Annotated in this window: 51 protein-coding genes and 2 riboswitches (2 of these 53 only partly in view); of the genes, 33 read left to right on the forward strand and 18 right to left on the reverse strand. The window is 69.7% G+C overall.

Features of this window, described 5'->3' with window-relative positions:
- Positions 1–2,103: the 3' portion of a molybdopterin-dependent oxidoreductase gene (locus tag ACFWN2_RS03160; RefSeq protein WP_382424608.1), read on the forward strand. 129 nt of this gene lie to the left of the window's left edge; only the last 2,103 of its 2,232 coding nucleotides appear in the window; the start codon falls outside the window, past its left edge; it ends in the stop codon at positions 2,101–2,103.
- A gap of 1 nt (position 2,104) precedes the next feature.
- Here the strand turns inward: ACFWN2_RS03160 and ACFWN2_RS03165 are convergent, their stop codons facing one another.
- From ACFWN2_RS03165 to ACFWN2_RS03175, 3 genes are all read right to left on the reverse strand, one after another.
- Complete coding sequence (locus tag ACFWN2_RS03165) at positions 2,105–4,114, reverse strand: ATP-dependent Clp protease ATP-binding subunit (protein WP_382424609.1); 2,010 nt, start codon at positions 4,112–4,114, stop codon at positions 2,105–2,107.
- A gap of 167 nt (positions 4,115–4,281) precedes the next feature.
- On the reverse strand, positions 4,282–9,294 hold the full coding sequence (locus ACFWN2_RS03170; protein WP_382425579.1) for a caspase domain-containing protein: 5,013 nt from the start codon (positions 9,292–9,294) through the stop codon (positions 4,282–4,284).
- Positions 9,295–9,299: 5 nt separating this feature from the next.
- Positions 9,300–9,656, reverse strand: a complete 357-nt coding sequence (locus tag ACFWN2_RS03175; RefSeq protein ID WP_382424610.1) for a hypothetical protein — start codon at positions 9,654–9,656, stop codon at positions 9,300–9,302.
- Between the two features lie 450 nt (positions 9,657–10,106).
- Between ACFWN2_RS03175 and ACFWN2_RS03180 the strand changes: the two genes are divergently transcribed.
- The 18 genes from ACFWN2_RS03180 to ACFWN2_RS03265 all read left to right on the forward strand — a co-directional run bounded on the left by ACFWN2_RS03180 (position 10,107) and on the right by ACFWN2_RS03265 (position 23,781).
- The gene (locus tag ACFWN2_RS03180) at positions 10,107–11,120 is read left to right on the forward strand and encodes a DJ-1/PfpI family protein (protein ID WP_382424611.1); all 1,014 of its coding nucleotides are present in this window, start codon (positions 10,107–10,109) and stop codon (positions 11,118–11,120) included.
- A 61-nt stretch (positions 11,121–11,181) separates the two neighbouring features.
- Positions 11,182–11,574 carry an SRPBCC family protein gene (locus ACFWN2_RS03185; RefSeq protein ID WP_382424612.1) on the forward strand — a complete coding sequence of 131 codons (393 nt, stop codon included), beginning with the start codon at positions 11,182–11,184 and terminating at the stop codon, positions 11,572–11,574.
- 162 nt (positions 11,575–11,736) lie between these two features.
- Entirely contained in the window at positions 11,737–12,735 is a 999-nt protein-coding gene (locus ACFWN2_RS03190) for a DJ-1/PfpI family protein (protein WP_382424613.1), read from the forward strand.
- A gap of 23 nt (positions 12,736–12,758) precedes the next feature.
- On the forward strand, positions 12,759–13,190 hold the full coding sequence (locus ACFWN2_RS03195; protein WP_382424614.1) for a nuclear transport factor 2 family protein: 432 nt from the start codon (positions 12,759–12,761) through the stop codon (positions 13,188–13,190).
- Between the two features lie 10 nt (positions 13,191–13,200).
- A complete protein-coding gene (locus tag ACFWN2_RS03200) occupies positions 13,201–13,680 on the forward strand; it encodes a nuclear transport factor 2 family protein (protein ID WP_382424615.1) in 480 nt (159 codons plus the stop codon).
- A gap of 18 nt (positions 13,681–13,698) precedes the next feature.
- The gene (locus ACFWN2_RS03205) at positions 13,699–15,216 is read left to right on the forward strand and encodes a toluene monooxygenase (RefSeq protein ID WP_382424616.1); all 1,518 of its coding nucleotides are present in this window, start codon (positions 13,699–13,701) and stop codon (positions 15,214–15,216) included.
- 4 nt (positions 15,217–15,220) lie between these two features.
- Positions 15,221–15,523, forward strand: coding sequence for a toluene-4-monooxygenase system B family protein (locus ACFWN2_RS03210; RefSeq protein ID WP_382424617.1), 303 nt, complete (start codon positions 15,221–15,223; stop codon positions 15,521–15,523).
- The gene (locus tag ACFWN2_RS03215) at positions 15,520–15,804 is read left to right on the forward strand and encodes an MmoB/DmpM family protein (protein WP_382424618.1); all 285 of its coding nucleotides are present in this window, start codon (positions 15,520–15,522) and stop codon (positions 15,802–15,804) included. The genes ACFWN2_RS03210 and ACFWN2_RS03215 overlap by 4 nt, the downstream gene beginning before the upstream one ends.
- Complete coding sequence (locus ACFWN2_RS03220) at positions 15,801–16,814, forward strand: toluene hydroxylase (protein ID WP_382424619.1); 1,014 nt, start codon at positions 15,801–15,803, stop codon at positions 16,812–16,814. The genes ACFWN2_RS03215 and ACFWN2_RS03220 overlap by 4 nt, the downstream gene beginning before the upstream one ends.
- Before the next feature lie 6 nt (positions 16,815–16,820).
- Positions 16,821–17,162, forward strand: coding sequence for a Rieske 2Fe-2S domain-containing protein (locus tag ACFWN2_RS03225; protein WP_382424620.1), 342 nt, complete (start codon positions 16,821–16,823; stop codon positions 17,160–17,162).
- Entirely contained in the window at positions 17,159–18,403 is a 1,245-nt protein-coding gene (locus tag ACFWN2_RS03230; protein WP_382424621.1) for an NAD(P)/FAD-dependent oxidoreductase, read from the forward strand. Before ACFWN2_RS03225 ends, ACFWN2_RS03230 begins: the two co-directional genes overlap by 4 nt.
- Positions 18,400–19,125, forward strand: a complete 726-nt coding sequence (locus ACFWN2_RS03235; protein WP_382424622.1) for an iron-sulfur cluster assembly protein — start codon at positions 18,400–18,402, stop codon at positions 19,123–19,125. The genes ACFWN2_RS03230 and ACFWN2_RS03235 overlap by 4 nt, the downstream gene beginning before the upstream one ends.
- A gap of 19 nt (positions 19,126–19,144) precedes the next feature.
- Positions 19,145–19,534: a nuclear transport factor 2 family protein gene (locus ACFWN2_RS03240; RefSeq protein WP_382424623.1), complete on the forward strand. Its 390-nt coding sequence runs from the start codon at positions 19,145–19,147 to the stop codon at positions 19,532–19,534.
- 57 nt (positions 19,535–19,591) lie between these two features.
- Complete coding sequence (locus ACFWN2_RS03245) at positions 19,592–20,560, forward strand: AraC family transcriptional regulator N-terminal domain-containing protein (protein ID WP_382424624.1); 969 nt, start codon at positions 19,592–19,594, stop codon at positions 20,558–20,560.
- 81 nt (positions 20,561–20,641) lie between these two features.
- Positions 20,642–21,388 carry a type 1 glutamine amidotransferase domain-containing protein gene (locus ACFWN2_RS03250; protein WP_382424625.1) on the forward strand — a complete coding sequence of 249 codons (747 nt, stop codon included), beginning with the start codon at positions 20,642–20,644 and terminating at the stop codon, positions 21,386–21,388.
- A 76-nt stretch (positions 21,389–21,464) separates the two neighbouring features.
- Complete coding sequence (locus tag ACFWN2_RS03255; protein WP_382424626.1) at positions 21,465–22,379, forward strand: CPBP family intramembrane glutamic endopeptidase; 915 nt, start codon at positions 21,465–21,467, stop codon at positions 22,377–22,379.
- Positions 22,380–22,454: 75 nt separating this feature from the next.
- Entirely contained in the window at positions 22,455–22,943 is a 489-nt protein-coding gene (locus ACFWN2_RS03260; RefSeq protein WP_382424627.1) for a hypothetical protein, read from the forward strand.
- Positions 22,944–22,998: 55 nt separating this feature from the next.
- Entirely contained in the window at positions 22,999–23,781 is a 783-nt protein-coding gene (locus ACFWN2_RS03265; RefSeq protein ID WP_382424628.1) for a hypothetical protein, read from the forward strand.
- A 5-nt stretch (positions 23,782–23,786) separates the two neighbouring features.
- Here ACFWN2_RS03265 and ACFWN2_RS03270 read toward each other — a convergent pair whose 3' ends face one another.
- Positions 23,787–24,683, reverse strand: a complete 897-nt coding sequence (locus tag ACFWN2_RS03270) for a hypothetical protein (RefSeq protein WP_382424629.1) — start codon at positions 24,681–24,683, stop codon at positions 23,787–23,789.
- A gap of 87 nt (positions 24,684–24,770) precedes the next feature.
- On the opposite strand from ACFWN2_RS03270, the gene ACFWN2_RS03275 reads away from it, so the two are divergent.
- Both ACFWN2_RS03275 and ACFWN2_RS03280 read left to right on the forward strand, forming a co-directional pair.
- The gene (locus tag ACFWN2_RS03275; RefSeq protein WP_382424630.1) at positions 24,771–25,208 is read left to right on the forward strand and encodes an SRPBCC family protein; all 438 of its coding nucleotides are present in this window, start codon (positions 24,771–24,773) and stop codon (positions 25,206–25,208) included.
- Positions 25,209–25,211: 3 nt separating this feature from the next.
- Positions 25,212–26,000: a DUF1295 domain-containing protein gene (locus ACFWN2_RS03280; RefSeq protein ID WP_382424631.1), complete on the forward strand. Its 789-nt coding sequence runs from the start codon at positions 25,212–25,214 to the stop codon at positions 25,998–26,000.
- Here the strand turns inward: ACFWN2_RS03280 and ACFWN2_RS03285 are convergent.
- The 9 genes from ACFWN2_RS03285 to ACFWN2_RS03325 form a co-directional block, all read right to left on the reverse strand.
- Entirely contained in the window at positions 25,946–26,272 is a 327-nt protein-coding gene (locus ACFWN2_RS03285) for a hypothetical protein (RefSeq protein ID WP_382424632.1), read from the reverse strand. The genes ACFWN2_RS03280 and ACFWN2_RS03285 overlap by 55 nt on opposite strands.
- Positions 26,273–26,395: 123 nt before the next feature.
- The gene (locus ACFWN2_RS03290; RefSeq protein ID WP_382424633.1) at positions 26,396–27,715 is read right to left on the reverse strand and encodes an alpha/beta hydrolase domain-containing protein; all 1,320 of its coding nucleotides are present in this window, start codon (positions 27,713–27,715) and stop codon (positions 26,396–26,398) included.
- Positions 27,716–27,725: 10 nt separating this feature from the next.
- Positions 27,726–28,502, reverse strand: coding sequence for an ATP-binding cassette domain-containing protein (locus ACFWN2_RS03295; protein ID WP_382424634.1), 777 nt, complete (start codon positions 28,500–28,502; stop codon positions 27,726–27,728).
- Positions 28,499–29,359, reverse strand: coding sequence for an ABC transporter ATP-binding protein (locus ACFWN2_RS03300; protein ID WP_382424635.1), 861 nt, complete (start codon positions 29,357–29,359; stop codon positions 28,499–28,501). The genes ACFWN2_RS03295 and ACFWN2_RS03300 overlap by 4 nt, the downstream gene beginning before the upstream one ends.
- A gap of 9 nt (positions 29,360–29,368) precedes the next feature.
- Complete coding sequence (locus tag ACFWN2_RS03305; RefSeq protein WP_382424636.1) at positions 29,369–30,310, reverse strand: ABC transporter permease; 942 nt, start codon at positions 30,308–30,310, stop codon at positions 29,369–29,371.
- Positions 30,311–30,317: 7 nt separating this feature from the next.
- On the reverse strand, positions 30,318–31,148 hold the full coding sequence (locus ACFWN2_RS03310) for an ABC transporter permease (protein ID WP_382424637.1): 831 nt from the start codon (positions 31,146–31,148) through the stop codon (positions 30,318–30,320).
- Positions 31,149–31,226: 78 nt separating this feature from the next.
- Positions 31,227–32,774: an ABC transporter substrate-binding protein gene (locus ACFWN2_RS03315; RefSeq protein WP_382424638.1), complete on the reverse strand. Its 1,548-nt coding sequence runs from the start codon at positions 32,772–32,774 to the stop codon at positions 31,227–31,229.
- A gap of 93 nt (positions 32,775–32,867) precedes the next feature.
- Positions 32,868–33,974, reverse strand: a complete 1,107-nt coding sequence (locus ACFWN2_RS03320; protein ID WP_382424639.1) for a DUF5937 family protein — start codon at positions 33,972–33,974, stop codon at positions 32,868–32,870.
- Between the two features lie 66 nt (positions 33,975–34,040).
- The gene (locus tag ACFWN2_RS03325) at positions 34,041–35,225 is read right to left on the reverse strand and encodes a fumarylacetoacetate hydrolase family protein (RefSeq protein WP_382424640.1); all 1,185 of its coding nucleotides are present in this window, start codon (positions 35,223–35,225) and stop codon (positions 34,041–34,043) included.
- A gap of 139 nt (positions 35,226–35,364) precedes the next feature.
- On the opposite strand from ACFWN2_RS03325, the gene ACFWN2_RS03330 reads away from it, so the two are divergent.
- Positions 35,365–37,056: a hypothetical protein gene (locus tag ACFWN2_RS03330; protein WP_382424641.1), complete on the forward strand. Its 1,692-nt coding sequence runs from the start codon at positions 35,365–35,367 to the stop codon at positions 37,054–37,056.
- Positions 37,057–37,079: 23 nt separating this feature from the next.
- Here the strand turns inward: ACFWN2_RS03330 and ACFWN2_RS03335 are convergent, their stop codons facing one another.
- Both ACFWN2_RS03335 and ACFWN2_RS03340 read right to left on the reverse strand, forming a co-directional pair.
- Entirely contained in the window at positions 37,080–38,255 is a 1,176-nt protein-coding gene (locus ACFWN2_RS03335; protein ID WP_382424642.1) for a ricin-type beta-trefoil lectin domain protein, read from the reverse strand.
- Between the two features lie 16 nt (positions 38,256–38,271).
- Entirely contained in the window at positions 38,272–40,260 is a 1,989-nt protein-coding gene (locus ACFWN2_RS03340; protein WP_382424643.1) for an AbfB domain-containing protein, read from the reverse strand.
- A gap of 237 nt (positions 40,261–40,497) precedes the next feature.
- Between ACFWN2_RS03340 and ACFWN2_RS03345 the strand changes: the two genes are divergently transcribed.
- The 3 genes from ACFWN2_RS03345 to ACFWN2_RS03355 all read left to right on the forward strand — a co-directional run bounded on the left by ACFWN2_RS03345 (position 40,498) and on the right by ACFWN2_RS03355 (position 45,115).
- Entirely contained in the window at positions 40,498–41,652 is a 1,155-nt protein-coding gene (locus ACFWN2_RS03345; RefSeq protein ID WP_382424644.1) for a ricin-type beta-trefoil lectin domain protein, read from the forward strand.
- 113 nt (positions 41,653–41,765) lie between these two features.
- The gene (locus ACFWN2_RS03350) at positions 41,766–43,382 is read left to right on the forward strand and encodes an ABC transporter transmembrane domain-containing protein (RefSeq protein ID WP_382424645.1); all 1,617 of its coding nucleotides are present in this window, start codon (positions 41,766–41,768) and stop codon (positions 43,380–43,382) included.
- A complete protein-coding gene (locus ACFWN2_RS03355; protein ID WP_382424646.1) occupies positions 43,379–45,115 on the forward strand; it encodes an ABC transporter ATP-binding protein in 1,737 nt (578 codons plus the stop codon). The genes ACFWN2_RS03350 and ACFWN2_RS03355 overlap by 4 nt, the downstream gene beginning before the upstream one ends.
- Positions 45,116–45,229: 114 nt before the next feature.
- Here the strand turns inward: ACFWN2_RS03355 and ACFWN2_RS03360 are convergent, their stop codons facing one another.
- Entirely contained in the window at positions 45,230–46,234 is a 1,005-nt protein-coding gene (locus ACFWN2_RS03360; protein ID WP_382424647.1) for a prenyltransferase/squalene oxidase repeat-containing protein, read from the reverse strand.
- A 31-nt stretch (positions 46,235–46,265) separates the two neighbouring features.
- Positions 46,266–46,401, reverse strand: a riboswitch (cobalamin riboswitch).
- 130 nt (positions 46,402–46,531) lie between these two features.
- Positions 46,532–46,601: riboswitch (cobalamin riboswitch) on the forward strand.
- Positions 46,602–46,698: 97 nt separating this feature from the next.
- Between ACFWN2_RS03360 and ACFWN2_RS03365 the strand changes: the two genes are divergently transcribed.
- The 8 genes from ACFWN2_RS03365 to ACFWN2_RS03400 all read left to right on the forward strand — a co-directional run bounded on the left by ACFWN2_RS03365 (position 46,699) and on the right by ACFWN2_RS03400 (position 55,883).
- Positions 46,699–49,224, forward strand: a complete 2,526-nt coding sequence (locus ACFWN2_RS03365) for a hypothetical protein (RefSeq protein ID WP_382424648.1) — start codon at positions 46,699–46,701, stop codon at positions 49,222–49,224.
- Complete coding sequence (locus tag ACFWN2_RS03370; protein WP_382424649.1) at positions 49,221–50,063, forward strand: ABC transporter substrate-binding protein; 843 nt, start codon at positions 49,221–49,223, stop codon at positions 50,061–50,063. The genes ACFWN2_RS03365 and ACFWN2_RS03370 overlap by 4 nt, the downstream gene beginning before the upstream one ends.
- Positions 50,060–50,980, forward strand: a complete 921-nt coding sequence (locus ACFWN2_RS03375) for an ABC transporter substrate-binding protein (protein WP_382424650.1) — start codon at positions 50,060–50,062, stop codon at positions 50,978–50,980. Before ACFWN2_RS03370 ends, ACFWN2_RS03375 begins: the two co-directional genes overlap by 4 nt.
- Positions 50,977–52,089 carry an energy-coupling factor transporter transmembrane component T gene (locus tag ACFWN2_RS03380; protein ID WP_382424651.1) on the forward strand — a complete coding sequence of 371 codons (1,113 nt, stop codon included), beginning with the start codon at positions 50,977–50,979 and terminating at the stop codon, positions 52,087–52,089. The genes ACFWN2_RS03375 and ACFWN2_RS03380 overlap by 4 nt, the downstream gene beginning before the upstream one ends.
- A complete protein-coding gene (locus tag ACFWN2_RS03385) occupies positions 52,086–53,681 on the forward strand; it encodes an ABC transporter ATP-binding protein (protein WP_382424652.1) in 1,596 nt (531 codons plus the stop codon). The genes ACFWN2_RS03380 and ACFWN2_RS03385 overlap by 4 nt, the downstream gene beginning before the upstream one ends.
- Entirely contained in the window at positions 53,678–54,496 is an 819-nt protein-coding gene (locus tag ACFWN2_RS03390) for an ECF transporter S component (protein WP_382424653.1), read from the forward strand. The genes ACFWN2_RS03385 and ACFWN2_RS03390 overlap by 4 nt, the downstream gene beginning before the upstream one ends.
- Positions 54,497–54,573: 77 nt before the next feature.
- Complete coding sequence (locus tag ACFWN2_RS03395; protein WP_382424654.1) at positions 54,574–55,623, forward strand: LD-carboxypeptidase; 1,050 nt, start codon at positions 54,574–54,576, stop codon at positions 55,621–55,623.
- A 29-nt stretch (positions 55,624–55,652) separates the two neighbouring features.
- Positions 55,653–55,883 (forward strand): acyl carrier protein, encoded by a 231-nt coding sequence (locus ACFWN2_RS03400; RefSeq protein ID WP_382424655.1) that lies wholly within the window; start codon positions 55,653–55,655, stop codon positions 55,881–55,883.
- A 6-nt stretch (positions 55,884–55,889) separates the two neighbouring features.
- Here the strand turns inward: ACFWN2_RS03400 and ACFWN2_RS03405 are convergent, their stop codons facing one another.
- Together ACFWN2_RS03405 and ACFWN2_RS03410 are read right to left on the reverse strand one after the other, a co-directional pair.
- Positions 55,890–57,143 (reverse strand): MFS transporter, encoded by a 1,254-nt coding sequence (locus ACFWN2_RS03405; RefSeq protein ID WP_382424656.1) that lies wholly within the window; start codon positions 57,141–57,143, stop codon positions 55,890–55,892.
- Positions 57,144–57,162: 19 nt separating this feature from the next.
- Positions 57,163–57,671 carry the end of an amino acid adenylation domain-containing protein gene (locus ACFWN2_RS03410; protein WP_382424657.1) on the reverse strand. 4,009 nt of this gene lie beyond the right edge of the window, so only the last 509 of its 4,518 coding nucleotides appear in the window; its start codon lies off the right edge, out of view — the gene reads right to left on this strand; its stop codon occupies positions 57,163–57,165.

Below are 57,671 nucleotides of genomic sequence, written 5' to 3' on the forward strand. Positions count from 1 at the left end.
TGCAACAAGGCGCTGCGGCTCGACCTGCACCAGAACGGGAACACCGGCAGGATCACGCGGCCGTTGCGGCGCAGGGCGGACGGCACCTTCGAGGAGATCGACTGGGACACCGCGATCCGCGAGGTCGCGGCGCGGCTGGGCGAGGTGCGGGACGCGTTCGGCGGGGAGACGATCTTCTACTACGGTGGCGGCGGCCAGGGCAACCACCTCGGCGGCGCGTACTCGCCGGCCACTCTCGCCGCGTTCGGCGCCCGGTACCGCTCGTCGGCGCTCGCGCAGGAGAAGACCGGCGAGTTCTGGGTCAACGCCCGCATGCTCGGCTCCATGAACCGCGCGGACTTCGAGCACTGCGAGGTCGCGTTGTTCGTCGGGAAGAACCCCTACCAGTCACACGGTTTCCCGCGCGCCCGGTCCGTGCTCAAGGAGATCGCCAAGGACCCCGCGCGATCGATGATCGTGATCGACCCCGTGCGCACCGAGACGGCGGAGCTGGCCGACTTCCACCTCCAGGTCCGGCCCGGCACCGACCTCTACCTGATGACCGCGCTGGCGGGCGTGCTCGTGCAGGAGGACCTGATCGCCGCGGACTGGCTCGCCGAGCACGCGGACGGACTGGACGCCGTCACCGCGGTGCTGCGCGAGGTTGCGGTCGGCGACTACTGCGCCGTCGCCGACGTCGACGAGACGCTGGTCCGCGCGGTCGCGCACCGCATCGCCGCCGCCGGCTCGGTGGCCGTGTTCGAGGACCTCGGGGTCCAGATGAACCGCGACTCCACGCTGGTCAGCTACGTCGAGAAGCTGGTGTGGTTGCTCACCGGCAACTTCGGCAAGAAGGGCACCCAGTACGTGCCCTCCAGCCTCGTGCCGATCGGCCGTGACCGCGGGTACGCCGGCGACGAGGGCCCGCGCAGTCCCGTCGCGGGTGCGCGGATCATCAGCGGTCTGGTGCCGTGCAACGTGATCGCCGAGGAGATCCTCACCGACCACCCGGCGCGCTACCGGGCGATGCTGGTCGAGAGCGCGAACCCCGCGCACTCCCTGGCCGACTCGGCCCGGATGCGGGAGGCACTGGAAGCGCTGGAACTCGTGGTCGTGATCGACGTCGCGATGACGGAGACCGCGCGCCTGGCCGACTACGTGCTGCCCGCGCCGACGCAGTTCGAGAAGTTCGAGGCCACCTTCTTCAACTTCGACTTCCCCCGCAACGTCTTCCACCTGCGACACCCGGTCGTCGCGGCGCCGGACGGGGTGCTGCCCGAACCGGAGATCCACGCCCGGCTGGTCGAGGCCTCCGGCGCGTTGACCGAGGAGGACTACGCGCCGTTGCGCGTTGCCGCGGCGGCCGGGCGCGTGGAGTTCGCGCAGGCGTTCCTCGGAGCTCTCGCGGACCCCGTGAAGCGACGGCTGGCGTCCGTCCTTCTGTACCGCACGCTGGGTCCGACGCTGCCGCACGACGCGTCGGCGGCAGCGGTGCTGTGGATGGCCGCGCACGAGTGCGCCCGCAAGAACCCGGCCGGTGTCGAGAAGGCGGGCCACGGAACTGGTCTGGAGGCGGGGGAGCGGCTGTTCGAGGCGATCGTCCACGGCGCGCACGGCGTGGAGATCACGCACGACGACTACGAGGCGTCGTGGCGGCGCCTTCCCCGCGGACGGATCACCCTCGACGTGCCGGACCTGCTCGCCGCGGTCGCCGCGTTGCGGGAGCGGGAGGCGCTGGGCGAGGACCCGGACTGGCCGTTCGTGCTGTCCGCCGGAGAACGGCGTGCGTTCACGGCCAACACGATCATGCGCGACCCCAGCTGGCGCCGCCGCGACCCGGACGGACGCCTGCGCATCAGCGTCACCGACGCGACGCGCCTGGGCGTGGCGACCGGTGACCCCGTCAGGCTCACCACCCGGCGTGGCGGCACCGAAGTGCTCGTGGAGGTCACGGAGTCCATGCGCTCCGGCCACATCTCGCTGCCCAACGGGTTCGGGCTCACGGTGCAGGAGCGCACGGGCGTCGCCCCGAACGAGCTCACCGCCGCCGAGGACCGGGACGAGTGGGCCGGCACGCCGTGGCACAAGCACGTGCCGGCCAGGCTCGAACCCGTCGAGGGGTGAGTCAGGCCGGGCGATCGGTGACGGTCAGCGCCAGGTCCGCGTCGACGACCGTCACGAGGACGTGGTGCCGCGCGCGCAACTCCCCGGCGAGCAGTGCGCGGGACAGCCTGCGGTCGAGCTCCTTGGCGATCGTCCGGCGCAACGGCCGGGCGCCGTACTCGGGCACGTAGCCGCGCGCGGCGAGCCAGTCGACGGCCTGCTCGTCCACCTCCAGCGTGATGTCCTGCTCCCGCAGCCGCTGACGGGTGCGCTCCAGCAGCAACGCGGTGATCTGGCGCAGCTGAACGGAGTCGAGGCCGCGGAACAGGATGATCTCGTCCAGGCGGTTGAGGAACTCCGGACGGAAGCACCGGCGGACCGCGGCCATCAGCGGTCCGCGCAGCTGGTCCACCTCGACGCCCGGCGCACCCGCGGCGAGGAGCTGGTCGGCGCCGATGTTGCTGGTCATGATGATCACGGTGTTGGCGAAGTCGGCGGTGCGTCCCTGCCCGTCGGTGAGCCTGCCCGCGTCGAACACCTGCAGCAACGTGTTGAAGACGTCCGAGTGCGCCTTCTCGATCTCGTCCAGCAGCAGCACCGAGTACGGCGCGCGCCGGACCGCGTCGGTGAGCTGGCCGGCGTCCTCGTAGCCCACGTACCCCGGCGGCGCGCCGATCAGCCGGGAGACGGCGTGCTGCTGCGCGAACTCGCTCATGTCGAACCGGATCAACCGGTCCTGCGAACCGAACAGCGCCTCCGCCAGCGCCCGTGCGACCTCCGTCTTGCCCACGCCGGTCGGGCCGAGGAACAGGAACGAGCCGACGGGCTGATTCGGGTGCTTGAGGCCGGCACGGCCCTGGCGGACCGCGTCGGCCACCGCCTCGACGGCCTCCTCCTGCCCGACGATCCGCTGGTGCAGCAGGTCCTCCAGGTGCAGCAACCTGTGCCGTTCCGCCTCGGTGAGCTGGGCGACCGGGATGCCGGTGCTGCGCGACACGACCTCGGCGACGTCGTTCGGCCCGACCTCGGGCGCGTCGGCCTGCGCGGCGCGGGCGGCCTCCAGTGCGGAGACCGCGCGGCGGAGGTCGTCGTCCAGGAACGGCAGGTCCTCGGTCTGCGCGGTGTCCCGTTCCCGCTTCAGGTCGCTCACCCGCTGTTCGAGCTCCGCCGGGTCCGGTGGCATCGGGGCCTTCTCCCGCAACCGGACGCGCGCGCCGGCGCGGTCCACCAGGTCGACCGCCTTGTCCGGCAGGAACCGGTCGGTGACGTAACGGGCCGACAGCTCGACGGCGGACACGATCGCCTCGTCGGTGATCCGCACCCCGTGGTGCGCCTCGTACCGGGTGCGCAGGCCGCGGAGGATGGCGATCGCCTCCACGCGCGACGGTTCGGCGACGAGCACGGGCTGGAACCGCCGTTCGAACGCGGCGTCCTTCGCGATGTGGCGGCGGTAGTCCTCGGCCGTGGTCGCCCCGATCACCTGCAGCCGCCCGGTCGTGAGCACCGGTTTGAGGATGTTCGCGGCGTCCATCGGCGCGTCCTCGGCACTGCCCGCGCCGACGACGGTGTGCAGCTCGTCGATGAACAGCACCACCATCCGGTTCGTGGCGGCCACTTCCTCGATCACGCCCACCAGGCGTTCCTCGAACTCGCCCCGGTACTTCGCCCCGGCCACCATGCCCACCAGGTCGAGGGAGATCAGCCGCCGGTCCCGCAGCGTCGCGGGCACGTCCCCGGAGGCGATCCGCGCGGCGATGCCCTCGACGATCGCGGTCTTGCCGACTCCGGGATCACCGACCAGGACGGGGTTGTTCTTGGTGCGCCGGGACAGCACTTCGAGCACCTCGTCGACGACGTCGTCCCTGCCGATCACCGGGTCGAGCAGGCCGTCGCGCGCCGCCGCGGTGAGGTCTCGTCCGTAGTGGTCGGTGCGCCTCGTCGCGGACGGTGGCCTGCCCAGCCCGCCGAAGAGCTTGCCGACCACGTCCTCCCACGAGTCGGACCCGAAGCCGAACACCCAGTCGTCGCCCACAGGCCTGCCACCTCACCGGATCGGGGGACCTCCACCCCCGATCCTCCTCCTCCTCACGGTCAGCACAGATCAGACGTCGGGAAGGTGGGGCGCAACTCGCACATGTGTTGCAAACGAGCGAGCGCCGATCACTTCCGCTTGGACGCTTGTGCGCTTCGGGTCGAACGTCAGGACGAGCGGGGTGCCCGCAGTCCGAGAAGCTCCTGCGTCTGATTGTTCTCCCTGATTGCCGCCGAGCACACCTGGTTGAACCCCGCCACACTGTTCTCGCGGGCGGCGAGCAGCAACTTGAACGCCTCGAGCAGCTGGGCTCCTGAAGCCTCGATGACCGCGCTGGGAAAGGGGTTCGGGTTGTGCAGGATCTTGGACGCCAGCGTAACGGCCCGCCCTCGGTTGAACTTCGTCACGATCGACTCGGCTCGGCGCGCTTCCTGCAGAACCCGGCACGCGTCGAAGCAGTCGTAGGCCCGCCGGGCTTGATGCGCTATGTCCCTCGCGAGATCGGAGTCCGGGTCTGGCAGGGCCCCTCCGTAGGCGGCGTCGTGCCGTGTAATCAGTTCGTAGGCTCGATCTAGATAAAGACGCCCCAGTCCGCCGATCAGCTCGACGCTGGTGAAATCGGATACCAGCAACTCACTCAGGAGGGCGGAGTTCGAATGGGTCAGGTCCTCGTCTGTGGCGACGGTATTAGTCATCTCAGCTTTGGTAGCCGCGTTGTTTGCAAGGTTCAGGATCGTCTCATCGGAGTCTTTCTCGGCGTCGTTGTGTTCGAACAAAATTTCCTGCAGCCAGGTTGGCATGGAGGAGCTTTTCCCGGATCCCTGGCCTTCGCGAAGGCGGTCGGCGATGCTGTTGGAGCTCTCGATTGCGCCGTACCGGCGGCGGTTCAGGAAACGTCCTACCGTGCCGGTGTAATTTCCGCCGATGATGTTCTCGAAAGCGTGGTCAATCGGATCCCAGTCGACCTCCTTGTTGAGGCGTAGGGCAATTCGCTCTCGCAGGATGGCGGCCAGGCTGACCGACTGGCTGTTGGCTATGACGATGTCCAGGTGTCCCTGAGCGGAGAGCAGTTCATTTCGCTGAGTGGAAATATTGCGGAGTGAGATATGTTCGACTTTTGCGAGAATCGCCTCAGCGGCGAACAGTAGGCTGTATTTTCGAATTTCTCCACTAGTGGCCGTTCGGGCGAGTTGCTCGTAGAGTTTTATCGACTCCTGGTGTTCCCAAATGTATCGATGGAACTCGGCTTTCGCGGTGAGGAGCTGGGTGTTTAGGGGCCAATGGGTCAAGCTGTCGGAAAATATCTTGAAAAGGGGCGAGTTGTCGACTTTGGGTGTTCTGGTTGCCGGTTTCGGTCCCATGTTGCGCTTATGTTTGAATTTTGCAACCTTGAAGTCAAGAACACCTTTCCAGCGGCAGTGCTCTCGTTTCAGCTTCAACTCCATCTTGGATAGTTCGATGGATGGCCCATAGCGTTCGTGGTGTGAGTTCAAGCGATGTTGGCGCTCGTTGTACACCTTTTCAATTCGTTCCTGCTGTACGATCGGAGGCAAGCGAAGGAAGTCTTCGTCGGGTTGTTGTGCCGCGATTCGAAGGCTTCCCTTTTCGTGCCAGTCCGATTCGATGCACTCAAGATCCAGTGTTGCGCAGGAGTGCAAAGGAGTCGGCTGATGTGACAGCCATTCCTGCACTGCCTTGATGCACGACCTGCGCATCTTCTCTGTTTCGTTTGCGTTCTCGCTGGACTGTGAGGTGGTGTGCTTTATGTATTTCACCTGGCGAAGCCAGACCGAGTATGAGAACGCAGTGGGTGCGAGCTGTACGGCCGCGTGGGCCAGTTCCTCTGCTTTGGCTGAGCGTGCTCGCGCGGCATTGAGGCGTTGCGCTTCGAAGAGCAGATAGGCTTGGAATCCGTATGCTTGGGCGAGGGCGCACAGCAGTCGGGAAGAATCCAGGTCTTCGAGGGGAACGCTTTCGCTGTCGTCAGGTGATCCGGTGTTCGAGTTCTGCTTTTTTTCGGAGTTCTGCTTAGTTCTTGCCGATGTGACTGCGTGGTCGGCCAGTATCTCGATCGCTTCTTGGGCGCCTGTCAATCGTATTGCGATGTCGTTGCAGCGAACGTGAGTGCGACGAAGGAAGCGGGCGGCAAGGATTTTGATTTCCTGAGGCCAGGATCCTCTGCTTCCCCAGCAGTGCTCAATGGGATCCATGACCATTTTCTTGGATTCCAGGAGCTCCTCGTCATTTGCGCCTTGTTGGATCAACAGGTCGGCGGCATCGAACAACCGGGTCGACCAAAGCAGCAGTGGATCGCCGATCTCATGGCTCAGAATCAATCCTTTCGCGGCATTGCCGACCGCAGTCATCAGCTCTCTGCGGCTTTCGCTTGGATCTTGCAGAAGGCGGCTGCGCATCTGGCTGATCCGGCTACCGAACTGCAGGTGGGCAAAGGTGCTCTTTGTCGAGTTGTAATCCGGTAGGGAATCGGTCAGCAAGGAGGTGGCGGCGTCTGTCAGGTCGTGTGCTTCCGCCAGCCTGTCGTAGTCGACCAGGACATCTGCCGTGTTGAGCAACCACGAGATGGCGAGGCTGACACGTCCGGCTTGGCCGGGTCCCCGTTGGCGTGCCCCTCCGAGTAGCGCTTCGACCGCCGAGAGTCGCGTGTCGATCAGATGGGGATTGAGTCCCATTCGCTTGCCGGCCAGTGCCAAGGAGGCGTCGGCCGATCGCAGTAGGGTGTGTGTGACCTCGCCGGGTTCGCACTGGGTGAGGGCGCCGGAAAATTCGTAGGCCGCGTTGAGGAACATCGCCGCCGTCTGCGCGCCTGTACCGTGAGCTCGGGAAGCCAGGGTCAACGTGGCGAGCGAGTTGTAAAGCCTGTAGAGGGCGGCGAGAGGCGTGGCGGTTCGACGATCCGCCTGTGTTTCAGCGGTCTGCTCGATGGCCGCCGGCACAAGATGCTCGGTGGCAGGACTCAGGTACGTTGCCAGCGCGGGCAGATACAGGAAGTCTCCAGCGGGCGCGACCACGAGCGAACTGATGGTGCTGTGCAGCTTGGATAGCAGCTTGCGCCCGTCGTCCTCGATCCACCCTAGGATAGCGCGGAGCTTGCGCTGGAAGACCAAGTCGGTCAGATCGTCGTCGCCACTGACGACTGCGCCCGCGAGCACCAGCGAGGGAGTTGCCGCCGCCACCAGGCGGAGCTCCAGGTCGGGAACGCTGAGTTCCGGTGGGAAGAACTGGTCGACCAGTTCCTTGTCCAGAATTGGTTGGTCGAACGGGTCTGCCTCATTCTCACTGCGTGTGATGGCTGCGATCAACAGCGAACGCAGCGCCTGTTCGCTGGCTTGGCCCAGGAGCAGGCCGCCGGTCTCCGTGGCGAATAGGATGCGAGCGTCCTTCAGAACTGCCAGCAACCTCGGTGTGAAGCCGACCTCCGGATCTTCCAGAACGCGGAGGGGGAGCTCCAGCTGGTCGGACATCGCCCACACGAGGAGCACGGCCAGTGGTTCCGGTCCGGCGTCGGCATTCCATGTTCCGGCGAGTTGGCACTTCAGCTCAAGCAGGGTCTTCGCGACACTGGGTGTGCTGCCTGCCAGCAACGCCACGGCGACCTCTTCCGGACTGGGTTCAGGGCCGTCGCCGTCGACCGTGCTGAGATAGCCGGTGACGCTGGGGACGAGCACGCCGGGCAGTCGCAGCCGGCTGTCCTGGACGCAAGCGAATACTTCCTCACTGTCGACCGCAGCGTCCTCGTTGGCGAACAACGAGGAGAGAAGTCGCGCCGCCTCGTCGTGCTGGAGCTCCTGCAGGCGGATCGGAACCAGGGCGTCGAGCTGGTCGTTGCCGCGAGCGGTCACGGGTACGCGGGTGATGATGATGTTCCCGGTGTTGCGGAAGTAGGGGTGTGCCAGCAACGCGTCGAGCTCGCCGTTGATCCGCTGGGAGTTGTAGCCCAGTCGTCCGCAATCGACCACGGTGAGCAACGTGCGACCTCGGGCGTGGTCGCGAAGCCGGTCGATCATTGCTTCGAGGCGGGCATCCCCTGGCGTGTCCGCGGTGGTGTTGACGTCCTGCAACCGAATGTCCAAGGCGCGGGCCAAGGCCTCGAGGACGGGCGCCTCCGCGCTTTCGTTGACGATCACGATGTCGAGCAGGAGCCACGGATGGTCGATCGGCGCGGACTTCTGCACGTTCGTCTCGGCGAGCAGTTGGCGAACGAAAGCTGCTTTCCCCGCGTACTTCGGGCCCTGAACCGGCAGCACGGCACGCTGCCGGAACCGGCCCTGCCCGCTCTTGAGCTCTTGAACCCGTCCTGCGAAGTTGCGTTCGGCCTGTGGCCACGGGGAGAAGCCGCTGGGTCGTGACTGGCTCGTCACCGAGGCTTCGCCGTCGGGTGCCGGGTAGCTGTGCGGCGATCGCGCGGGCTCGACATTTAAGCGGTTGCGCAGCCAGGGCATGTCCGACCACTCCGCGCCGCTGTGCTTCGGCACGAGTGTGGTGCTGTCGACGTCAGGCGACTTCGCCATCAGCGCGCTGACGGTCTCCAGGATCCATTTCGGTGACAGGCTGGGCCGAGCTTCTCGGACTCCCTTGAAGGCTTCAAGCAGGGCGCCGGTGAAGAAAGTGGTCTCGCGCGTCGGATCGCCGAGTGCCGGGTACTCCTCCGACGTGGCGGCCATGACGTGCCAGCCGAGCTTCTCGTGTGCTGAACCGGGCTCTGCCATCACCTTTCGGATCGCTAGGCCCGCATGACAGCAGTCGAGAATGAGCAGCTTCTTGTCCGCGTGGCGCCTTTCCAGCTGTACTGCCTCGAGAATCTGGTCGATCGACACCATCGAGTCCAGGGGTCTGGTGACATCCGTCGTGTCGACGGTGGCCAGGTAGAGCTTGCCGTCCTGTTCGTGGGCATGGCCGACGAAGTACAGCACGAACAAGCCGCCCTTGTCGGTGTTGCGATATCCCATGCGAACCGCGTCCAGGATTTCCGCCGCAGTCATGTCGACCTCGCCAAACATGCGTGGCCGTGTCAGCCCCCACAGGTCCTGTGCGAGGAACTCGGCCTTGAGTCGCGTCACGTTCACCTGCGCCGCAGGGACCGGTGGCAGACTTGACCTCGGGTACGTGTGTCCGCCGATCAACACCGCACTGGAGTGCGCCGGGTCTGCCTTCTCCTGCATGGGGTTCACTCCAACTCCTTGAGTACTGCAGCTACGTCCCGTGCCTCTCCCTCGACGGTGAGGTGGGTTCGGCGCGCGTCGCCGGGGAGGTCCGTTCTTGTCACGACAACCTTGAGATCGCTGCCCCCCGGCTGGCGCAACCGCTTCGACACGTGGTCGTAAAGTGCCTGCACCACGACCGGGATTAGCACGTTCTCGCCCAGGAACTGGAGAACCTCCAACACTCCGAGATCTCCCGGCCGAGGCGCCTCGGCGACCCGGTCGATCTGAATGTCGTGCGCCTCCAGTCTGGTGCGCAGGGAGGTGTCGATCCGACGAAGCTCGTCGGCCTGCCCGTCCATTACCCGCACTGCGATGTCCATTGATTCCCCCGAGTTGCTGGTCGGTTGAAGTATCGGCCGCTGAGAGCCGACGAGGGTGTGGAGCTATTAGCCCTCGGCAGCCGTCAAGGTCTTCATGGTCATCGGTGCCGCCCGGACAACGTTACGGAGTGACTTTGTCGCGATCAGGTGAGCCGGTGGGGTGGGCGTCGTCAATCGGCTTGCGATCTACAACCTTGACCTCGTGCAGCAGACTCGTCGCGGATTTGTCCGTCGTGAGCAGGTCCGGCGGTTCGCGAATCGACCGGCGCTCATCGCAGCAGCGGCGGTCGGGCTCGGCGTCCCGTCCACCAGCGGCATGCGATCACCCCGATGCGGACGTGGTAGATCGTGATCTTGGCTGATAGGTCCCACGCGCGCCGGACGAGCTGCCCGGTGGATTCTGCGATGTAATCCACGGCGCGCCGGTCGGCCCGTCGCGGAAGGGAACACGTGCCTCGCATCGCCTACCTGGTCTCCAGCGCCCGGGAGATCGACCTCCTGGACAGCGGCGGCCATCCGACGGGGTACTGGGCCGAGCAGGCACTCACGTCCTACGACCGGTTCATGACCCTGGGCGCCGATGTCGTGGTGATGACTCCCGACGGCGGTGCGCCGGTCATCGAGCCCTGCAGCCTTGAGCCGCACTTCCACCACCCGGCCGAGGACCGCGGCTATTACGCCTCGGTGTGCCGGACCTTCCACCGCCACCCGGACCGCATCCGGGTCACCCTGCACCACTCCGCGGACCTCGAACTGGTGGCGGCTCGGCGGATCGCGCGGCGTCTGGTCGTGGCGGGGAGGTCGGCGGAGGAGGCCCACGAGTTGGTCGGCCGGGCCGCGAAGATCGCTTGGCAGCGGGATCGGAAGCTGGTCGACGTGATGCTGGCGGAGGGGCTGGACGGTGGCCTCACCGAAGCGTCTCTTCGCCAGGCTGTCGAGGAGCTGGCGGTGGTGAGCGCCGCCGTCGCCGAGGACCGGAGGGCCAGACTGGAGGAGCTCGACGGCTTCCGCTCGCCGGTGGCGCTCGCCGGGCTCACCGACGCCGAGCTGGGGGAGCTCGACGCCCTGTTCGTTCCCGGCGGGCACGGCGCGATGGTGGACCTGCCGGAAAGTCCTGCTGTGGCAAGGCTTCTGAGCGTCCTGCACCGGAAGGGCGCGCCAGTCGCGACGCTGGGGCACGGCGCCGCGCTGCTCCTGGCCGCGCCGGACCGGCTCGACGGGCAGTGGCTGTTCGAGGGCTTCCGGCTCACCTGTCCCACGAACGAGGAGGAGGACCAGAGCGCCTTCGGCGGGCTTCCCTGGTATCTCGCCAACGCGCTGCAGAACGCGGGCGCCGTCCTCGACGACGCCCCCTACCCGTGGGCCTCGCACGTCGTCGTCGACCGGAACCTGATCACCGGCCAGAACGCGTACTCCACCGAGGCGGTGCTCGGGGCGTTCGGGAAGGCGCTGGGGCCGGCCTGAGCGCAGGAATCCGGCAAAGGTGCATCGGATTCCGGCATGCACGCGGACTTACCGTGCGGAAATGCCTTCCATTCGCTCTCACGCCGTCCTCGACCACGATGCCGCGACCGTGTGGGCCGTGGTCCGCCGGGTCGGTTCGGTGGCCGACTGGTTCCCCTCGATGTCGAGTTCCGAGCCCACCGACTCCGGCCGCGTCGTCGTTCTGGGCGACGGCACCAGGCTCGTCGAGGACACCGTCACGTTGAACGACGAGCTGCGCCGCTACCAGTACCGGATCACCGGCGGCGATCTCGTGCCCACCGCCCACCTCGGCACCATCGACGTGCTCGACCTGGGAGACGGCCGGTCCGTGCTCGTCTACGGCTCCGACGTGGAGCCCGCCGAGGTCGCCGAGGCCTTCGACGCCGCCATCGGTGAGGCCGTCGCCGGTCTCAACGCCCATCTGACCGGGTGACTCGGCCGGGCCCGCTGAATCGTGGCAGCTCGCCCCGCTCGCAGGAATTCGCTACTCGACAGCCGGATTCTGCGATGTAAGTCGGATCACCGACCGGCATGGTTCCTCTTACCTTCACCAGCCCGCAATCGGGAGGAAACAATGCCCCGTATCGCCTTTCTCGTGTCTGGGGCGCGGGAGATCGACCTGCGCGAGAGCAGCAATCACCCGACCGGTTACTGGCTCGAAGAGGCGCTGCTGTCGTACGAGCGGTTCGTGGCCGCGGGTGCCGAGGTCGTCGTCATGACGCCGGACGGCACCGCCCCGGTCCCGGACCCGTACGGCCTTCGTCCCGTCTTCCACTACCCGGCGCAGGACCGCGACTACTTCGCCTCGGTCTACCGGACGTTCCACCACGACCCGGACGACATCCGGATCACGCTGCACCACACCACGGAGCTGAACCTGGTGGCCGGACGGCGGATCGCGCAACGCCTCGTGGCCGCCGGCAGGACGGTCGCCGAGGCGCACGACCTGATCAGCCGGGCGGCCAGGATCGCGTGGCGCGAGGACCGGGACCTGGTCGGGGTGATGCTCGCCGAGGGACTCGACGGCGGCCTGCCCGAGGCGTCTCTCACCCAAGCGGTCGACGAGCTGAACGAGGAGAGCCAGGCCGTGGCCGACGACCGGCTGGCCCGCGCGAACGCGATCGAGGGCTTCCAGTCCCCGGTGGCGCTCTCCAGCCTCAGCGACGACCAGCTCGGCGAGTTCGACGCGATGTTCGCGCCGGGTGGCCACGGCCCGATGGTCGACCTCCCGGAGAACCCCGACGTGGCCCGGTTGCTGTCCGTCCTGCACGCCAAGGGCGCCACGATCTCGGCCCTGTGCCACGCACCCGCGTTGCTGCTGGCCGCACCCGACCGCATCGACGGCCAGTGGCTCTTCGAGGGGTTCCGGCTCACCTCCTACACCAACGAGGAGGAGGACCAGAACGAGATCGGCAGGCTCGGGATGCCGTGGCTGCTCGCGTCGGCCCTGCAGAACGCGGGCGCGATCTTCGACGACGCGCCCTTCCCGTGGGCCTCGCACGTCGTCGTCGACCGGAACCTGATCACCGGCCAGAACCCCTACTCCACCGAGGCGACCGCCGACGCCGTCCTGAAGTCGTTGGCGCTGCTGTGAACCCGCGAACCGAGGAGGCAGTCATGACCACGACCGCGCGCCGGACGGTCGAAGCGTTCCTGACCGGGTTCCGGTTGAAGGACGTCGAGGCCGCGATGTCCACCGTGGCCGACAACGCCGTGGTGACCGTCTTCCCGCTGAAGGTCCGCGACGGCGGCAAGGACGTCGTGAGCACCCTGCTGCGGGACGTCGTCACCGCCTTCCCCGACCTGCTGGTCACCGTGAAGAACGTCATCGAGGTCGGCGCGGTCGTCGTCGCCGAGTTCAAGATCGAGGGCACGCAGGCGGCCGACTTCCTCGACGCCATCAACCAGGAGAAGCACCTCGACCTCGACACCGCCTGGCGGTTCACCGTCGAGGACGACCGGATCGCCGGCATCGAGGCCTACTGGTGCCAGAACCAGCTCTACCGCCGGCTCGCCGTGAAGCGCCAGGACCACGTGACGATCGTCTGAAGGAGACACCGTGACGCAGCAGCTAGACCGCCCGGCGACGACCACCCGCACCCCGGTCGACGTCGTCACCGAGTTCTTCGACCGCTACCGCGAGCGCGACGTCGTGTCGATGACGGACCTGTGCACCGACAACGCCGACTTCTCCTACATCCCCTTCGAGGTGTGGGCCAAGCAGCGCGTGGTGCGCGGTGACGGCAAGGTCCGCACGATCGGGCGCGTCATCTGGAGCGGCCTGATCAACGCGTTCCCCAACCTGGGCAACGACATCCACCACATCGACGGCAACGACGAGGGCGACGTCGTCGTCGCCTGCGACATCACCGGCACCCAGCAGTCGGCATGGGGGTTCATCGGCCCCAAGGGCCAGTACTTCGCCGAGCCCCACCTGTTCCTCCTGCACGTCAACGAGGAGGGCCTGATCGACAGCATCAGGGCCTACTGGGACAACGCGGGCGTCAACCGGCAGCTCGGCCACTTCGAAGTCGACTGAGAGAGGACACCGAGACGCATGGCGCTTCTCAAGCGTGAAGAGTGGGAAGGCTTCGTCCGCGACGTCGACTGGACTCTGTCCTACGTGGACGACGAGGCGGTCTACCCGGACTGGCTGACGGGCAGCGGGAAGGTTCCGCGCGAGGCGTGGGCGAAGTGGGAGGAGGGCTACAAGGTCAGCTACCCGGAGTACGTGTACACCCAGCGGGAGAAGGAGTCCGCGACCTACGCCGTCAAGGCCGCGTTGCAGCGCACCGCGACGTTCGACCACCTCGACGAGGGCTGGAAGTCCTCGACGAAGATGCACTTCGGCGGCGTCGCCCAGGTCGAGTACACCGCCATGCTCGCCGAGCTGAAGATGGCCCGCTTCGGCCTCAACGGCGCGTGGCGCAACATGGCCGTCTACGGGCAGCTCGACGAGCTGCGGCACCAGAACCTCACCACGTTCTTCGGGCACGAGCTGGTGGCCAAGGACCCGCAGTTCGACTGGACGCAGAAGACCTACAGCACCAACGACTGGGTGCCGATCGCGCTGCGCACGTTGTTCGACGGCTTCATGACCACCTCGAACGTCGTCGACTGCGCGCTGATGCTGCCGCTGACGTTCGAGACCGGCTTCACCAACCTGCAGTTCGTCGCGCTCTCGGCCGACGCGCTGGAGGCCGGCGACGTCAACTTCGCGAGCATGATCTCGTCGATCCAGACCGACGAGGCCCGGCACTCGCAGCAGGGCGTCGCCACGCTGGAGATCCTCGTCGAGCACGACCCGGCCCGCGCCCAGTGGGTGATCGACAAGGGCTTCTGGGCCAACGCCAGGGCGTTCGCCGCGCTGACCGGGCCGGCCATGGACTACTACACCCCTCTGGAGCACCGGAAGCAGTCGTACCGGGAGTTCATGGAGGAGTGGATCGTCGACCAGTTCGTCCGCACGATCGAGGACTACGGCCTCAAGAAGCCGTGGTTCTGGGACGAGTTCATGCGCGGCCTCGACACCTGGCACCACTCCCTCCACATGGGACTGTGGTGGTGGCGCCCGACCCTGTGGTGGAAGCCGAAGGCCGGAGTCTCCAAGGACGAGCGCGACTGGTTGCGCGAGAAGTACCCCAACTGGGAGACCGTCTACGGCGACAAGTGGGACGTCATCATCGACAACATCAACGCCAACAACGTCGAGGCCACGCTGCCGGAGACGTTGCCGTGGCTGTGTTCCACGTGTCACCTGCCCATGTGCAACCCCACGCAGTCGCGGGACGGCACGTGGCGCATCCGGGACCGGTCGCTCGACTACAACGGTCAGAAGTACCACTTCTGCAGCAACGGCTGCCGCCAGATCTGGTGGAAGGACCGCGACAACGTCAACCACCTGACTCTGGTGGACCGCTTCCTGGCCGGGCAGATCCAGCCGATGACCGTGCCAGGACTGCTCGACTACATGGGCATCACGCCGGACGTCATGGGCGACGACCCGGACTACGAGGCCTGGACCAGGGACTACGCCGGCCGCGAGGCGAGCGGCCTGATCGTGGCGGGACGGTGAACCGATGAGCGAGACGACGGAACTCGGCGTCGAGGACAGGGCCCCGGAACTGGTGCCGCTCAACGCGATCTTCTCCACGGACTTCGTCGCGATCCTGGTCCCGGTGACCACCGCGAACACGATGGACGAGGTGGCCGCGGCGGTCGCCCACCACTCGGAGGGACGCCGCGTGCGCGCCCTCCCGCACCCGAAGGTCGTCATCCACAACGGCCGCAAGCTGTCCGGCTCCATGACCGTCGCCGAGGCGGGCATCAAGCCGCTCGACCACGTGGCGGTCGAGTACGAGATCCCCGGAGGCGCGTCGTGAAGAACCCCGTGGGGCCGGTGCTGCGGCACGGCGACGAGGTCGACCAGATCATCGCCGCCATCGAGGACGACAACCCGGACGCCGAGATCGAGGTCATCGACCGCGGCGCCTACATCCGGGTGCAGGCGGAGGGCCGGCTCGAACTGACCGAGGCGACCCTGCAGTCCTACCTCGGGTCCGACTACCGGATCCGTTCGCTGGAGGTCTCCATGTCCTCCTTCGCGGGCCGCGTGCGCACCGGCAGCGACCACATCGTCTGGGAGAGCGGGGCAAGGGCATGAGCGAGCCCGTGAAGAAGCGGCAGCGCAAGCTGCGCACGTTCAGCGCGTTCGGCGACGTGCGCCGGATGCCGAGCGAGTACGAGATCGTCACGCACTCGCAGAACTGGAACACCCGCACCGGCAAGACCAGCGTGTTCGAGCAGAACCCGTCCTCGCCGGGCAACCTGTGGTTCCTGACCTACCGCGAGCACTCGCCGTTGCAGGCAGACGACTGGGAGGGCTTCCGCGATCCCGACAAGATCGCCTACCGCGCCTACGTCAACCTCCAGGCCACGGCGCAGACCAAGCTCGACGGCGTCCTGGAGATGTACGCGGACGCCGACGCGACCCTGCCGCAGGAGCAGGTCGAGCGGCTGGGTTCTCTGCTGACGCCGTCGCGCTACCTGGTCCACGGCTTCCAGCAGGCCGAGGCCTACGTCGGCTACATCGGCCCGAGCTCGTACGTCACGAGCGCGGCGGGCTACGCCAACGCCGACTTCCTGCGCCGCGTGACCACGGTCGCCTACCGGACCCGTGCGCTGCAGATCGCCCACCCCGGTTCCGGCATCGGCGAGAACGAGCGCGAGCTGTGGGAGCGGCACCCGGCGTGGCAGCCCGCGCGCAAGGCCGTCGAACGGGCGCTGGTCGCCTACGACTGGGGCGAGGCGTTCACCTCGCTCAACCTGGTCCTCGCCCCGACCCTGGACGACCTGCTGCTGCGCCAGTTCGGCGCGGTGAGCAGGGCGGCGGGCGACGAGCAGTCCTGGCTGATCGGCGGACTCCTGGACGCGGACAGCCGCCGGCGCGACCGGTGGAGCGCGGCTCTGGCCCGCTACGCCCTCGACCAGCGCGCCGCCAACGAGAAGCCGTTGCGCAAGTGGATCGACCGCTGGTCGGCGATGGCCGACGAGGCGGTGGAGGCACTCGCTCCGCTGCTCGGCCGGCCCGCCGCGGAGGTCGTCGCGCAGGCACGGGCGTCTCGCGAGTCGTTGCACAGCACCGTTTTCGACGTGGCCACCGCCGGGAGGTGATCGGAGATGACTGAGGCCGTGACCGAGGAGCTCACCGAGAAGAAGTGGCACGAGGTGTCGCACCTCGACGAGCTCTGGGAAGGCGAGATGCTCGCCGTCGACGTGGAGGGCAAGTCCGTCCTCCTGGTGAACATGGACGGCGACGTGCTGGCCTACCAGAACCGGTGCCCGCACCAGGAGTGGCCGCTGGCGGACGGTGAGCTGGACGGCCGCAAGCTCACCTGCGCGCAGCACCTCTGGGAGTTCGACGTGTGCACGGCCAAGGGCATCAACCCGTCCACGGCGACGCTCGTCGGCTACGACTGCAAGGTCGACGACGAGGGTGCGATCTCGGTGCGTGTGCGGTGAGCAGGTTCGTGCTGGTCGGCGGCGGGGTCGCGGCGGCGGCCACCGCCGCGGGTCTCCGCGCCGCGGGCTATGACGGCAGGCTGCTCCTCGTCTCCGACGAGCTGCACCTGCCCTACGAGCGCCCGCCGCTGTCCAAGCAGTACCTCGCCGGGCAGTTCGGGGTCGGGGACTTCCAGGCCAACCCCGAGGGCTGGTACGCGGGCAACGACGTCGAGGTGCTCCTCGGCACGCGGGTCGACGCGCTCGACCCTGCCGCCCACGAGGTCCGCCTGTCCGACGGCGGCACGGTGGCCTACGACGCCCTGGTCCTCGCCACCGGCGTGCGGGCCAGGACGTTGCCGGGCTTCACCGGGGACCGCGTGCACTCGCTCCGGTCGGTCGCCGACTCCGAACGCCTGGGCGCCCGCCTGCGACCGGGACGCCACCTGGTGATCCTCGGCGCGGGCTTCATCGGGTGCGAGGTCGCCGCCGTCGCCGCCGCGCGCGGGGTCCGGGTCACGGTCTTCGAACCCGAGGCGCTGCCGCTCGCGCGTGCGCTGGGGCCCGAGTTCGGCGCCGCGATGGTGGGCGTCCACGGCGACAGGGGTGTCGAGATCCGGGCCGGGCAGCTGATCACCGAGATGAGGGAGACGGCGACCGGGCTGGAACTGCGGACCCGCGACGGCGAGGTCGTCGAGTGCGACGAACTGCTCGTCGGCGTCGGCTCCATCCCCAACACCGAACTCGCCACGGGAGCCGGGATCGAGGTGAACGGAGGCGTCGTCACCGACGAGTTCGGCTGCACGAGCGCGCCGGACGTGTTCGCGATCGGGGACGTCGCCTCCCGGTTCCACCCGGCCTACGGCCACGCGGTCCGGGTCGAGCACCACGACACGGCGATGCGCCACGGCGCCAACGCCGCCCTGAACCTCCTGGGCGAGGCCGTGCCGTTCACCGACACCCACTACTTCTGGTCGGATCAGTACGACCACAGCATCAAGTCCGTCGGCCACGCGGGCGCGGAGGCGACGAAGGTCCTCCGCGGCTCGGTCGAGGACCGGTCGTTCTCGGTGTTCTCGCTCGAAGGCGGCCGGGTCACGGCCGTGGTCACCCTCGACCGGCCCCAGGACCTCATGACCACCCGCAAGCTGCTCGCGGTGCCCCACGAGGTCTCCGCAGGCCAGCTCGCCGACGACGGGTTCGACCTCAGGAGCCTGCTGCCGCAGCGGCCGCGGCAACGACGAACGGAGTCGCCGCGATGACCGCTGTGATCGAGGCCGTGGACATCACCGTCCGGGAGGACCAGGTCCGGATCGCGCGGGACGAGGCGCTGGCCGCGCTGAACCGCGTGCTGGGCAGGCCCGCCGGCGAGGCCCGCGCCCGGCTGCGGTTCGGTCCGGGCGTCACGTGCGAGCAACTCGCGCGCGTGCTCGACAAGGCGCTCGTCCGGGCCCAGGAACGAGGCTTGGCCGCGGATGCGCTGGTCCTGGCCGCGGGGACCGCCGTGGAGGCCGAGGACATCGTCCGGATCCGGCGCAAGGCCCACGGCGTGGCGGACTGGATCAGCAGTCCCACCGCCGACGTGACGATCGTGCTGCGGCCGAAGGGACTGGCGGCGGTCGCGGAGGCGGCGCCGGTCATGCCGCCACGCGCACACGTGGTCCGGGAGCACGTTCCCGAGACCGAGGCCGAGCTGGCGGTCCGCGAGGCGCTCTACGACGTCATCGACCCGGACCTCGGCGTCAACGTCGTCGACCTGGGCTTCGTCCGCCAGGTCCGCATCGACGGCGGCATCGCGACCATCACGATGACCCTCACGTCGGCGGCGTGCCCGCTGACGGCGGTGATGGAGCGCAACGTCCACGCCGTTCTCGCCGGACGCGACTTCGTCCTGGAGTGGGAGTGGCTGCCCGCCTGGAAGCCGGCCGACATCAGCGCGGACGGGCGCGAGCAGCTCCAGGCCATCGGTTTCTCCGCCTTCTGACCCTCTTCGGGAGACAGCAATGACCGTGCAGGAAAGCACGATGTCCGTCGCGACCCTGAACGCAATCATGGACGCGTTCAACGCGCACGACCTCGACGCGATCATGGAGTTCTTCGTCGAAGACTGCACGTTCGACACCTCGCGCGGCCCCGAGCCGTGGGGCGGCCGCCTGGTCGGCAAGCAGGCCGTGCGGGAGGGCCTGGCCGCGCGCTTCGCCGCCATCCCCGACGTGCACTACGCCGCCGACCGGCACCGGGTCCAGGGAGACCTGGGCGTGTCGGAGTGGCTGGTCACCGGCACGGCCGCGGACGGCACGGCGGTGAAGGCCCGCGGCTGTGACCTCTGGGAGTTCCGCGGCGGCAAGATCGCCCGCAAGGACTCGTACTGGAAGATCGTTGACCCGTTCTGACCAGCGGAGAACGGCAAACGCAGGAGTAGGGTGCAGGCGAACGACCTGGAGGTGTGCATGACCGACTTCCTCAACCCGCTGGAGTTCCGGATCAGCTCGGGAGACCTCGTCCGGGAGCTGAAGTCCCGCGCGGACCAGGTCGGGACCAACGACGGGCTGTGGCCGGGTCTCACGATCTACCGGTTCGACGAGCCCGTGGCCCCGCTGTGGGAGGAGGTCCGCGAGCTGCACCTGTGCGTGATCGCCCAGGGCCGCAAGCGGGTCACGCAGGGCGGGGTCGCGCACTACTACGACCCGTTCACCTACCTGGCCATCAGCGGCAACGAGCCCTTCCTGACCGAGATCGTCGAGGCCAGCCAGGAGAAGCCCTTCCTGTCGTTCGGCCTGCAGCTCGACAACGACCTCGTGCGCAGCATCTCCTCGGACATCATCATGGAGCGCCAGACGACGGCGTTCACCCGCGAGCCCGCAGAGGCCGTGCCACCCTCGTTCGTCTCCGCGCTCGACCGGGACATGATGGACGCGATCCTGCGCTTCCTCCGCGCGCTGTCGACGGGCGCGGACCGGCGGGTCCTGGCACCGACGTACCTCAAGGAGATCGTCTACCGCGCGTTGCAGGCCGAGCAGTACTCCAGGCTGGTCGGCCGGGCGGCGCGGGAGAGCGCCAACAACCCCGTCAGCGCGATCATCGCCTACGTCCGCGACCACATCGCGGAACCGTTGAGCGTCAACGACATGGCCGAGCGCGCGTTCATGAGCCCGTCGGCGTTCTCGCACCTGTTCCGCGACGTCACCGGCCGCTCGCCGTACCAGTTCGTGAAGGACATGCGGCTCAACAGGGCCCGCGAGCTGCTGGTCGAGGACGAGTCGAACGTCACCCAGATCTCGAAGGCGGTCGGCTACCGGAGCACCTCGCACTTCATCAACGAGTTCCGCGACCGCTTCGGCGTGACGCCACGCGCGTTCGGTGACGCTCTGTCGAGCGGCGAGCTTCCTCCGGTCGGCAGGCTCGACCAGGCCAACTGACGCACGTCCCACGAAGTCGGAGCACCTGGTGACCAGGTGCTCCGCCGTCGGCGCGCGCCAATAACTCAGAAGGACGTTCTCATGACCCACGTTCTCGTCGCCGTCACCGGCGCCGACCACTGGACCCTGGCCGACGGCACACGGCACCCGAGCGGCTACTGGCCGGAGGAGCTGAGCACGCCGTACCAGGTCTTCGCCGACGCGGGATTCGACATCACCCTCGCGACCCCTGGCGGGGTGAAGCCGACGCCGGACCCGGCCGGCTTCGACCCCGAGCACCACGGCGGCAGCGCCGAGGAGGCGCAACGGGTGCGGCTGCACCTGGAGTCGATCGGGCAGCGACACACACCCCTCGCACTGGAGGACCTCGACGTCACCGACTTCGACGTCGTCTTCGTCCCCGGCGGCTGGGGGCCCATGGAGGACCTCGCCGTCTCCGACACGTTCGGCGCCCTGCTGCGGCGATTCACCGAGGCCGGCAAGCCGGTCGCCGCGGTGTGCCACGGCCCGGCCGCACTGCTCCCGGCACGCGACGACAACGGCGACTGGCTCTTCAGCGGGCGCGACGTCACCGCCTTCAGCAACGTCGAGGAGCACGCCGTCGGCACCGCGCCGCTGGCCAGGTGGCTCGTCGAGGACAGGCTGAGGGCCGAGGGAGGCCGCTACCGCCGCGCGCCGCAGGACTGGGCGGAGTTCGTGGTCGTGGACGGCAACCTCTACACAGGACAGAACCCCAGTTCGGCCCGCGCACTCGCCGAAAGGCTGGTCCAGGACACGGCGGCGTCCACGCCAGAAATCCGCGAGGTCCACGACACCGCGGCGTCCTGAGGTAGAGCGGACTCCACCCCGAGAACGCCCCTCCACTGCACTGACCGCCGCAAGATCGATTTCTAGTGTTCCGTTCATGACTTCGACCCCTGCGGCGGGCTCCGGCCACGCCCCCTCCACCGGCTGGCGCGCACTGGTCCGGCGCTTCCCGCTGATCGCGTTCTTCACCCTGGCCAACGGCATCAGCTGGGTGGCCTGGCTGCCCTACATCCTGTCGCTGGACGGGTTCGGCGTGCTGCACTTCCGGTACCCGGACCTGGTGATGGGCAACCAGCTCACCGCGATCCTGCCCGGCGCGTACCTCGGCCCGCTGGCCGCCGCGTTCACCGTCACCGCCGTCACCGAGGGCCGCGAAGGCCTGCGGCGGTGGCGCAGGCGGCTCTTCCAGTTCCGCGCCGGCGCCGGCTGGTACGCGTTCGCGTTGTTCGCCGTGCCCGTGGCGGTCCTGCTCGGCACGCTCGCGGTGACCGACGCCGAAGGCTTCCAGGTGCCGTCGCTGATGGTGCTGGCCATCTACGTGCCGATGCTGGTGCTCCAGTTCTTCACCACCGGCCTCGCCGAGGAACCGGGCTGGCGCGACTTCGCCCTCAGCCGACTTCAGCAGCGCCACCACCCGATGGTCGCCACGTTCGTCCTGGGCGTCCTGTGGATCATCTGGCACCTGCCGCTGTTCCTCACGCCGTGGGCGGGCCCCGACGTCACGCCGGAGACGATCGTGCGCTTCGCCGTGGTGGCCATGGAGATGAGCTTCCTGATCACCCTGGTCTACAACAAGGGACGCCAGAGCCTGCCCCTCGTCATGCTGCTGCACTGCTCGATCAACAACTTCCAGTCCGTCGCGTTCTCCGAGTTCTTCCCCGACGCCGGCGACGAGATCCTCTGGGGCCCCGCGCTCGGCCTGGGGCTGCTGGGACTCATCGTCATCGCAGTCACCAAGGGTCGCCTCGGCTACACCGAGAGCGCCGACAGGAAGGTCCAGGCGGCCGTCTGAGGTGCGTGGCCGGTGCCGTGCGACCATTTCACCCCGCGCCGAACCAGCAGGCGCGGGGCAACGCATGGGGAGCAAGTGAGAACCAGGTTCGCGGCCGTCCTGACGGCGTTCGTGCTCATGACGACGACCGCGTGCGGCACCGACGTGCCCGCCGGGCTCGCCGACAAGGTCGAGGCGGGCTGTCCCGGCCTGCTGAAGCCCGAACCGCTCGCGGTCATCACCAAGGACCTCGTGGTCTCCGAGGTGAACGGCGTGGACGCCGACGGCTGCCAGGTCTTCGTCTCGACCGGACGCAAGGCGCTCAGCGTGGGGATCGTCGCCTACCCGAGCCCGGAGGAGTCGGAACGGCTGACGCCGATGCTCTGCACCGACGGCAAGCTGGACGTCGAGACCAAGGCGTGCACGGCCGGCACGGTCGAGGGCCAGACGTACTCTCTGCACGCCGTGGCCGGGCGGTGGAACGTGCGGGTCGCGGTGTTCGAGATCCCGGCGACCGACGAGGTGAAGGACGCCGTGCAGCAGATCGTCGAGGACCTCAGGAACTCCGACAAGACCCGCGGCTAGAACGGAAGGCTCTGCACCTGTGAACCCCGACCGCCTTCCGCCACCCGGACGTTTCGTGCGGTACCGCGACGTCGCGTACCGACTGCAGCACATGCCCGGCAAGTGGTGGATCTCGTCCAGCGAACCGGTCGACGAGTCGTTCGTCCAGAAAGGACGCCGCTCGTTCACGAGGCAGCTCGCGCACGACGACGTGCTGGACTGCTACGACCTCGCCCGCCCCGGCACCTATCGCGGCATGGCCGTCGAGGTCGTCACCAACACCGCGAACGAGTACGTGGTGACCACGCGCGACCCGAGGGCGGGCGCCGAGGGCTTCGAGCGGCGCGAGCACCGTGCACCGCTGGAGAAGCCGATCGCGTTCGAGGACCAGGAGCTGGAGTTCACCACCACGCTCACGCCGGTCCCGATGCCGTGGAAGATCGCTCACGACTGGGACCGGTTCGCCGAACGCCTCGCCGACACGTTCGCCGACGTGACCGAGGGTGTCTTCCTCATCGTCCACGCGGCGGCCGACCCGAGGCGGTACGTGCAGTTCGCCGGCGGGCCCAGGCTGCTCGACGCGGAGGCACCGGGGACGGACGTGGTGCACGACGCCGACGAGTTCCAGCTGCGCAGGTTCGACTGGACCCCGCCGGACGTCGCGCAACCCAACTGGACGTCCTCGCTCCGGCACACCGCGCCCGCGAACGAGTTCGCTCAGCTGGCGCGGGCCTGCGTCGCGGCACTGCACGAGGCGTACGGGATCATCGGCCCGGACGAGCTCCAGTACCGCGCGTGGAGCGAACGGCCGGGCATGGCGACCACCGCGGAGAGGTTCCCGGGGCTCGGGCTCGACTGAGCGCCCTACGAGTGGTCGATGGCCAGGTTCGCGAAACCCTTCGACCTGAACAACGCCTTGCCGTCCTTCTTGAAAGGGTTGCCGCAGTTGACGAACACGACGTTCGTCAGCTTCGGACAGTCCAGCAGCGCCTCGACGTTCACGACCTTCTTCGAGTTCAGGACGGTCAGCTGGACCAGGCCGGGCAGCGCCGGGAACACCGCGCAGTCGATCTCGGCGCGGATCCCGTTGAGGCGCAACGACTCCAGCGTGGGGATCGCGGCGAGGCGAGCCACCGGGAAGTCGCGTCCGGTGCCGCCGATCTCCAGCACGCGCAGCGGCGCCACCAGGTGGTCGAAGACGTCGGCGTTCTTCAGGTCCAGCAACTCCAGGTGCCGCAACGACGGCAGTTTCCCGAGCTGGCGCAGCACCGCGTGGTCGCCGGTGACGTTGGTGCGGAGGAACCCGAGCGGAGGCAGCGGGTCGACCACCTGCGGCAGCCGCGGCGTCGTGTAGGAGCTGACCCACATGAGCGCGCGCAGTCCGGGCAGGGCGGTGTCGGCGGCGAACGGGACCGGCGGGGCCTGCCCGTCGTCGTTGCCGATCACGAGCGACTTGAGCGTCGGCGACCTCAGATGTGCCACGAGTCGTGCGGGCAGCGTCAGCGACTCCAGGTTCACCAGGTCAGGCAGGTAGGCGGGCAGCACCGCCTTGCCCAGTTGGGCCGTCGTCGGGCAGAAGGCCAGGCTGCGGATCCGTGCCACGTCCTCTGGCCGGGGCGAACGTCCCCACGGGATCCGGACGGCACCGTCCTCCGTGTGGTGGTCGCACTCGTCGGCGTTGCCGACGCAGAAGGTCCCGTCACCGTCGAACGGGCCGAAATACCGCTCACGGCTCGCACCGAAGAGATCGACCTCCGACATGCCGGGCATCATCCCATCGCCTCCCGCGACGTGTCGGCGCTGCCACATCGGGTACTCGGACCCGGTATCCGAGGAAAGGCTCGAACCATGACCACCGTGTCCCGCACGTTCACCGTCGAGACCCCGCCCGAGGTCGTCGTGCCGTACCTGGCCGACTTCGGCAACGCCGAGCAGTGGGATCCCGGCACCGAGCGCTGCACCCGCAACGACAGCGGACCGGTCCGGCCGGGCGCGAACTGGCACAACACCTCGAAGATCGCGGGCATCACGACCGAGCTGACCTACACGCTGGAACAGCTCGCCGGCGACCGGATCGTGCTGGTGGGACGCAACGACACGGCGACGTCCACCGAGACCATCGAGGTCACGCCCAGCGGCGCGGGGTCGAGCATCACCTACACCAACGACCTGGAGTTCAACGGTGTCGCCAAGCTCGCGGCGCCGCTGGGCAAGGTGGTGTTCGAGAAGCTCGGCAACGACACCGAGAAGCAGATGACCGAGGTCCTCAACGGGCTGGCCAGGTAGTCCGTGGACCTCGCGAACCTGCGCCGGGTGGCGGCGCTGTCCGCCGCGGCCGTCGCGTCGATCCAGGCGACGGCCGCGGTGGTGGCCCTGCGCAAGGGGCGTCGTGACTACGCCGACGTCGCCTGGGGACCGGGGCTCGCCGGGGTGGCGGTCACGGGAGCGCTGGCCGGGAGCGGTGACGCGCGCAGGCGGTGGGCTCTGGCCGCCGCGGTGACGGCGTGGGCGGTGCGGCTGGAACACCAGATGCTGAAGCGGGTCCGCGGCAGCGAGAAGGAGGATCCGCGCTACACGGAGTTCCTCGACGGGGACTCGACGGCGACCGTGATCGGCAAGGTCTTCGTCACGCAGGGGGTGTGCCAGCTGCTGGTGTCCCTGCCGGTGCAGGTCGCGGCGGCCAGCGCTCTTCCGCGTTCGGCTCGCCGTTGGCTGGCGCCCGCGGGGCTGGCCGTCATGGTCGGCGGCGCGGTGGTCGAGGCGTTGGCTGACCGGCAGAAGACCGAGTACTCGAAGAAGGACGACCGGCCGGACGTGCTCGACACGGGTCTGTGGGGCTGGTCGCGGCACCCCAACTACCTCGGCGACTCCCTCGTCTGGGACGGGGCGTGGCTCACGGCGGCGGCGTCGTCACCGGCCGGGTGGACGCTGCCGGCGCCCGCGTTGATGAGCTACCTGCTGATGTTCGCCACGGGCGCGAAACGCACCGAGCAGCGGATGCGGGACCGTCCGGGATACCGCGACTACCAGGACCGCGTCGCGTTCTTCTTCCCCTGGCCATCACCCAAGAGCACCTGACCCCGGCCATGCGGCTGCTCGACCAGCGCGGCGACCTCGCCGGGATGAGCGGCCGCGCCGGTGCTCCTGGCGCCGTTGCTCCATCCGAGGTCCTCGCGCCAGCGCAGCACCGGCCCGAGCCCGGTGACCACCTGCCCGCGCATCGGACGCGTCGGCGTGAGCTCCAGGACGACCTGGGCGACGTCGATGCCCTGACGGGCGAGAGCGTCGACGACGCTGTCGAAGTACTGGGTGATCGAGATGGGCGTGAGTCTCTCACGGGTGTGGTGCACCACGCGCCTCCTTTGGGTCCATGCGAACCCCCACACCTTGCGTCGCACGGAGCAGCCACCCCAGAGCACAAGGTCCCGTCGTGACAGGGACCGACGCACGACGTCAGGCAGGCGGGACGAGAGTCACCGGCGCAGCTCCTCGGCGTCGATCGGCAGGTAGGTCTGCTCGTGCAGGTACTGCTCCAGCCGGTCCGCGACCCTGCGCTGCCACCGGTCGACGCTGCCGTAGAGGTGCTCGAACACGGTGGTGTCGAACGGGATCTCGTTGCCGTGGTACCAGCTGGGGCGCCCGAGCGGGGTCGCGGCGGTGAGCGTGGAGGTGGGCACGTCGACGTGGGTGGTCCGCCAGCCGCCCAGCGCGTTGCCGTGCTCGTCGCGCAGGATCTCGTCGGTGTCGCCGGCGGTGGCGAGCACCTTGCCGGGCACAGGAACGCGTCCGGTGCCGGACCAGTCCAGCAGCGCCTGCCACATCGCGTGCTGGACGTGGCCGTTGGGGAACGTGCTCCAGCGGGCGCCTGCCGGGAGCGGGCAGCCGGCGAGCCGGTCGCGGTCGGCGGCGGACATCTCGCGGGTCTCGCGGTGGGCCATGCCGGCGACCTCGTACAGGCGGAACGCCGCGCTGTCGGGACGGCGGTGGCTCAGGCCCCTGACCTGACCGCCGACCCCGCAGCGGCGCCGGACGCTCTGGAACTCGGCCTCCCCGAGCACCTCGATCACCGGGACGTCGACGTCGGGCAGCGCGGGACCGCCGGACGCTCCCGGCAGGTAGCCGTCGAAGGCGGGCGCGCCGCCGGCGAGCCGGAGCCGGTCGTGGTGGTGGCGGATGAACTCGCGCACGACACCGCCGGTCTGGGAGATGCCGCCGAGATACACCCTGCGCGCCTGGAACCCCGGCAGTCCTTCGCGCAACGCGGCCGAGACCTGGGCGAGGATCTCCGGTGACTGCGGGGTCGCGTCCCACCACCGCCGCATGAACCTGTCGTACTCCGCCACGACGTCGGCGTAGTCCGCGTCCGGCGAGAACGGGATGGTGGCGGCGAACTGCTGGGACAGCGGGCTTTCCGCGAACGTGAACGACCGGTACCTCCGCGGGTCGGCGTTCGCGATCAGCCCCATCGCGGAGGGCGCCTGGGAGTCGATCTCGACCCAGACGTGGTTGCCGCGCATGACGAACCGGTTGATCGCGCGCCACACCGAGGTACCGCCCCAGATGTGGCTCGGTTCGGCGATCACGGTGCCGCTGAAGCGCGCGGGGTCGGCGGGGCGGCGGACCAGGATCCTGGTGCCGTAGGGAGTTCCGGCGGCGGTGCCGGACACGAGGAACTCCTCCTGGACGTAGTCGTACCTCGCCATCCGGTCGGTGCCGTACGGTTCCAGCACCACCGCGCGGGAACCGGGGACGTCGGGGTGCGGGCCGGTGACGATGGCCGCGTTGACGGTCATGCATGTCCTTTCAGAGGGTGGGCGCGGCGTCGAGCAGGGTTCGGGTGTAGGCCTCCCGCGGCGAGTCGAAGATGTCGTCACGGGATCCGAACTCGACCAGGGCCCCGGCGCGCATCACGGCGACCTGGTCGCTGATGAACTCGACCACCGCCATGTCGTGGGAGACGAACAGCATCGCGAAGCCACGCGCCTGCTGGATGTCCTTGAACAGGTTGAGGATCTGCGCCTGGACGGAGACGTCGAGCGCGGAGACGGGTTCGTCGGCCACGAGCAGTTCGGGCTCCAGCGCGAGCGCCCTGGCGATCGAGATGCGCTGCCGTTGCCCGCCGGAGAACTCGTGCGGCAGCCGGCCGAGCCCACCGCGGGCCAGCCCGACCTCGTCGGCGAGCGCGGCCGCGCGCCGGCGCCGTTCGGGGCGGATGTGCAGGTCCTGGGCCCGGAACGGTTCGACGAGCAGGTCCTCCAGCGTCATCCTCGGGTTCAGCGAGTTCGACGAGTCCTGGAAGACCATCTGCATCGTCCGCCGGAACGGGCGCATCTTCTTCGGTGGCAACGAATCCAGCGACTGTCCCCGCACCGTCACCTGCCCGCGGTCGGGGGAGAGCAGGCCGACCGCCAGGCGGCCGAGCGTCGACTTGCCGCTGCCGGACTCGCCCACCAGCCCGACGGTCTCACCGGTGCGGACCTGGAGGCTCACCTCGGTGACGGCGGCCGTGCGGCGGCGCGCGAAGAACGGGCCGGAGGAGAAGTCCTTGCCGACGGCGTCGAGATCGAGCACGACGGTCATCGCGCACCTCCTGCCACGGCACGGGTCTCGTCGAGCACCGCGCGGTCGATCGTGGGAAGCCGGTCGAGCCGGCGGCCCAGCCGGGGCGCCGCCTCGATCAGCGCGCGGGTGTAGGGCTGCGCGGGTTCGGAGATGACCTGCGCGGTCGGTCCCTGTTCGACGACCCGTCCGTCGTACATGACCAGCACCTCGTCGCTGTAGCGGGCGACGAGCCCGAGGTCGTGGCTGATCAGCACGAGCGCGAGGTCGAGCTCCTCCCGCAGCCGCACCAGCAACCGCAGGATCTGTTGCTGCACGGTGGGATCGAGCGCCGTCGTCGGTTCGTCCGCCAGCAGCAACCGGGGACCGCACGAGATCGCCATCGCGATCATGACGCGCTGGCGCATCCCGCCGGACAGCTCGTGCACGTAGGCGTCGAGCACCCGCCGTTCGCGACCCAGGCCGACCTGCTCCAGCAGTTCCAGGGCGCGGTCGCGGGCCGCACGTCTGCCGAGCCCCAGGTGGTGGCGCAGCGGCCGGATCATCTGGGTTCCGATGCGCAGCAACGGGTGCAGGGCGCTCATCGGTTCCTGGAACACGTAACCGATCTCCGCGCCGCCACGAGCGCGACGCCGTGCCGCCGGCTCGCCGAGCAGTTCGCTGCCGTCGAAGAACACCGAGCCCTCCGCCGTGATCTGGGGCGGCAGGATGCCCATCACGGCCGCGGCGGTGATGCTCTTGCCCGACCCGGACTCACCGACGACGGCGAGGGTTCGTCCACTGTGGACTTCGAAGCCGACTTCCCGCACCAACGGGAGGTCCCCGATGCGCGCGGAGAGGCCGGACACGCGCAGTACTGGTTCAGATGTGGTGTGCACGCCGACTCCTCAGTAGCGGATGCGCGGGTCGAGCAGCGAATAGAGCAGGTCGATCACCAGGTTCAGCAGGACGTAGACCACGGCGATGAAGAAGATGCAGCCCTCGATGACGGGGTAGTCGCGGCGTTGCACGGCGGTCAGCAGGAGCTGCCCCAGGCCAGGGATCGAGAAGATGGACTCGGTGACCACGGCCCCGCCCATCAACGAGCCCGTGGTCAGGCCGACGACGGTCACCATCGGCACCACGGCCGCCCGGAAGACGTACTTGCGGATCACCGTGCGCTCGGGCAGTCCCATCGAGCGTGCGGTGGTGACGAACGGCTGGTGCAGCGAGTCCAGCACGCCCGCCCGGCCGTAGCGGAACAGCGTGGCGGCCTCCAGCAGGCCCAGTGAGATCGCGGGCAGCGCCAGGTGGTGCAGGAACAGCAGCGGGTCCTCGGTGAACGAGACGTACCCCGCCACCGGGAACACCTGCCACACCACGCCGAACACCGCGATCAGCAGCACGGCGAGCCAGAAGCTGGGCAGCGCGATGCCGATCGACGAGCCGAAGACCAGCAGCCGGTCGAGGAGGCCGTGCCTGCGGGTCCCCGCCGCGATGCCGAGCGCGGGTCCGATCAGCACCGCCACGGCGAGCGCGAGCACGGTGAGCTGCAGCGTCACCAGCGCGTGGTCGAACACCAGACCCGAGACGCGTTGCTCGGCGAACAACGAGTCGCCGAAGTCGAACCGCGCCACCCTGCCGATCCAGGTGAGGAACTGCTCCCACAGCGAGGCGTCCAGCCCGAGCCTCGTCCTGACCTCCGCGATCTCCTCCGAGGTCGCGGAGTCACCGGCGATGGCCGCCGCCGGGTCACCGGGTGCCAGGCGCAGCATGACGAACAACAGCACCATCGGGACGGCGACGGTGGGCAGCAGCGCGCCGAGGCGCTTGAGCAGGTAGTTGGTCACGGGGTACTCACTTCCTCGCCGACCGGGGGTCGAACACGTCGCGGAGGCCGTCGCCGAGCAGCACGAGCCCGAGCACGGTGGCCACGATGGCGAGTCCCGGGAACACCCCGATCCACCAGGCCGAGTAGAAGTACTGCTGGGCCGCGGACAGGCTGGTGCCCCAGCTCGGCACGTCCGGCGGCAGCCCGATGCCGAGGAAGCTGAGCGCCGCGACCGACAGCACGGTCACCGAGAACGCCAGCGCGGCCTGCACGATCGCCACGGACAGGGCTTCCGGCGCGACGTAGCGGAGCAGCACCCAGCTCGTCCGGGAGCCCAGCGAGGTCGTGGACTCCACCATCGGCATCGCCTTCACCGCGAGCGCCGCACCGCGCACCACGCGGGTCACCACCGGGATCAGCACGACCGTAAGACCGACGACCATCGTGGCGATCCCGTCGCCGAGCACCCCGACCAGACTGATCACCAGCACGATCGAGGGGAACGACATCAGGCCGTCCACCACCCGCATCACCAGGGCGTCGACCCACCGGAAGTACCCGCACAGCACACCGAGCACGTAGCCGGTCAGCACGGCGATCGCGGTCGTGACGGCGCCGATGGCGAGCGACGTGCGGGCGCCGTGGACCACCATCGTCCACAGGTCGCGGCCCTTCTCGTCGGTGCCGAACCAGTGGCTCGCGCTGGGCGGGCGCAACGTGCTGGTGGGATCGACCCGGTAGGGGTCGCCGCCGAGCAGCGGGGCCAGCACGGCGAGGACGACCATCAGCCCGAGCAGCGCGGCGCCCGCCATCGCGGTCCGGTCGCGCACCAGGTCTTGGAAACGTTGTCGCAGCATGGGATTCCTTAGGTGCGAGGCTTGGTGGTCCGTGACGCGACGCCGGCGGTGCGACTCAGGCGCGAGTTGCACCGGCCACTAGCGACCGAGCCAGACGTTGTAGAAGCCGCGGACCGTGCCGAGCGCCGGCGCGAACCCGCCGATGCGCGTGCTGGTGACGGCGAGGTTCCCCTCGAAACCGAGCTTGACGAACGGCAGGTCGGTCCAGACGAGCTCCTGCAGCTCGGTCCACGCGGCCTGCCGGGCGGCGTCGTCCGCGCCGGAGAGGATGCGGTTCATGAGCGCGTTCTTCGCCGGGGTGTTCCACCAGCCCGGGAAGCCAGAACTGAAGAACACCACGGTCAGCGGGTCCGAGTAGCTGGTTCCGGTGGCGAGGAACAGGTCCCACTGCGCGGGGTCGGCGCGGCGCGAGGTGAAGCTGGTCTCGTCGGTGGCCTGCAGGGCGACGTTGATGCCGGCGGCGGCGAGCTGCTGGCGGACGAGTTCGGCGTGCGGGTCGCGGCTCGGCCGGTACAGCACGCGCAGCGGCGTGCCGTCGTACCCCGCATCGGCGAGCGCCTTCTTCGCGCCTTCCACGTCCGGAGCGGAGTTGTAGATCTCGCTCGCGGCGGTCGAGTGCCACGGCGAGGACTCCAGGAACATCGCGGAGTCGTTGATGAAGTTCTCGGTCGAGCCGAGGCTCTGCAGGGCGATCTGCTTCGGGTCCAGCGCGCGCTGAACCGCCTGGCGCAGCTTGAGGTTCGTCGCCGGCCCCTGTTTGAGGTTGAACTGCACGATCCGGAACTGCCCGCCGGGCACGACGACCGGGTTCAGCTTGTCGTCGCGCCGGTAGCTCGGCAGCTGGTCCATCAGCGGACCGGACGGCGCGATGTCGACGGCGTCGGTCCGCAGCTGGTTGAGGACGTTGGACTCGTTGTAGGGCACGAACTTCACGCGGTCGGCGTACGCGGACTTCGCCCCGCTGGCCCCGTCCGCCTTCTCGGTGCGCGCGGTGTAGCCGTCGAAGCGGTCGAGGACGACCTGCCGGTCAGGGATGAACTCGCGCAGCTTGTACGGTCCGGTGCAGACGATGCGCGGCAACGGCTTGTTCGACGGCACGTCGGCCACGAGCGACGCGGGCATCACGTAGGCGGCGGTGTCCGGAGTGGACAGCAGCGCGGGCACCGCCGAGCTGGGCTGCTTGAGCCTGATGACGACGGTCAGGTCGTCGGCGGCGGAGACCGAGTCGAGGATCTTGCCGAAGGTGGCGCCGGGACTGCTTCCGGCGTACCGCCTCAGCGAGGCGGCAACGTCCAGGGCGCGCAACGGCTGACCGTCGTGGAAGGTGACACCGGCGCGCAGCCGGACCGTGTAGGTGGTGGCGCCGTCGTACTCGTAGCTCTCCGCCAACCCGTTGTGCACGCCCATGCGGGCGTCGTTCTCCCACAGCCCTTCGCACATCGTCGCGGCGGCGAGCCAGTTGCTGCGCAGCGTCGAGTACACGGGGTCCAGCGCGGTCGGCATGCTCGCGACCACCAGCTCCCCACCACGGCGAGGCGTGGACGTGTCCACAGTGGCCTTCGCGGCACAACCGGCCACTGTGGACACCACGAGCGCGACGGCGAGCACCTGGCGAAGCGTCTTCATCGGCACTCCTGGGAACGTCGGGCGGCGAGTGGCGCCCAGTATGCGTCCGCTCCCGCTCGGGAGCGCCCGGAGTTACCGCGGGCGCGGTAATGGTCAGCCGACGATGCCTGCGACCAGGTCGTAGCCGATCCCGTAGAGCCTGCTGGTCTGGATGCGGTGCTGGACCGTGCGCCCGTGCCGTGCCGACTCGACCAGCCCCACCTCGCGCAGGCGCCGCAGGTGCCGCGACACCTGCGGCTGCGTCATCCCCGTCCGCCAGGCCAGCTCGGTGGTGGTGCACTGCTCGTTGATGAGGTGCCGGCAGATCTCCAGCCTCCCCGCGTCGGTGAGCACGAGCAGGCGCTCCCGGATCTTGTCGAGCGTGTCGGCCCCACGCGGTCCGTGCTGCTCGGCCGGGTACTGGACCACGACGGGCGGCTGCAGCTGCGGCGGCCTGCCCTTCACCTTGTCGTCCTTGACGAGCAGGTGCGGCCGCCCGAAGTGGGACGGCACGAGCACGAGCCCACGTCCCCGCACCGACACCGCCGACTGCTGCAGCTTGCTGAACTCGACGGTGTGCTCGGCCACGTCGATGACGGAGTTCGCCGCCAGCGACCCGATCACCAGCGGCAACGGCTCCGTGCGCAACGACGCCCCGACCCGCTCCGCAGACCGTTCCAGAGAGGGACGAACCCGTTGCCACAACGCGCCGAAGAAGGTCTCCGAGGCCCCCAGCAGCAACCCGATCAGCCGCCCCCGCAACCTCTCCGGGTCCGCCACCAGCTCGGCGGCCAGCACCCCGCGCCGCGTGGACCGCTCCGCGCACGCCCTCACGAACTCCTGAGCGCTGGCGGCGTCGTCCAGCGGCCACCTGAAGTTCTGCCGCAGACCGAAGACCGCCATCCCCGCCATCTGTACGAACTCACCGAGGTCCAGCTCCGAGATCCGCCCGAGCTCGGCGTCGAGGTCACCGGCACCGCCGGACTCCAGCGGCAGCAACAACCGGGTGCGGAACCGCGCCCACAGAGGCGCCAACGCGACGCAGTCCGCCGCGGCGGGTGCGGGCAGGTCGGCGATCACGCGCCGCGCCCACGCCGTCCGGTCCGGGTGGTGTTCCGGTTCCGCGAGCACGTGCAGGCACGCCATGAGCTCGGCCACCACCGAACACCGGGCCGTCACCTCCGCAGGGCGGACGCCGTGCAGTCGCAACAGGACGGACATGGCAGAGGAGTCTAGGCGTCGCTCCCGGACACGGCCGGTGGAACTCCAGGGGCAGACCTTTTTCGCTCAGCTTCCGTGACGGCCCAGCAGACCGCGGGCGGCCAGGTTCTCCATCAACGCGGTGATGCCGAACGTCCAGTCCTCCGCGTCCTCGGCCGTGTTCACGACGTTCGTCAGCGCGCCCAACCGGGGAGAGGAGATGCGCACGACGTCCCCGACCCTGTGGGTGAAGCCCTCTCCGGGCTGGTCGCGGTCCTCGGTCGGGGCGAACATCGTGCCGGTGAACAGCACGAAGCCGTCGGGGTAGCGGTGGTGGGCGCCGAAGGCGTGGGACACGAGGTCCTCCAGCTCCCGGCTGATCTCGGAGACCGGGTTCACGCCGTGCAGCGCGAAACCGTCGGGGCCGGTGACGTCCAGGGCGATCTCGGTGGCCTTGGCGTCCGCCAGTGTGAACCCGTCGTCGAACAGCCGCAGGAACGGCCCGATGGCGCAGGAGGCGTTGTTGTCCTTCGCCTCGGTGAGCAGCAGGGCGCTGCGGCCCTCGAAGTCGCGCAGGTTGACGTCGTTGCCGAGCGTCGCGCCGACCGGGTTCCCGCGCGAGTTCACCACCAGGACGAGCTCGGGCTCGGGGTTGTTCCAGGCCGAGCGGGCGAGAACGCCGATGTCGGCGCCCAGTCCCACCGCCGAGAGCACCGGGGCCTTGGTGAAGATCTCGGGGTCCGGGCCGATGCCGACCTCCAGGTACTGCGACCACAGGCCCTCGGCCTGAAGAACCCTCTTCACCTCCGCGGCTTCCGCCGACCCCGGCCGCAGGTGGGAGATGTGGCCCTGGACGATCGCGCCCACCTTGCCGCGAATCTCCTCGGCCCGCCTGGGATCCCCGTCGGCGCGTTCCTCGATGACCCGCTCCAGCATGCTGCGGACGAACGTCACGCCGGCGGCCTTGAGCACCTGGAGGTCGACCGGCGCCAGGAACCGGGGAACAGCACCGGCCGGGTTCGCAGTAGCGGCCAGAACCTCCGCGAGCGGCCACGACGTGCCGCCCAGCCGGCTCCTGACGATCTCCAGCGCGTCCGGCCGTTCGAGCAGCGACGAGACGGTCGCCGTCAGCGGAGACAGGTCGACGACCTCCTCGCCGCGGATCGCCACGACGGAAGGCCCGCCCGCAGCGGGGTCGAAGACCCTCGCGACGAGTGCGGCGTCCGCGGCGTCCCGGGGGAGAACGTCGGCGGCGTTGAGCGAGATCCCCATGGAAGTCCTTAGGAAGGGCCGGCCGGATCGTGGTCACTGCACAGTACTCACCACTGTTCGCCGCGGCAGTAACGCTTTCCCTGCCCCAGAACGATGAAGCACCGAAGCCGGCCCGTTGCGCGCGTGGGGAGAAGATCGCATGCAGGTTCCTTCGGACTCGATGGAGATCGCCGAGCCTGAAAGGAGCGATGCCACCTCACCTGCCGGGGACGATCCGGCGTCGACGGTCCTGGTGGAGGTGCTTCCCGGTGTCGGCGTCGTCGGGGGTGAGGTCCCGCCGGACCTGAAGCCCGACCTGATCGACTTCGGGATCGTGCCCGCCGCCGACCGCAGGCAGATCTCGGCGATCCTCGCCTCGATCGGCAACGCGGCGACGTTGACCGGCAATCTCGGCACCGCGTTCACCAAGATGCAGGGGCTTTACCGGCTCGGCGATCAGACGCAGGCACTCCTGAACGCCGGCGCGAAGCTCGCCACCAAGGACGGCGGCTACCTCGGAACGGTGATCGGTCGCGGCGGCCTGAGCCAGGCCCGCTTCTACCCCCTGAGCACGGCGAGCAAGGCCGCGCCGATCGCGGCCTCGGTCGGGCCGGCACTGGCCATGGTCGCGCTGGAGATGATGCTGAAGGAGGTCTCGGGCCTCGTCAAAACCAATCTCGCGGTGACGAACCAGGTCCTCACCAGCATCCGCAAGGAGCAGTGGGCCGAACTGACGGGGCTCGTCGCCGTCGTCGAGCGCGCGCTCGATCAGGCCAGGGAGATCGAGTCGGTCCCGGCGTCGTTGTGGGAGGGCGTCGCGGGCAGCGGACCGTTGCTGCAGAAGCAGCTCGAGCTCTACCAGGGACAGGTCCGCGACCACGTCAACCGCATCGGCCGGGCCGACGCACGCGGCCACCGCGAGTACCTGCAGACCAACGCCGAGGTCATCGCCTTCGACGTCCGCGCCGCGCTGTCCTCCCTCAACGCGTGGACCGGATACCACGCGCTGCGCGCCGCCAGGGCGAGAGCCGCGGGACGTGACGACGCCGCCGAGGCGCAGTACGCCGAGGTCATCGCCCGCGACACGCGCGCGGAGTTCGACTCGACCCTCGCCGCGACGACGAGCCTCGTCGACGCGCTGGTGCGGGAGCTGCGGATCACGGCCGAGGTCCGCGACCCCGACGCGTGGCCGTTGTCGGGAAAGCGGAAGGACGTGAAGGCGGCCCGCGAGATCGCCGCCCGGCTCCTGGAGGCGATCGAGCCCCTTGCCGACTCCCTGCACCCGCCCGTCCCGCCGATCAAGGCGCCCGACGTCGTCTGCGGCCCCGAATCGCTGGACTCGGAGCCGTACCGCCGCATCCTGCGGTGGCTCTTCGAGGACGGTGAGACCCTGCGGGCCCTCGGCTTCCCCGAACCGCCCGATGACGGTGCTCTGTCCTCGATCGTCGGCGGAGCGATGGGCATGCTGGCGGCCGCGATGGACAAGACCGCGGACAGGACACTGGTCGCCGTCACGGATCGCCGCATCATCCTGGCCGCCACGAACACCTTCCTCGAACGAGCCGAGATCCACCAGGACGTCCCGGTCGACCAGGTGCGGTACGTGCGGGCACCCTCCGCGCCGGACAGCGGTGCGCGCCCGGCGATCGACCTCATCACGCGCGACGAGAACATCCGGTGGCACTTCCACGCCGGCGTCGAACGCGGTCAGGTGGACGCGCTCGCCGCCGTTCTCGCGGAGTCGATGACTATCCCGGACGCTGAACGCGATGAGCTACGGCGGGGGCACCACGTCTCCATCGAGAACGGCGGGAGTGCCGACGCTGTTCAGCGATCAGCTCTGCAGAGCTGATCGGGACGCCAGGCGGTCGCGTGTCAGAGGCCGGCCGTCCACCGTTGGTTCGGCGCCCCGTTGCAGTCCCACACCTGCAGCCGGGTGCCGTTGCCACCCTGACCGCCGGGCACGTCGAGGCAGCGTCCGGAGTTCGGGTTGAGCAGCGAGCCGTCCGCGCGGAGCACCCACTGCTGGAACACCGACCCGTTGCAGTCGTAGATCCAGAGCGGCGTCCCGTTGCCGGTCTGCCCGCCGGGGACGTCCAGGCATCGGCCCATCGCGCGGAGCGTGCCGTCGGTCTCCACGGCCCACTGCTGGACCGGCGCGGCGTTGCAGTCCCACAGCTGCACGGCGGTCGCGTTGAGCTGGCCGCCCGCGGCGATGTCGAGGCAGCGGCCCAGTTCGTTGCGCACGCCGCCGAGGGCTCGGGGGATCGTGGTGCCGACCGGGAGGCGCAGGACGTTCTCCCGCCGGTTGCCGCGGGACCAGGCCTGCTCACCCAGACCGATGCCGCCGCCGGCGATGCGACCCGTGAGGTAGTCGCGGTACCAGCCGAGCCAGTACGGGAGGTTGCCCGAGTTCTGGTTGTAGCCGTACGCGCCCGCGCAGTGCACGCCGTCGGTGCGGCTCGGGTCGTCGGCGCACTGCGGGGCGCGGCCGAGGCCGAGCTGCCGGAAGTAGAACTGGGACAGCCCGTGCAACGCCTCGTGCGTCCAGCCGGCCAGGGCGTCCTGGTTGTAGCCCAGGTCGTCGCGCGCGTTCACGCTGCTCCAGCCCGTGTTGTGCGGGCCGCTGCCGCCGAGCGTCCAGTACGAGTGCGCGCGGAACGGTCCGTACATGAGCACGCCGTCCCATTCGCCGGGACGTACCCAGCGCGCGGTGTCGCCGCGCACGTCCTCGGGTCGGATGATCCCCTCGGGGCTCGTGCTCGTCAGAGGGTCGGGGGAGACCTGCACGGAGGTCTGCAGGAGCACCGTGCCGCCGGTGAGGTCCCGCACCATGCGCGGCCACGTGGTCAGGAACGCGTTGCGCGCCGCGTCCACCTGGCCCGCGGACAGCTGCCCGCTCCAGCCGGGTGCCGTGGACGCCGGTTTGACGATCATCAGGAACCGCAGCGCGATGGCCGGTCGTGGTGCCGCCGACGCGGTGGCGGTCACCGCGGTCGTCAGTGCCAGCAGGGCGAACACGGTGGTCAGGGCGCGCCTGAACAGTGACATGGGTGGTCCTCGGAGCTCAGCCGAGACCGGGCTCGACGGCCCAGGTCGTGTCGGCGGTGTGCAGGGCAGGGTCGTCGAACGGGTTGGTGCCGCCCGGTGACGCGATGTGGACCGCTGACGCGTAGTGGCGCAGCGATCGGTCCGGGGCGTTGTGCGCACGCAGTCGCACGGTGCCGAAGACGGCGGACTCCGCGCAGAACGTGGCGTCGGCGCGGAACAGGGCGGAGCCGTCGTCCGGGGAGATCCGCACCCGGAAGTCGCTGTGCCGCAGGCGACTTCCGGGAAAGCCGAGCGGCTCGAACGAGAAGCAGGCCGCGTTGGCGAGTCCTGGGCGGACCACCAGCGTGGCGTCGCGCCGGTCGAGCGGCGTGCTGCCCGCAGCGATGACCGAGGTGACGGCGAGCCCGCCCTGGTGCCGCAGCCGCCTGTCGGTAGCGCTCACCGCGCGCAGGGACACGGTCGTGCCGGTCGTGAGCGGTGGAGCGAGGTCGCTGGGAACCAGGCGCTGAGCGGCGGAGCCGTTGCAGTCCCACAGGCGAAGTCGCGTGCCGTTCGCGGTGGCGCCGTCGGGGGAGTCGAGGCAGCGTCCTGACAACGGGTTGACGAGGGCGCCGTCCTGGCGGTGCAGCCACTGCTGGGGCGGAAGTCCGTTGCAGTCCCAGATCTGCAGCGGGGTGCCGGCCGCCGTCGCGCCGCCGGGGACGTCGAGGCAGCGGCCGTTGACCGCCAGCGACCCGTCCGGTCGCCACGTCCAGCGCTGCACCGGGGCGCCGTTGCAGGTCCACAACTGGACCGCGTCGCCGTTGCGGCTCCCTCCGGCGGCGGCGTCCACGCAGGTGCCGCCCACCGCGCGCAGCGATCCGGTCTGGTCGGCGGCAGGGGGCAGCGAGGCGGCTCCGGCGTACGCGCGGCACACGCCGTCAGAGCCGACGTCCGTGGTCACCTGTGCCACGCGGTCCTCGTCCAGCGGCACGAGCGTCGGGCTGTAGTTGGGGCACACCCCGGCTCGTGCGCCCGGCACGCCGACCGGGACCGGTTGCGCGGTCCACGAGTCCAGCGCCGGATTCGCCGCGAACAGGGAAAGACCGTTGGACGCCGCCGTGGAGCCGTCGGCGTTGAGCACGCGTTGCCCGATCAGCAGCACGCGACCGGACGACGTGACCGCCAACGTCGGCGTGGCCACCAGGTAGCGGCCGTCCCGCGTGCGGGCGAGCGGGCCGAGGTCCGCCGGGTCGCCCCAGTTCCAGCCGTCCGGCGAGACGCGCTGGCGCACCGCGCAGTCGAACTGCCCGCCGAAGCCGCACACCTCGTAGGCCATGAGGTACGAACCTCCCGGCAACCGCCGGACGGAGGCCATCCCCGGCCGGTGGCCAGAGGCGGTGCCGGCCACCGTGATCGTTCGCTGGGTCCACTGCAGACCGTCGGTGCTGACCACCCTGGCGAGGACCTGGCTGCGACCGGGCTGCCCCTCGTCGGCGAAGTGCAGCACGAGCCTGCCCGAGGCGTCCACGGAGAACTCGGGTTCCCACAACCCTCCGGTGCCGGTCGCGCGCACCGCCGTGGCCAGCGGTGCCCACGTGCGCCCGATGTCGTTGCTGCGCCACACGCGCAACGACATTCGCCGGTCGGGCGCGTCCTGACCGGCGCTGCCCGCCCACAGCAGGGTTCCGGGCGCCAATGAGCCGATCTGGCGCGGCAGTTCGAACAACGTGGTGCAGCACAGGCCGGCTCGTGCCTCCTGGTCGGCGACGGTCCCGACCCGGCGATAGCTCACGCCGCCGTCCGTGCTCTCGCTGATCGCGCCCACCGGTCCGCCGGAGGGGAAGCCCGTGGTGGTCAGGAGCACGCGTCCGTTGGCGGCGCCGCTGTGCGCGAGCCGGATCGCGCGCGGGTACATCGCGGCGTCCTGACTCACCGGCCTGCCGCCCGCCGCCCAGGCCGGAGTGGAGAACGTCGAAGCGATGATGACCAGTACGAGGAAGAGCGCTGAACGTCGGCGTTTCACCGTTGAACCTCCCGAGTTCGCCCGACCGGAGAATCTCGGCGTTCGTCTTGACATGTCAACGAGTTCGGGCACTGAACCAGCGAAACCTCCCCGTTTTCGTTTCCAGAGTGGGAAAGAACAACGAAAGTTACGGCCTTTCGAGTGCTTTCCTTGCCATCGAAGGCGATGCACACGAGGGTGGGGAATCTGGGAGCGCTCCCAGAAATGGACTTCCCCGACGACGCGGAAGGAAGACAGATGCGGACGTGGACCCTGCTGGCCACCCTCGCCCTGACCCTCACCGGCCTGACACCCGCTCCACCGGCCTCGGCCGCGGTGGAGATCTGCGAGCAGTACGGCTCGACCAGGCTCGACGGCGGGCAGATCATCGCGCAGAACAACCGTTGGGGCGCATCGACGCCCCAGTGCATCAACGCCGACGGCACCGGGTTCCGGATCACGAGGTCGGACCACAACAACGCCACCAACGGCGTTCCCGCCGGCTACCCGTCCGTCTACAAAGGATGCCACTACGGAGCCTGCACGACCGGGAGCGGACTTCCGTTGCGGGTCAGCGACTTCCGCGACCCGCGCGCCACCTACGACATCAGCACGCCGAACTCCGGTGAGTGGAACGCCTCGTTCGACATCTGGTTCGACGCCAACGCCAACCCCTCCGGCCAGAACTACGGCGCCGAACTGATGATCTGGGCCAACCACCGCGGCCGTCCGCAACCCATCGGCACCAAGCGCGCGACGGTGAACCTGGAGGGCGGCACCTGGGACGTGTGGATCGGCAACATCGGCTGGAACGTCATCTCCTACGTCCGGCAGCAGCCCACGAACCTCATGGCGAACTTCAGCGTCAAGGCCTTCACCCAGGACGCGGTGAACCGAGGTCAGATCAACACCTCCTGGTACATGACCAGCGTCCAGGCGGGATTCGAACCCTGGATCGGCGGCGCGGGCCTCGCGGTCAACCGGTTCGGCTTCACGACCAACGGCGGTGGCGGCGGTGGCGGGCAGAAGGTCGTCGGCGCGGGCAGCAACCGGTGCGTCGACCTCGACGCCTGGGGCACCGGCGACGGCACCGCCACGCTCCTGTGGGACTGCCACGGCGGCACCAACCAGCGCTGGGAGTGGCGCGGCGAGTCGCTGGTCAACCCGGTGAGCGGCAAGTGCCTGGACGTGCGGGGCAGTGGCACGGCGAACGGCACCGAGGTCTGGCTCTGGTCGTGCCTGGGCAACGGCGCGCAGCGCTGGGTCCACGAACCCAACGGGAACCTGCGCAACCCGCAGTCGGGGAGGTGCCTCGACGCGGTCGAACGCGGCACCGCCAACGGCACGCGGTTGCAGCTGTGGGACTGCGGTGGCGGCGTGCAACCCCAGCAGCAGTGGCGATTCGAGGCGTGAGGGCGAACACGCCGGAGTGAGGGCGAACACGCTGGAGTGCGGCCGCCCGTTCGCGATCCCGATCCAAAGGTTAGGGTCTCCTTACTTTGGATCGGGAGGGTGTCATCAGCAGCGTGGGGAACGAGGCGCGCGTCCGCCGGCGGGTGTTGCGGCGGCAGAGGGGCCGGGTGGTGGCCGCGTCGCTGCTGCTCATGGGGCACCAGACCTGTGAGGCGCTGGTCCCGGTCGCTCTGGGCCTGGCGATCGACGAAGCGGTGGCCGGCGGTGAGCTCACCGCCCTGGTGCTGTGCGTCGGGGGACTGGTGGTGCTGTTCGCCGCGCTGAACACGTGCTACCGCTGGTTCGCGCGGTCGGCTCAGCTGGCCGTGGTCGAGGAGGCCCACGCGCTGCGCGTCGAGCTCGGGGCCCGGTTGCTGCGCGTCGGCGGTACGGCTGCCGCGCGGCACCGGGGCGAGTTGCTGACGATCGCGTCGTCGGACGCCGACCAGGTCTCGCGGGCGGTGGTGTGGATCGCCGGTCTCGCCGGGTCGGTCGCGGCGCTGGGCGTCAGTTGCGTGGTGCTGGTCGGCATCGACGTGCGGCTCGGGTTGCTGTTGATCGTGACCGCGGTGGTGACGACCTTCGGGCTGAACCTGCTCTCGCCGTTGCTGGCCCGGCGGGTGGCCGGGCAGCAGGAGGCGCTGGCGGCCGCGTCCGCGCTGGCGACCGACCTGGTGACGGGGCTGCGGGTGGTGCACGGCCTGCGGGCGGAGGAGACCGCCGTGCGGCGGTACCGCGCGGTGAGCCGGGCCGCCGAGGCCGCGGGGATCCGGTCGGGCACGGCGTCGTCGCTGCAGCTGGGCGTGACGGTGCTGGCGGGCACGGTGGTGCTGGTCGTGGCCGTGCTCTCGGCCGGTCTGCTCGCGGTGGACGGGGTGATCGGGATCGGCGCGTTCGTCGCCGCGATCGGTGCGGCCCAGTTCATCGCCGAACCGCTGTCCGGGGTGGGGATGTACCTGCGGTTCGGGGCCGCGGCGCTGGCGAGTTCCGGTCGTGTCGGGGACGTCCTGGACGACGAGGTGGAACCCGCCGGAGCGGGACGTGCCGAGGGGCCGTCCGTCACGGTCCGGCTGCCGGCCGACGGGTGCACCGGCGTGGTCGCGGACCCTGCGGTGATCGACGACCTGCTCGAAGTGCTGCGGGGGCGGGAACCGGGGCGGGTGCGGGTGGAGTGGCAGGGCGAGGCGCCTTCGCGGGTGCACGTCGAGCCGGTCAGGGCGCACCTGTTCGCGGGGACGTTCGAGGACAACATCACGCTGGGACGGCCGGCGGACTCGCTGGAGCAGCTGCGGCCGGCCCTGGTCGCGGCGGGTGCCGACGAGGTCGTGGACGCGCGGCCGGGTGGCCTGCTGGAGCCGCTGCGGGATCGCGGGCTGAGCCTGTCGGGTGGGCAGCGGCAGCGGATCGTGCTCGCCCGCGCGTTGCACACCGACCCGCCCGCGCTGGTGCTGACCGAGCCGACGACCGCTCTGGACCCGGTGACGGAGCAGGCCGTCGCGGACGGGGTGCGCGCACATCGGCACGGTCCCGGAACTGAGCGCAGGGCGACCGTCGTGGTCACGACGAGCCCGATCCTGCTCGACCGCACCGATCAGGTCGTCTTCGCGCGTTCCACCGGCGAAGTGGTGACCGGCACCCATCACGGGCTTCTCGACAGCGAGGCCGACTACCGCAGGAGGGTGCTCGGATGAGCCGCCGTCTTCCCCTGGCCACGGCCGGCGAGGTTCGCCGCGCCGCCGGTGCGTACGTGCGGGACCAGCGCGGCCTGGCCGCCGCGACGATGGTGCTGGCGGTCGCGGCGGCACTGGCGGGACTCGTCGCTCCGTGGGTCGTCGGCCGGATGGTCGACGAGGTGATCGGCGGCGCCCAGGCGGCGAGCGTCGTCGGCCTCACCGCTCTGGTCGGCGCCGCCGGTCTGGGCGCGGCCGTGCTGACGGCGGTCAGCGGTGCGCTCGTCGCGCGGATCGGCCAACGGGTGCTGGCGCGGATGCGGGAGGACACCGTCGCCGCCGCGCTGCGCATGCCCGCCGCCGAGGTCGAGGAGACCGGGCGCGGAGATCTGCTCAGCAGGGTCGGTGACGACGTCGCCGTGATCAGCGAGGTCGTCGCCACGCTGCTCGCGCAGTGGGTCGGGGCGGTCCTGACCGTCGGGCTGACGATGGTGGGCCTGTTCGCACTGGACCCCTGGCTCGCCGCCGCCGGTCTGGTCGCGATCCCGGTCTACGGGTTCGCGTTGCGCTGGTACCTGCCGCGCGCGGCGGTCCGCTACGCCGAGGAACGCGCGGCGTTCGGCGATCGCGCGGAAACGCTCGTGTCCGCGCTCGAAGGACTTCCCACGCTGCGTGCCTACGGCGCGGAGGAGCGCCACGTCGGTCTGATCGGCGAGTCGTCAGGGCGGGCGCGGGACGTCTCGCGCTCGATCCTGTGGTTCGCCACCGCCTGGGGCAAGTGGATCAACATCGCCGAGCTGTGCGGTCTCGTCGCCATCGTGATCACCGGCTTCGTCCTCGTGCGCACGGGATCGGCGTCGGTGGGGGCGGTGACGGCGGCCGCGCTGTACTTCCACCGGCTGTTCAACCCGTTGGGGCTGCTGGTGTTCAGCTTCGACCAGGTCCAGTCCGCGATGGCGAGCCTGCAACGCATCGTCGGCGTGATCGGTACCGCCGAGCCCGTCGCGGCGGTCCCGGCACCGGCCCGCACCGGGGACCTGCGCGCCGAGTCGGTGACGCACCGCTACCCCGGCACGGCCGAACCGGTCCTGCACGACGTGTCCCTGCGGCTGCGGCAGGGCGAGACTGTCGCGCTCGTGGGCGCCAGCGGTGCCGGGAAGTCCACGCTGGCCGTCCTGCTGGCCGGACTCGCCTCACCGACCGAGGGCCGCGTGAGCTGGGCCGGGACGATCCCGGACCGGGCGGCACCGCTGGTGCTCGTGCCCCAGGAGACGCACGTGTTCGCGGGCCCGCTGGCCGAGGACCTGCGCCTGGCCGCCCCGGACGCCACCGACGCCGACGCCGAACGCGCGCTGCGGGCCGTCGGCGCGGACTGGGTCGACGAGCTACCTGACGGCGTCCGGACCGTGGTCGGTGAGCTGGGCCGCGAACTGGACCCCGCGCAGACCGCACAGGTCGCGCTGGCACGCGCGCTGCTCGCCGACCCGGCCGTCGTGCTGTTGGACGAGGCCACGGCCGAGGCCGACAGCCGCGACGCGACCCGCCTGGAGGACGGGGCGGCCGCTGTCCTGAATGGACGGACCGGACTCGTGGTGGCGCACCGGTTGCGGCAGGCCGCTACGGCTGATCGCGTCCTGGTGCTGGAGCACGGCCGGATCGTCGAGTCGGGCACCCACGACGAGTTGATCGCCACCGAGGGGCACTACGCCCGGCTGTGGGCCGCCTGGCAGTCGGCACGACCGGAGGTGCGCTGACCGGCTGAGCGGTCGTGGGTGGTTTCCGTGGCACGCCAACGGAAACCACCCGCGGTCTCAACTCACGGGATGGTTTCCGTTGGTACAGCATCGGAAACCACCCGCGACCTCACCTCACGGGCAGGTCAGCACCGGCGCCTGAGACGTGCCACCACCGGACAGCGCGGACAGCTTGACCCCGGTCAGCCCGAGGACCGCCTGGGCCGTCGCGCGCGGCGCGGTCGACTGGTCGAAACCGGTCGCGTCGTAAGCGATGGCACCACGATCCGCGACCGCACCGGCACACCCGACCTGCAGCGAGCGCAGGAACTGCCGGGCCTTCACCGCGGCGGCCGGGCGGTGACCGGCGAGCGCCTCGGCGGCCAGGCCGGTGCTGTTGGCGTTGGAGGCGTTGGTGCCCACGGAGAAACCGCCGTCGGTGTTCTGCTTCGACACCAGCCAGGTCGTGCCCTCGGCGGCGTTGACGTTGTCACCGACGGCGCGCAGCGCCTGCACGACCACGGCGGTCGAGTCGACGTCGCTCGCGCACGGCGTCTGGCCGAAGTTCAGCGGGAACCCGCCGTCGGGGCACTGGGTGCCCGCCAGGAACGCCTTCGCGGACGCCGGGGCGCCGCTGGAGGTGCGGTCCAGCGCCAGCAGGGCGAGGGACTGGCTGAAGGCGTTGGAGTAGTCACCGAAGTCGGAGCGGTCGGAGAACCTCCCGGACGGCGTGAGCAGCGAGAGCAGGCCCGCCTTGAGGTCGACACCGCCGAACGACGCCGGGTTCTTGCCGCGGACCTGTGCGGCGAGCATCAGCTTGGCGTGCGCGCCCGCGTACGCCTCGGTGCCGCTGCCGACGTAACCCGTGGTGATCTCCGGCTTCGCCAGCCAGGTGATCGCCTTGTTCGCGTTCGCGTCCGACGCCTTCGCGGCGGCGAACGCGAAGATCGCGTCGATCGTCAGGCCCTGGTCCGGGTACTTCGTGCCGCCGAAGTCGGCCTCGAACCGTTCGCCGTCGGCCATCTGGCGGGCGAGCCAGCCCGCGGCGGCGTCGGCCTTGTTCTGGGTGGCGGCCGCCGCCGGAGCGGTGACCAGGCCGATGCCGCACAGCAGGGCGGCAGCGAGCACCAAACGTCTCATGAGAAACCTTTCCCGCACTTCCTCGACAGGATCTGGCTGCACCGCGTGGGGCGGGTGACCGGGCTCGCCTCGAAGGCACACCGTTGCGGGACAGCGCCGGACTTTCACCGGACTTCCCCCGCTCCACGCTGAATGGAGTTGGACGGAGCACAGGCTCTCATCCCGGGCCCTTTGTTGGCACCGTTATCCGCGGACGGCGATGTGACCCTGCTAACCGACCTGGTCAGCGGTGCCGCGCCCAAGTGATCGGGTGTTAACCTCGGCCGCCATCACAACTGAACACCGCCACCTGTGACGGGGAAGCCGGTCGAACTCCGGCGCTGTCGCGCAACCGTGGGCCACTGGACAAGTGGCGAGTCGGGATACCGCACGGGTGGATGAACGGTCCAACCCGCTGTCGCGAGAGCAGGGGTGACATCGGCGTCCTGCGCCTGTCCTCCCACGCGTGAGCAAAGGAGGAGAGCATGCGCCGCCGCAGGACAATGGCCGGTTTGGCGTTCGCGGTCAGCATCGGCCTCGTCGCCGCCATGATCGCCGGCACCGCCTCTGCCGCGAGCGACCGCGAAGCCGCCCATCAGAACTCGCTATGGCTCGCCAAGCAACTGCGCGCGGACGGCACCTTCGAGAACCCCAACGGCGGCACGCTCCCGGACCACGGGCTCATGCTCGACGTGCTCTTCGCCGCGTACGCCTCCGGCGATGGCGCTGTGGCCGAGCCGATCGTCGACTACCTCGACGACCAGGGCCACGCCACGGACTACTTCACGTGGGACGGGCTCATTCCCGACAGCGGGTTCGAGGCCGTCATCACCGGCGGCGCGGCGGCGAAGACGTTGGTGGCGGCCCAGATCTCCGGCCGTGACCCCCGGAACTTCGACGGCCACGACATGATCGCCGAGACCAAGGCCGCGATCAGGCGCTCCGGCCCGGACATCGGCCGCGTCAGCGACTACTCGAAGAACCCGGAGTACGCGGACTTCGTCACCAACAACGCGAACGTGTTCGGACAGGCGATCGGCGTGATCGGTCTGGCCGCCGCGGGGGAGAACGACCAGCTCGCCATCGACAAGCTGGTGACGCAGCAGTGTTCCGAGGGTTACTTCAGGATCTTCTTCGCCCTCGTGAAGACCGACGAGACCGGCGACCACGTCACACCGGACGGGTACAAGATCTCCTCGTGCGACGAGGGCAAGGCGACCGGAGTGTCCCCTTCGGACGGTGACACGACCGGTCTCGGGCTGTCGGCCATGCTGGCCGCGAAACGGGCCGGCGCGCAGGGCCTCGACGCCCCGATCGCCCGAGCGGTCTCCTGGCTCGCGGGCAACCAGAGCGCGAGCGGCGGCTGGGGTGGCGGGGTCGGCACCGAGGCGCCGAACACCAACAGCACCGGGCTCGTCGTGCAGGCGCTCGCGGACGCCGGTGGTTCCGAGGCGCTGGTCGACCGCGGCGTGGCGTTCCTGAAGTCCGCGCAGGCGACCGCCGCGGCGGACTCGGGCAACTCGCTCAGCAACGACATCGGTGCCATCGCCTACAACCCGGAGTCCTACGTCGCGGCGCGCGGCACCGGCATCGCCGGGGTCGACACCTGGATCCGAGCGGGTGCCCAGGCTTCCCTGGGGTTGTCGCAGGTGGGGTTCTACGCGCTGGCCACGGGCGGCGGTCCTGAGCCGACCAGCAGCTCAACGACGACCACGACCACCTCCAAGACGACCACCACCACGACGCCGGCCACCAGGACCGAGACGACGACCGCCGCGCCGAACACGACCGTCCCGGCACCCAAGCCCAAGGCCACCACACCGAAAGCCACCGCACCCAAGGCCGTCACCCGCCAGGTCCCGCCGCCGACCAAGACCCAGGAGCGCCCGGACACGGCCACTCCCGCGTCCAAGCTGGGCGCCTACCTGGCGGACAGGCTGGTCGGCGGCGACCACGTCGAGGTCACCGAGAACGACCAGAGGTACGTCGACCACGACGCCACCGCGGACCTGGTCCTGGCCCTGCGGGCGTTGGGCGAACAGCCGGACGCGGTCGACCGGGCCACGAAGTTCCTGCTGACACCGGACGCGGTCGAGGCCTACGCCCACGGCGCACCGTACGAACAGGGCGAGGCGGCGTACGCCGAGCCGCTCGCGAAGCTCGTGGTCATCGCCGAGTTCGCGCAGGCGACCGACCACGTCAGCCGGTTCCGCGCGGACCTGCTGAAGCTGCGCGGCGACGACGGCACGTTCACCGACAAGGGCGCCTACGCTGATGCGAACGCCACGGTGAAGCGGCACTCCTGGGCGATGCTCGCCACCGCACCGGATCCCGGCAGGTCGGTCGAGGCGTTGCTCCAACGCCAATGCGCGGACGGCACCTTCCCCGAGCACCTCGATGCCGACAGGTGCGAGTCGGGCGACGTCGGTGCGACGGCGGCAGCCGTCACCGCGCTCGCTGCCCGCACGCACACCGACGACGTCCCGCCGAGCGGGAAACCGGACGGCTGGTCCGACGAACGCACGTCCGCGTTCGTCCGGGCGGTGACCGCGCTCGGCACCAGGTCGACGAGCAGGGGCCTGGTCGAGGGGGAGGCCGGGCAGCCCGACGTGGCGCTGAGCGCCGCGGTCGCCGCCACCCGGCAGTTCGCCGGACTGGACGCGAGCGAGACCGCGCGGTCGTTGGGAGAGCTGGTTCTCGCGGACGGCGGCCTGACGAAGGGCGCGGTCGCCGCGAGCGACGGCAGGACCGACTTCCCGACGAGCCTCGCCGCCGCGCAGGGGGTGGCGGGCAGGTCCTGGCTGACCGCGGCGGGTTCGCCGCTGTCTCCGGCGGTGCGGTTGCCCCTCGCGGACGTGACGGCTGACGTGCGACCCCAAGCCGTTGACCGGTTCACGCAACCTCAGCTGCTCCTGTGGGGGCTGGGTGCCCTCGGCGGCCTGCTGCTGCTCGGAGCCCTGCTCGTTCTCGTACTCCGTCGTTTGATCAACACCAAGGGGGTCACACCGTGAGAAAGCTCCTCGCTGCCTCATCCGTCCTGGTCACGCTGACGGTCGGACTGGCCGCACCCGCTCAGGCGGCGGGTTATGACGGCATCTGCACCGGCTCGGACGCGCTGAGCGGGACGACGATCGTCATCGACTTCCAGGAGCTCGACGGCAACGGCGGCACCGCGGCGCCGACGATCACGCGGTGCTCGCCCAACGCCAACCCCGGCACCGACCGCACCGGCATCAAGGCGTTGCAGGACGCGGGAATCCCGTTGGCCGGCACCACCCGCTGGGGCCTGGGCTTCGTGTGCCGTCTGAACGGACGCCCGTCGGCCACCGAGAACATCCCGGTCACCGGCAACCCGACCTACAAGGAGGCGTGCTTCAACACGCCGCCCGCCTCCGCGTACTGGGGCTACTGGCACGCCAACGGCGCCGGCAGCACCTGGACCTACAGCAGCTACGGCGCGTTGAACCGCACCGTGGTCCCCGGTGGCTTCGAGGGCTGGTCGTTCTCCCTCAACAAGTCCGCCTCCACCAACCCGGTTCCCGGTGTCACGCCGACGAACCCCGCGGTCAACGCGAGCAACCCCGCGGTGTCCCTCTCGATCAACGACCTGGACCGCAAGATCACTCTCGGTCAGACCACGTCGCTGACCTGGACGTCGACGAACGCCACCGCGGTCTCCGCCAGTTCGGTCACGCCGTCGTCCGGTGGCGGCGGCTGGTCCGGTTCGCTGGCCGCGCCCGGCGGCACGCAGAACGTCACGCCCACCGCGGCGGGCACCTACACCTACATCATCTCCGCGACCGGGAACGGGGTGACGGTGTACTCGTCCGCCACCCTGACCGTCCAATGAGGAGGCTCGCCGCGTTCGCCGGTGCCGTGACCCTGCTCGTGGGCACGGCACCGGCCGCGTCGGCGATCGACCAGAGCAAGGGCCATCCCGGTTTCTGCAAGGACGGCAAGGGCGTCACCGTCGTCGTCGACTTCCAGCAGCTGGGCGGCGACGCCATCGTGCGCTGCAACCCGCAGGCCACCGAGGGCACCGGCCTGGACGCGTTGAAGGGCGCCGGGTTCCAGGTCACCGGCGTGCAGCGGTGGGGTGAGGCCTTCATCTGCCGCGTCGAGAACCAGCCCGCCGCTGCGGACAAGATCCCGATCACGGGCAGGGATAAGTACCAGGAGCTGTGCGTCGACACGCCTCCCGCCGCGGCTTACTGGTCCTACTGGCACGCCGGGAACAACTGCGCCTGGGACTACAGCCAGTGGGGCGTGAAGAACCGCCGGTTCATCCCCGGCGGCTTCGAGGGCTGGTCGTTCTCCCTCAACGCGACCGCCGACACGAACCCCGTGCCCCGCATCGCCGCCGTGCGACCGGGTACCGGGAGCACGGGCTGCAACGCGGTCGAGGAACCCAAGCCGGCCAGCGACGACCCCGACGAGGTGCAGCAGCCGGTTCAGGGCCGCCGGCAGGACACGAGCACGCCCGGAACCGAGCCGGGCGCGACCGAGACGCAGCAGGCCGGCGCACCCACCGAAGCGTTGCCGCCACCGAAGCCTCGTGCGAGCGCGACCGCGCGTCCGAAGGCGAACGACCCGTCGAGCAACATCGCGTTCAGCGGCGGCGAGAACGCCGAGGACGTGAACGAGGCCATCAAACGGACCTCCGGGGCGAGCGACATCGCGCCGTGGGCCGCGGGCGGCGCGGTGCTCGTGCTGGTGGCGGCGGGGTTCTTCGTCGCACGACGCCGGAAACAGGTCAACGAGTCGTGACGTCGTACTTCCTGCCGCGCGACCTGCACCCGGCGGCGTGGTGGGTGTGGGCGCTCGGCCTGTCCGTGGCCGCGACCCGCACCACGAACCCCTGGCTGCTGCTGACCATCATCGCGGTGGCCGGGTTCGTGGTGGTGTCACGGCGTTCGGAGGCGCCGTGGGCGCTCGCGTTCCGGCTCTACCTGATCCTCGGCGCGATGATCGTGCTCATCAGGGTCGGCTTCCGGTTCGTGTTCGGCGGAGCCGAGGGCTCCACGATCCTGCTGCGGCTGCCGGAGATCCCGCTGCCCGAGTGGGCGGCGGGGATCCGGCTGTTCGGTGACGTGTCCGCGGAGTCGTTGCTGGGCGGGCTCTACGACGGGCTGCGCCTCGCGACGATGGTGATCTGCCTCGGTGCCGCCAACGCGCTCGCGAACCCGAAGCGGCTGCTCAAGGCGATGCCGCCCGCGCTCTACGAGGTGGGAACGGCGGTGATCGTCGCGCTGTCGGTGTTCCCGCAACTCGCCGAGAGCGTGCTGCGGGTGCGTCGCGCGCGGAAGTTGCGTGGTGGCAGCGGAAAGCGCACGCAGGTGGTGCACTCGATCATGATCCCGATCCTCGAAGACGCGCTGTCCCGTTCGCTGCAACTGGCGGCGTCGATGGACTCCCGCGGTTACGGCCGGGCGGGGCTGGTCGAGGCCAGGCAACGACTCCTGACCGGCACGTTGATGATCATCGGTCTGATCGGCGCGTGCGTGGGCATCTACTCCACTTTGGACGGTTCGACGCCTCGCTTCCTGGCCGCGCCGGTGCTGTCCGCCGGCCTGCTCATCGGCCTCCTCGGGTTCCGGCTGGCGGGCAGACGGGTCCAGCGCACGCGGTACCGGCCGGACCGCTGGCACCTGCCGGAGCTCGTGGTGGCCGCCAGCGGGATCGGGGTCGCGGTCGTGCTCTTCTCGACCTCGCTGGTGGATCCGGCGAACCTGAACCCGTCGCTGATCCAGCTGTCCTGGCCGCTGCTGTCCTGGGAACCGCTGCTGGGCGTGCTGATCGGCGTCCTGCCCGCGTTCCTCACCCCGACCCCCGAACCGCCGTTCGCCGCGCTCGAAGAAGAAGTGGCCGCATCATGATCGAACTCGACCACGTCAGCTTCTGGTACGCGGATCAGCCCGACCCGGTGCTGCGGGACATCTCCCTGAGCATCGGGGAAGGTGAGCTCGTGCTGTTCGCCGGCCAGACCGGCGCGGGCAAGTCGACCCTGCTCGGCACGATCAACGGCCTCGTCCCGCACTTCACCGGCGGCCACCTCGAAGGCGTCGTCTCGGTGGCCGGCGTGTCCACCCGCTCACGCCCGCCGCGCGAGTTCGCGCACCTGGTCGGCGTGGTCGGGCAGGACCCGCTGGCGGGCTTCGTCACCGACACCGTCGAGGACGAGCTCGCCTACGGCATGGAACAACTCGGTCTCGCCCCGCAGGTCATGCGCCGCCGCGTCGAGGAGACCCTCGACCTCCTGGGCATCGCCGAACTGCGTCGCCGGGCGCTGCGCACGTTGTCCGGCGGCCAGCAACAACGCGTCGCCATCGGCTCCGTCCTGACCACCCACCCCAAGGTGCTGGTGCTGGACGAACCGACCTCGGCGCTCGACCCGACCGCGGCCGAGGACGTGCTGGCCACGCTGGCACGGCTGGTCGAGGACCTGGGCACCACCGTGCTGATGGCCGAGCACCGCATGGAACGCGTCATCCCGTTCGCCGACCGGCTGATCTACGTGTCCGGTAACGGGGGAGTGGTGGACGGAACGCCTCCGGAAGTGCTGCGCGACATGCCGATCGCGCCTCCGATCGTCCAGTTGGGACGGTTGGCGGGCTGGGACCCGTTGCCCATGTCGGTGCGGGAGGCACGTCGCCGGGCGTCGTCGCTGACGCTGGGCGAGCCACCGGTCCGGCGGACGAGCGCGGGGGAGACGCTGCTCTCGGCCCAAGGCGTGATCGTCCGGTACGGCCCGAAGGTCGCCGTGCGCGAGGTGGACGTCGAACTGCGGGCCGGCGAGGTGCTGGCCATGATGGGGCGCAACGGTTCCGGCAAGTCCTCGCTGTTGTGGGCGCTGCAGGGCTCCGGGCCACGTCAGGGCGGCGCGGTGCGCGTCGGCGACACCGACCCGAAGTCGTTGAGCAGCACCGAGGCCCGCAAGCTCGTCGGCATGGTCCCGCAGACCGCCAGTGATCTGCTCTACCTGCAGACCGTTGCCGCGGAGTGCGACGCCGCGGACCTGGAGTCCGGCGCCGAACCCGGCGTGTGCCGCGACCTGCTCGACCGGCTCGCGCCCGGCATCAACCCGGCCGCACACCCGCGCGACCTCTCGGAAGGCCAGCGACTCGCGCTCGTCCTCGCCGTCCAGCTCTCCGCCGCCCCGCGGATCATGCTGCTCGACGAACCGACCCGCGGCCTCGACTACACCGCGAAGGCCGCGCTGGCAGGCATGATCACCACCCTCACCGAGGCGGGCAGGGCCGTCGTCGTCGCCACCCACGACGTCGAGTTCGTCGCGACGATCGCCCACCGCGTGGTCGTCATGGCCGAGGGCGAAGTCGTCTCGGACGGCCCCACAGCCGAAGTCCTCGGCGGCTCACCCGCGTTCGCCACCCAGGTCGCCAAGATCCTCGGCGAACCCTGGCTCACCGTCGGCGACGTCCGCGCGGCGCTGCCCCAGGAGGTGCGATGACCACCTCGGCGGTCAAGATCGGCAAGCGTTCGGCGGTCGTGCTGACGCTCGCCTCGATCGCGAGCCTGATGATGTTCGTCTGGCCGCTGCTCGTACGGGTCGAACCCCAGTCGATGCAGCACGGCCCGGACGCGCCGTTCGTGTTCATCGGCATCCTGCCGATCCTGATCGTCATCGTGCTGGCCGAGCTGTCCGAGGGCGGGATGGACTCCAAGGCGCTTGCGATGCTCGGCGTGCTGTCGGCGGTGAACGCGGCCCTGCGGCCGTTGGGAGCGGGAACCGCGGGCATCGAGACCGTGTTCTTCCTGCTGATCCTGGCGGGCAGGGTCTTCGGTCCTGGCTTCGGTTACGTGCTCGGCTGCACGTCGTTGTTCGCCTCCGCCCTGCTCACCGCCGGCGTCGGGCCGTGGCTGCCGTTCCAGATGATGTGCTCGGCCTGGATCGGCATGGGCGCCGGGCTGCTGCCCAGGCGCGTCACCGGCAAGGCGGAGATCGCGATGCTGGTCGGCTACGGCATCGTGGTCGCGTACCTGTTCGGGTTCCTGATGAACCTGTGGTTCTGGCCGTTCATCACCGACGCCGAGGTGCCCTACCACGACGGCCACATCTCGTACGTGCCAGGAGACTCCGTGCTCGGCAACCTGCACCGGTTCGCCGTCTTCACCCTGCTGACGTCGACCGCCGGCTGGGACACCGGCAGAGCCATCACGAACGCGGTCGCGATCCTCGTGATCGGCCCGGCGGTGCTCGCCACGTTGCGCCGCGCGTCCCGCAAGGCCTCGTACGGCGCGATCCCGACCTTCGCCGACAGATGAACGGCCGCACGTTCACCCTGTGACGTGGCGTTCCCGGATATCGCCACGCCGGTGCGGAACGTCGCGCTACGGTGGAGGTGGCAGGCCTGCCGACAGCCGCGGAGGATCAGATCACCACCAGACACGAGATCATCAGGGTGTCCGGGCTCAGGCCGGGGGACCTCGTGCGGGTGATCAGCCCCTCCCTGCCGTCCCTCGCGTTCGCGCGGCGTTCCGCGGCCGACGGTGTGGCGGAGCTCGAACGCCTCGGCCTGCGCTGCGACTTCTCCGCCAACGCCACGGACATCTCCGACGACGGGCGGTCCGCCGGGTCCGCCGAGGTCAGGGCCTCTGACCTGCACGACGCCTTCGTCGACCCCGAGGTCGCCGGGGTGCTGTGCGCCGTGGGCGGGCTCACGTCGGCGGAGTTGCTGCCGCTGCTGGACGCCGACCTGATCCGCGCGCACCCGAAGCCGCTCATCGGGCGCAGCGACAACACCTACCTCAACGCCTTCCTGCTCGAACGCGCCGGGATCACCTCGTTCACCGGTGCGGCGTTCGTGACCCAGTTCGCCGACCCGAACACCGATCCCCGGACCGTCGAGTCGTTCGTGCGGGTCGTGCTGGGTGGCGAACCCGTCCGGCTCAAGACCTCCAGTCCGCGCACGGAGAACTCCGTTCCGTCCAGCTGGGACGGTGAGGTGCACAGCTGGGACGAACCCGAGCGTGCCGGACTCGACGCCTGGCTGAGGCAGGGAAGCGTGACGGGACGCCTGGTCGGAGGCGAGATCGGGATCGTCGCCGATCTCCTCGCTGCAGACCTGCTCACGGTCCACGACCGGGTGCTCTGGCTCGACGTCGTCGCGGAGGGGCTCGACTACTTCGAGGAGCAGCTGGCGCGCCTGGAGCCGCTGGTGGCGGGCGCCGGGCTGAGGGCGTTGCTGATCGCCGACAACCCCTCGGTGCCCTTCGACGTGTGGGTCGACGTGGTGGAGAAGTCGCTCCCGAGACTGGCAGGGGAGATCGCGGGTCCGGTGCTGGTCGGGGGCGATCTCGGCCATTACCAACCGGCCTGGCTGTTGCCGTACGGTGATGTCGTGGAGATCGACTCGGCCTCCGGGATCACCGTGAACGGCCTGCCCTCATGACGGTCGACGACGGAGTGGAGCGGGACGGGATGTCTGATCGCGACGACGAGGAGCTCGTCCTGGAGTTCCTGCGCACCGCACTGCGCCGCCCGGACCTGACCCCCGACGACGACTTCTTCGACGCCGGCGGTCACTCGTTGATGGTCGCCCAGGTGATCGCGCGGCTCAAGTCGCAGCACGGCCTGGTGATCTCGGCGAAGGCGTTCGTCGCCGACCCCCGCATCGGCGCGATCGTCCGCACCGCGACCAGGGCCGGTTGACACGCCCTACGACTTGCTCGGCTCGCTCTCGTTCGACTCCGCCGCCCTGGGCTCGTCGTCCTCCCACTCGCGAAGGGCGTTGAGGGACACCAGGCACAGTCCCGCCGCGACGACGAAGACCGCGCCGGCGATCGCGAACGGCACGCGGTAGCCGAAAGCGGAGGCGAGCAGACCACCCGCGCCCGCTCCCGCCGCGAGACCGATCAGGCCGATCAGCCGCCCCACCGACCCGACCCGACCCATCATCGCGGCGGGGGTCGCCCGCTGGCGCACCGAGGCGGCCATGATGTTCCAGACGACGGCGTGCGCGATGTACAGGGCCAGCGCGACGGCCACGACGAAGACGTTGGTCGTCAACGAGATCGCGATGAACGACCCGGCGCCGACCACGAGCGCGGCGATGATGGACCACCCGTAGCCGACCCGCTTGCGCAGCCTGGTCGCGACGAAGCTGCCCAGCAGCCCTCCCAGCGCGGAGAACGAGAGCAGGACGCCGTAGCCGGTGGCGTCCAGACCGAGCTCGTCGCGGGCGTAGAGGACGAGGTAGGAGAACGGGATCATGTAGCCGACGCAGGCGATGCCACCGACGACGATGAGCAGTCGCACCACCCGGTGCCGCATCGCCCAGAGCGCGCCTTCACGGATGTCGGCGCGGATGCTGCCGGGCGACGCGTCCGTCCTGACAGGAGTGATGGCGTAGGTGCCGCGCAGTCGCAGATAGGCGAAGCCCGCCAGCAGGAACGCGACGACGTTGAGCGCCGAGGGGGCGAAGGCGGCCATCGCGAAGAGGAAACCGCCCAGTGGAGGACCGACGAACTCGTCGATGACGAGCTGGGTCCCGGCGATCTGCGAGTTCGCCTTGTCCAGCCCCTCGGGAGGCACCGCCTGCGGCAGCACCGCGACGGCCGCGCTGTCCGCCAGCGTCTCGACGATGCCCATCACGGCGTAGATGAGGTACAGCACGACGATCGAGGCGGCGTCCAGCAGCACGAGTCCGGTGAGGACGGCGAACATGCCTGCACGGGAGAAGTTCGCGAGGTACAGCAGACGGCGGCGGTCACCGCGGTCGATCAGCACCCCGATTCCGAGCACCGAGAGGATGCGGGACAACGAGTACGCGATCGCCAGACCGGCGACGGCGACCGGGCTGTCGGTCGTCGCGGTCGCCAGCAGCGGCAGTGCGATGAACGTGACGCCGTCGGCCAGGTTCGACGACGCGTTGCCGAGCCAGATCCGACGGTAGTCGGCTCCGAGCTTCATCCTTGCCCCTCGCGGTTGTTCACGGACTGCGCTCCAGGTGGTCGTCCACGGTGAGGTCGTGATCGCGCGCGAGCGAGACCGCCACCGCCTCGAACCGCCGCGCCAGCCGCCGGACGTCGTCGGGGCCGAACAGGTCGGTCGAGTACTCCAGGGTGAGGTGGTCGAAGTCGTGGTGCTCACCGCCGACGACCGCGGACAGGTCGAACTTCGAGCTCGAACCGGGGTCGTCGAGCGCCCGCACGTCGACGCCCGGCAGCGTCAGCCCACCGCCGAAACCGTAGTCGTAGGAGAACAGCACCTGGAACAGCGGGCTGTGCAACGGCGAGCGCACGGGTCGCACGGCTTCCACGACCAGGTCGAACGGCACGTCCTGGTGCGAGTAGGCGGCTTCGCTGAAAGCCTTGTACCGCCGCACGAGCTCGGTGGTGGCGGGGTTGCCGCGACCGTCCACACGCACCACGATCGTGTTGACGAACATCCCGACGGTCCGCTCGAACGCCCGGTCGTACCGGCCGGACACCGGTGTTC

The sequence above is a fragment of the Lentzea sp. NPDC058436 genome, assembly GCF_042721515.1.
Lineage (GTDB): Bacteria > Actinomycetota > Actinomycetes > Mycobacteriales > Pseudonocardiaceae > Lentzea.

Coding starts and splice junctions, on each gene's coding strand:
- ACFWN2_RS03355 (WP_382424646.1), top strand. CDS start 43,379: ATGAGCCGCCGTCTTCCCCTGGCCACGGCCGGCGAGGTTCGCCGCGCC.
- ACFWN2_RS03220 (WP_382424619.1), top strand. CDS start 15,801: ATGAGCGAGCCCGTGAAGAAGCGGCAGCGCAAGCTGCGCACGTTCAGC.
- ACFWN2_RS03335 (WP_382424642.1), bottom strand. CDS start 38,255: ATGTCACTGTTCAGGCGCGCCCTGACCACCGTGTTCGCCCTGCTGGCA.
- ACFWN2_RS03390 (WP_382424653.1), top strand. CDS start 53,678: ATGACCACCTCGGCGGTCAAGATCGGCAAGCGTTCGGCGGTCGTGCTG.
- ACFWN2_RS03325 (WP_382424640.1), bottom strand. CDS start 35,225: ATGGGGATCTCGCTCAACGCCGCCGACGTTCTCCCCCGGGACGCCGCG.
- ACFWN2_RS03345 (WP_382424644.1), top strand. CDS start 40,498: ATGCGGACGTGGACCCTGCTGGCCACCCTCGCCCTGACCCTCACCGGC.
- ACFWN2_RS03405 (WP_382424656.1), bottom strand. CDS start 57,143: ATGAAGCTCGGAGCCGACTACCGTCGGATCTGGCTCGGCAACGCGTCG.
- ACFWN2_RS03330 (WP_382424641.1), top strand. CDS start 35,365: ATGCAGGTTCCTTCGGACTCGATGGAGATCGCCGAGCCTGAAAGGAGC.
- ACFWN2_RS03290 (WP_382424633.1), bottom strand. CDS start 27,715: ATGACCGTCAACGCGGCCATCGTCACCGGCCCGCACCCCGACGTCCCC.
- ACFWN2_RS03250 (WP_382424625.1), top strand. CDS start 20,642: ATGACCCACGTTCTCGTCGCCGTCACCGGCGCCGACCACTGGACCCTG.
- ACFWN2_RS03235 (WP_382424622.1), top strand. CDS start 18,400: ATGACCGCTGTGATCGAGGCCGTGGACATCACCGTCCGGGAGGACCAG.
- ACFWN2_RS03270 (WP_382424629.1), bottom strand. CDS start 24,683: ATGTCGGAGGTCGATCTCTTCGGTGCGAGCCGTGAGCGGTATTTCGGC.
- ACFWN2_RS03195 (WP_382424614.1), top strand. CDS start 12,759: ATGACCACGACCGCGCGCCGGACGGTCGAAGCGTTCCTGACCGGGTTC.
- ACFWN2_RS03295 (WP_382424634.1), bottom strand. CDS start 28,502: ATGACCGTCGTGCTCGATCTCGACGCCGTCGGCAAGGACTTCTCCTCC.
- ACFWN2_RS03225 (WP_382424620.1), top strand. CDS start 16,821: ATGACTGAGGCCGTGACCGAGGAGCTCACCGAGAAGAAGTGGCACGAG.
- ACFWN2_RS03185 (WP_382424612.1), top strand. CDS start 11,182: ATGCCTTCCATTCGCTCTCACGCCGTCCTCGACCACGATGCCGCGACC.
- ACFWN2_RS03320 (WP_382424639.1), bottom strand. CDS start 33,974: ATGTCCGTCCTGTTGCGACTGCACGGCGTCCGCCCTGCGGAGGTGACG.
- ACFWN2_RS03170 (WP_382425579.1), bottom strand. CDS start 9,294: ATGCAGGAGAAGGCAGACCCGGCGCACTCCAGTGCGGTGTTGATCGGC.
- ACFWN2_RS03310 (WP_382424637.1), bottom strand. CDS start 31,148: ATGCTGCGACAACGTTTCCAAGACCTGGTGCGCGACCGGACCGCGATG.
- ACFWN2_RS03275 (WP_382424630.1), top strand. CDS start 24,771: ATGACCACCGTGTCCCGCACGTTCACCGTCGAGACCCCGCCCGAGGTC.
- ACFWN2_RS03255 (WP_382424626.1), top strand. CDS start 21,465: ATGACTTCGACCCCTGCGGCGGGCTCCGGCCACGCCCCCTCCACCGGC.
- ACFWN2_RS03360 (WP_382424647.1), bottom strand. CDS start 46,234: ATGAGACGTTTGGTGCTCGCTGCCGCCCTGCTGTGCGGCATCGGCCTG.
- ACFWN2_RS03210 (WP_382424617.1), top strand. CDS start 15,221: ATGAGCGAGACGACGGAACTCGGCGTCGAGGACAGGGCCCCGGAACTG.
- ACFWN2_RS03175 (WP_382424610.1), bottom strand. CDS start 9,656: ATGGACATCGCAGTGCGGGTAATGGACGGGCAGGCCGACGAGCTTCGT.
- ACFWN2_RS03375 (WP_382424650.1), top strand. CDS start 50,060: ATGAGGAGGCTCGCCGCGTTCGCCGGTGCCGTGACCCTGCTCGTGGGC.
- ACFWN2_RS03400 (WP_382424655.1), top strand. CDS start 55,653: ATGTCTGATCGCGACGACGAGGAGCTCGTCCTGGAGTTCCTGCGCACC.
- ACFWN2_RS03365 (WP_382424648.1), top strand. CDS start 46,699: ATGCGCCGCCGCAGGACAATGGCCGGTTTGGCGTTCGCGGTCAGCATC.
- ACFWN2_RS03385 (WP_382424652.1), top strand. CDS start 52,086: ATGATCGAACTCGACCACGTCAGCTTCTGGTACGCGGATCAGCCCGAC.
- ACFWN2_RS03240 (WP_382424623.1), top strand. CDS start 19,145: ATGACCGTGCAGGAAAGCACGATGTCCGTCGCGACCCTGAACGCAATC.
- ACFWN2_RS03205 (WP_382424616.1), top strand. CDS start 13,699: ATGGCGCTTCTCAAGCGTGAAGAGTGGGAAGGCTTCGTCCGCGACGTC.
- ACFWN2_RS03315 (WP_382424638.1), bottom strand. CDS start 32,774: ATGAAGACGCTTCGCCAGGTGCTCGCCGTCGCGCTCGTGGTGTCCACA.
- ACFWN2_RS03245 (WP_382424624.1), top strand. CDS start 19,592: ATGACCGACTTCCTCAACCCGCTGGAGTTCCGGATCAGCTCGGGAGAC.